The sequence below is a fragment of the Actinomadura geliboluensis genome, assembly GCF_043197915.1.
GTDB classification, from domain to species: Bacteria; Actinomycetota; Actinomycetes; order Streptosporangiales; family Streptosporangiaceae; genus Spirillospora; species Spirillospora geliboluensis.
In genome coordinates, this window is the sequence record NZ_JBICUA010000003.1 from 515157 (window position 1) to 572827 (window position 57671).

46 protein-coding genes are annotated in these 57671 nt (G+C 72.0%); 17 read left to right on the forward strand and 29 right to left on the reverse strand.

What is annotated here, in order from left to right:
* Nucleotides 1-30 precede the first annotated feature (30 nt).
* The gene (lanKC, locus tag ACGFI1_RS12705; RefSeq protein WP_392785152.1) at nt 31-2586 is read right to left on the reverse strand and encodes a class III lanthionine synthetase LanKC; all 2556 of its coding nucleotides are present in this window, start codon (nt 2584-2586) and stop codon (nt 31-33) included.
* Between the two features lie 227 nt (nt 2587-2813).
* On the opposite strand from lanKC, the gene ACGFI1_RS12710 reads away from it, so the two are divergent.
* Both ACGFI1_RS12710 and ACGFI1_RS12715 read left to right on the forward strand, forming a co-directional pair.
* The gene (locus ACGFI1_RS12710; RefSeq protein WP_392785154.1) at nt 2814-3602 is read left to right on the forward strand and encodes an SDR family oxidoreductase; all 789 of its coding nucleotides are present in this window, start codon (nt 2814-2816) and stop codon (nt 3600-3602) included.
* A gap of 14 nt (nt 3603-3616) precedes the next feature.
* The gene (locus ACGFI1_RS12715; protein ID WP_138635709.1) at nt 3617-4681 is read left to right on the forward strand and encodes an NAD(P)H-dependent amine dehydrogenase family protein; all 1065 of its coding nucleotides are present in this window, start codon (nt 3617-3619) and stop codon (nt 4679-4681) included.
* Between the two features lie 21 nt (nt 4682-4702).
* Here ACGFI1_RS12715 and ACGFI1_RS12720 read toward each other — a convergent pair whose 3' ends face one another.
* From ACGFI1_RS12720 to ACGFI1_RS12730, 3 genes are all read right to left on the reverse strand, one after another.
* On the reverse strand, nt 4703-5533 hold the full coding sequence (locus ACGFI1_RS12720) for a nitroreductase/quinone reductase family protein (protein ID WP_392785156.1): 831 nt from the start codon (nt 5531-5533) through the stop codon (nt 4703-4705).
* Nucleotides 5534-5857: 324 nt separating this feature from the next.
* On the reverse strand, nt 5858-8806 hold the full coding sequence (locus ACGFI1_RS12725) for a helix-turn-helix transcriptional regulator (RefSeq protein WP_392785158.1): 2949 nt from the start codon (nt 8804-8806) through the stop codon (nt 5858-5860).
* A gap of 95 nt (nt 8807-8901) precedes the next feature.
* The gene (locus ACGFI1_RS12730; RefSeq protein WP_386869635.1) at nt 8902-10161 is read right to left on the reverse strand and encodes a glycosyltransferase; all 1260 of its coding nucleotides are present in this window, start codon (nt 10159-10161) and stop codon (nt 8902-8904) included.
* Nucleotides 10162-10329: 168 nt separating this feature from the next.
* Between ACGFI1_RS12730 and ACGFI1_RS12735 the strand changes: the two genes are divergently transcribed.
* Both ACGFI1_RS12735 and ACGFI1_RS12740 read left to right on the forward strand, forming a co-directional pair.
* Nucleotides 10330-10938 carry a histone deacetylase gene (locus ACGFI1_RS12735; RefSeq protein WP_301177900.1) on the forward strand — a complete coding sequence of 203 codons (609 nt, stop codon included), beginning with the start codon at nt 10330-10332 and terminating at the stop codon, nt 10936-10938.
* Between the two features lie 9 nt (nt 10939-10947).
* Complete coding sequence (locus tag ACGFI1_RS12740; protein WP_138639468.1) at nt 10948-11397, forward strand: peroxiredoxin; 450 nt, start codon at nt 10948-10950, stop codon at nt 11395-11397.
* A gap of 21 nt (nt 11398-11418) precedes the next feature.
* On the opposite strand, the gene ACGFI1_RS12745 is transcribed toward ACGFI1_RS12740, so the two are convergent.
* On the reverse strand, nt 11419-13059 hold the full coding sequence (locus ACGFI1_RS12745; protein WP_338072608.1) for a CocE/NonD family hydrolase: 1641 nt from the start codon (nt 13057-13059) through the stop codon (nt 11419-11421).
* 178 nt (nt 13060-13237) lie between these two features.
* Between ACGFI1_RS12745 and ACGFI1_RS12750 the strand changes: the two genes are divergently transcribed.
* Nucleotides 13238-14317 carry a mechanosensitive ion channel family protein gene (locus ACGFI1_RS12750; protein WP_386869630.1) on the forward strand — a complete coding sequence of 360 codons (1080 nt, stop codon included), beginning with the start codon at nt 13238-13240 and terminating at the stop codon, nt 14315-14317.
* Nucleotide 14318: 1 nt separating this feature from the next.
* Here the strand turns inward: ACGFI1_RS12750 and ACGFI1_RS12755 are convergent, their stop codons facing one another.
* The 7 genes from ACGFI1_RS12755 to ACGFI1_RS12785 all read right to left on the reverse strand — a co-directional run bounded on the left by ACGFI1_RS12755 (nt 14319) and on the right by ACGFI1_RS12785 (nt 22692).
* On the reverse strand, nt 14319-15158 hold the full coding sequence (locus tag ACGFI1_RS12755; protein WP_386869628.1) for an ATP-binding protein: 840 nt from the start codon (nt 15156-15158) through the stop codon (nt 14319-14321).
* A gap of 71 nt (nt 15159-15229) precedes the next feature.
* The gene (locus ACGFI1_RS12760; protein WP_387077712.1) at nt 15230-15919 is read right to left on the reverse strand and encodes a lysophospholipid acyltransferase family protein; all 690 of its coding nucleotides are present in this window, start codon (nt 15917-15919) and stop codon (nt 15230-15232) included.
* 98 nt (nt 15920-16017) lie between these two features.
* Nucleotides 16018-16644, reverse strand: a complete 627-nt coding sequence (locus ACGFI1_RS12765; RefSeq protein WP_387077715.1) for a GOLPH3/VPS74 family protein — start codon at nt 16642-16644, stop codon at nt 16018-16020.
* Between the two features lie 2 nt (nt 16645-16646).
* Nucleotides 16647-16931, reverse strand: a complete 285-nt coding sequence (locus ACGFI1_RS12770) for a hypothetical protein (RefSeq protein ID WP_386869622.1) — start codon at nt 16929-16931, stop codon at nt 16647-16649.
* A gap of 12 nt (nt 16932-16943) precedes the next feature.
* The gene (locus tag ACGFI1_RS12775) at nt 16944-17888 is read right to left on the reverse strand and encodes an SPFH domain-containing protein (RefSeq protein WP_386869959.1); all 945 of its coding nucleotides are present in this window, start codon (nt 17886-17888) and stop codon (nt 16944-16946) included.
* Nucleotides 17889-17945: 57 nt separating this feature from the next.
* Nucleotides 17946-19484 carry an MFS transporter gene (locus ACGFI1_RS12780; protein ID WP_392785161.1) on the reverse strand — a complete coding sequence of 513 codons (1539 nt, stop codon included), beginning with the start codon at nt 19482-19484 and terminating at the stop codon, nt 17946-17948.
* 109 nt (nt 19485-19593) lie between these two features.
* A complete protein-coding gene (locus ACGFI1_RS12785; RefSeq protein WP_392785163.1) occupies nt 19594-22692 on the reverse strand; it encodes an AfsR/SARP family transcriptional regulator in 3099 nt (1032 codons plus the stop codon).
* Between the two features lie 50 nt (nt 22693-22742).
* Between ACGFI1_RS12785 and ACGFI1_RS12790 the strand changes: the two genes are divergently transcribed.
* From ACGFI1_RS12790 to ACGFI1_RS12810, 5 genes are all read left to right on the forward strand, one after another.
* On the forward strand, nt 22743-23174 hold the full coding sequence (locus ACGFI1_RS12790; protein WP_386869616.1) for a limonene-1,2-epoxide hydrolase family protein: 432 nt from the start codon (nt 22743-22745) through the stop codon (nt 23172-23174).
* 197 nt (nt 23175-23371) lie between these two features.
* Entirely contained in the window at nt 23372-23914 is a 543-nt protein-coding gene (locus ACGFI1_RS12795) for a hypothetical protein (RefSeq protein WP_392785165.1), read from the forward strand.
* A 114-nt stretch (nt 23915-24028) separates the two neighbouring features.
* On the forward strand, nt 24029-25084 hold the full coding sequence (locus tag ACGFI1_RS12800; protein ID WP_392785167.1) for a hypothetical protein: 1056 nt from the start codon (nt 24029-24031) through the stop codon (nt 25082-25084).
* Nucleotides 25085-25175: 91 nt separating this feature from the next.
* On the forward strand, nt 25176-26306 hold the full coding sequence (locus ACGFI1_RS12805; protein ID WP_387077732.1) for a sensor histidine kinase: 1131 nt from the start codon (nt 25176-25178) through the stop codon (nt 26304-26306).
* Nucleotides 26303-26965, forward strand: coding sequence for a response regulator (locus ACGFI1_RS12810; protein ID WP_301177952.1), 663 nt, complete (start codon nt 26303-26305; stop codon nt 26963-26965). Before ACGFI1_RS12805 ends, ACGFI1_RS12810 begins: the two co-directional genes overlap by 4 nt.
* A 4-nt stretch (nt 26966-26969) precedes the next feature.
* On the opposite strand, the gene ACGFI1_RS12815 is transcribed toward ACGFI1_RS12810, so the two are convergent.
* From ACGFI1_RS12815 to ACGFI1_RS12830, 4 genes are all read right to left on the reverse strand, one after another.
* Complete coding sequence (locus tag ACGFI1_RS12815) at nt 26970-29072, reverse strand: MMPL family transporter (RefSeq protein WP_392785169.1); 2103 nt, start codon at nt 29070-29072, stop codon at nt 26970-26972.
* Between the two features lie 91 nt (nt 29073-29163).
* Nucleotides 29164-30567: a tryptophanase gene (locus tag ACGFI1_RS12820; protein WP_392785171.1), complete on the reverse strand. Its 1404-nt coding sequence runs from the start codon at nt 30565-30567 to the stop codon at nt 29164-29166.
* Nucleotides 30564-31814 (reverse strand): tryptophan dimethylallyltransferase family protein, encoded by a 1251-nt coding sequence (locus ACGFI1_RS12825; RefSeq protein WP_392785173.1) that lies wholly within the window; start codon nt 31812-31814, stop codon nt 30564-30566. The genes ACGFI1_RS12820 and ACGFI1_RS12825 overlap by 4 nt, the downstream gene beginning before the upstream one ends.
* Nucleotides 31815-31892: 78 nt before the next feature.
* Nucleotides 31893-34808: an AfsR/SARP family transcriptional regulator gene (locus ACGFI1_RS12830; protein ID WP_392785175.1), complete on the reverse strand. Its 2916-nt coding sequence runs from the start codon at nt 34806-34808 to the stop codon at nt 31893-31895.
* Between the two features lie 217 nt (nt 34809-35025).
* Here ACGFI1_RS12830 and ACGFI1_RS12835 point away from each other — a divergent pair, with 217 nt between their 5' ends.
* Nucleotides 35026-37005, forward strand: coding sequence for an HsdM family class I SAM-dependent methyltransferase (locus tag ACGFI1_RS12835; RefSeq protein ID WP_392785177.1), 1980 nt, complete (start codon nt 35026-35028; stop codon nt 37003-37005).
* Between the two features lie 39 nt (nt 37006-37044).
* Nucleotides 37045-38574 carry a serine/threonine-protein kinase gene (locus tag ACGFI1_RS12840; protein ID WP_392785179.1) on the forward strand — a complete coding sequence of 510 codons (1530 nt, stop codon included), beginning with the start codon at nt 37045-37047 and terminating at the stop codon, nt 38572-38574.
* On the opposite strand, the gene ACGFI1_RS12845 is transcribed toward ACGFI1_RS12840, so the two are convergent.
* From ACGFI1_RS12845 to ACGFI1_RS12880, 8 genes are all read right to left on the reverse strand, one after another.
* On the reverse strand, nt 38552-40621 hold the full coding sequence (locus ACGFI1_RS12845; protein ID WP_392785181.1) for a UvrD-helicase domain-containing protein: 2070 nt from the start codon (nt 40619-40621) through the stop codon (nt 38552-38554). The two genes, ACGFI1_RS12840 and ACGFI1_RS12845, sit on opposite strands and share 23 nt — an antisense overlap.
* 215 nt (nt 40622-40836) lie before the next feature.
* Nucleotides 40837-42624, reverse strand: coding sequence for a PD-(D/E)XK nuclease family protein (locus tag ACGFI1_RS12850; protein ID WP_392785183.1), 1788 nt, complete (start codon nt 42622-42624; stop codon nt 40837-40839).
* 447 nt (nt 42625-43071) lie between these two features.
* Nucleotides 43072-43467: a hypothetical protein gene (locus tag ACGFI1_RS12855; RefSeq protein WP_138633620.1), complete on the reverse strand. Its 396-nt coding sequence runs from the start codon at nt 43465-43467 to the stop codon at nt 43072-43074.
* A 471-nt stretch (nt 43468-43938) separates the two neighbouring features.
* Nucleotides 43939-44133 carry a DUF397 domain-containing protein gene (locus ACGFI1_RS12860; RefSeq protein ID WP_392785185.1) on the reverse strand — a complete coding sequence of 65 codons (195 nt, stop codon included), beginning with the start codon at nt 44131-44133 and terminating at the stop codon, nt 43939-43941.
* Nucleotides 44130-45011 (reverse strand): helix-turn-helix domain-containing protein, encoded by an 882-nt coding sequence (locus ACGFI1_RS12865; protein ID WP_392785187.1) that lies wholly within the window; start codon nt 45009-45011, stop codon nt 44130-44132. Before ACGFI1_RS12865 ends, ACGFI1_RS12860 begins: the two co-directional genes overlap by 4 nt.
* A 690-nt stretch (nt 45012-45701) precedes the next feature.
* Nucleotides 45702-46199 (reverse strand): hypothetical protein, encoded by a 498-nt coding sequence (locus ACGFI1_RS12870; protein ID WP_392785189.1) that lies wholly within the window; start codon nt 46197-46199, stop codon nt 45702-45704.
* A 6-nt stretch (nt 46200-46205) separates the two neighbouring features.
* Entirely contained in the window at nt 46206-46628 is a 423-nt protein-coding gene (locus ACGFI1_RS12875) for a hypothetical protein (protein WP_392785191.1), read from the reverse strand.
* Between the two features lie 4 nt (nt 46629-46632).
* Nucleotides 46633-48141 (reverse strand): hypothetical protein, encoded by a 1509-nt coding sequence (locus ACGFI1_RS12880; RefSeq protein WP_392785193.1) that lies wholly within the window; start codon nt 48139-48141, stop codon nt 46633-46635.
* Nucleotides 48142-49218: 1077 nt separating this feature from the next.
* On the opposite strand from ACGFI1_RS12880, the gene ACGFI1_RS12885 reads away from it, so the two are divergent.
* Nucleotides 49219-49845 (forward strand): maleylpyruvate isomerase family mycothiol-dependent enzyme, encoded by a 627-nt coding sequence (locus ACGFI1_RS12885; RefSeq protein WP_392785195.1) that lies wholly within the window; start codon nt 49219-49221, stop codon nt 49843-49845.
* Nucleotides 49846-49947: 102 nt separating this feature from the next.
* Here ACGFI1_RS12885 and ACGFI1_RS12890 read toward each other — a convergent pair whose 3' ends face one another.
* The gene (locus ACGFI1_RS12890) at nt 49948-50307 is read right to left on the reverse strand and encodes a winged helix-turn-helix transcriptional regulator (RefSeq protein ID WP_392785197.1); all 360 of its coding nucleotides are present in this window, start codon (nt 50305-50307) and stop codon (nt 49948-49950) included.
* A 78-nt stretch (nt 50308-50385) separates the two neighbouring features.
* Between ACGFI1_RS12890 and ACGFI1_RS12895 the strand changes: the two genes are divergently transcribed.
* Nucleotides 50386-50796 (forward strand): RidA family protein, encoded by a 411-nt coding sequence (locus tag ACGFI1_RS12895; protein WP_138633596.1) that lies wholly within the window; start codon nt 50386-50388, stop codon nt 50794-50796.
* Nucleotides 50797-50960: 164 nt separating this feature from the next.
* Here the strand turns inward: ACGFI1_RS12895 and ACGFI1_RS12900 are convergent, their stop codons facing one another.
* Complete coding sequence (locus ACGFI1_RS12900) at nt 50961-51899, reverse strand: hypothetical protein (RefSeq protein WP_392785199.1); 939 nt, start codon at nt 51897-51899, stop codon at nt 50961-50963.
* Nucleotides 51900-52317: 418 nt separating this feature from the next.
* On the opposite strand from ACGFI1_RS12900, the gene ACGFI1_RS12905 reads away from it, so the two are divergent.
* Nucleotides 52318-52743 (forward strand): ATP-binding protein, encoded by a 426-nt coding sequence (locus ACGFI1_RS12905; RefSeq protein WP_138633591.1) that lies wholly within the window; start codon nt 52318-52320, stop codon nt 52741-52743.
* Nucleotides 52740-53312, forward strand: a complete 573-nt coding sequence (locus ACGFI1_RS12910; protein WP_392785201.1) for a hypothetical protein — start codon at nt 52740-52742, stop codon at nt 53310-53312. Before ACGFI1_RS12905 ends, ACGFI1_RS12910 begins: the two co-directional genes overlap by 4 nt.
* 308 nt (nt 53313-53620) lie before the next feature.
* On the opposite strand, the gene ACGFI1_RS12915 is transcribed toward ACGFI1_RS12910, so the two are convergent.
* The 3 genes from ACGFI1_RS12915 to ACGFI1_RS12925 form a co-directional block, all read right to left on the reverse strand.
* Nucleotides 53621-54664 carry a zinc-binding dehydrogenase gene (locus ACGFI1_RS12915; protein WP_392785203.1) on the reverse strand — a complete coding sequence of 348 codons (1044 nt, stop codon included), beginning with the start codon at nt 54662-54664 and terminating at the stop codon, nt 53621-53623.
* Nucleotides 54665-54804: 140 nt separating this feature from the next.
* Complete coding sequence (locus ACGFI1_RS12920) at nt 54805-55656, reverse strand: hypothetical protein (protein WP_392785205.1); 852 nt, start codon at nt 55654-55656, stop codon at nt 54805-54807.
* Nucleotides 55657-55802: 146 nt separating this feature from the next.
* Nucleotides 55803-56660 (reverse strand): hypothetical protein, encoded by an 858-nt coding sequence (locus tag ACGFI1_RS12925; RefSeq protein ID WP_392785207.1) that lies wholly within the window; start codon nt 56658-56660, stop codon nt 55803-55805.
* A gap of 613 nt (nt 56661-57273) precedes the next feature.
* Between ACGFI1_RS12925 and ACGFI1_RS12930 the strand changes: the two genes are divergently transcribed.
* Nucleotides 57274-57525, forward strand: a complete 252-nt coding sequence (locus tag ACGFI1_RS12930; protein WP_392785209.1) for a hypothetical protein — start codon at nt 57274-57276, stop codon at nt 57523-57525.
* The last annotated feature ends 146 nt before the right edge of the window (nt 57526-57671 follow it).

Here is a 57671-nt window from a genome sequence, read left to right on the forward strand (position 1 = left end):
ATTCCCTGAAGGTCGAGAAGCGCCATGTCTTCACCTCCTTTCGGGCTGGGTAGAGGTGGCCACCGCGGGGGTTCCCGCGAGGGGTCGGTGGGCCGTTCCGAGGAACGGCAGCCCGGCCGGCGGCGCGTGCAGGGCCGCGCCGAGCGCGAGCAGCACGCCGGCGGTCCCGGTCGCCAGGTCCATCGACAGCCGGTACATGTGCTCGCCGGGCATCGCCAGGCCGCCGCCGTAGGGGAGGGCGTGCCAGGCCAGGTCGCGGACGTGCCCCGCCACGCGCGGGTCGTCGCGGTCGTGCCGGGCCAGGTAGAGCAGCATCCCGGCGCGCCCGCTGAACAGGCTCGGCTGCGCGTAGTAGCGCGACATCGCGGCGACGCGGACGGCGCGCCGGGCCGTCTCGAACTCCTCGTCCGGGCGGTGCGCGAGGTACTCGTCCAGGACGAGGCCGATGCCGACGCTGCCGCGCGCGAGGTAGGGCAGCACCCGGCTGCCCTGGTCGACGTGCAGCGCGCCGTTGCGGTCGGTGACGCAGGCGGCGAGGTCGCGGCGCAGCGCGGCGGCGGCGAGGTCCAGCAGCGCGGGGTCGCCCGCGCGCTCGTACGCCCGGACGAGCATCAGCGCCGCGCCCGCGCCGCCGTGCATGAGGCCGGGCCGGGGGCTGCGCCCGTCCGGTGCCCGTTCCGCGACGATCGCGAGCGCGCGGCGGGCCGCGTCGCGCAGGTCCGCGTCGCCGGTCGCGCCGGCCAGGTCGTCGAGGACGAGCGCGAACCCGGGCAGCCCGCCGTAGAGGTCGTCGCCGAGCCGCTCCCATCTCTCGTTCAGGCAGTGGTCGACGGCGGCGCGCGCGGCGTCCGCGTGGCCGAGGCGGGCCAGCACGTGGGCGGCGCCCATCAGCCCGTCGTACAGGCCGAGCCCGGTGCCGCGCCGGGGGTCGGCGGCACGCTCGGCCAGCCATTCCTCGTGCGCCGGGTAGCGGCCCGCGCCGGTCGCGTCCAGCGCGTACAGGACGCCGGCGGCGCCGTGCGCCAGCCCGAGGGACGCCCCGGAGAACTGCTCCACGTCACCGGGGAACAGCCGGTCGGGGCGGTCGGGCGTGGCACTCGCCAGGACGGCCCGCGACAGGGCCTCCCGGGCGCGGTCCCAGCCGGGCGCGTCCGGGACGAACGCGGGCGCCGGCGCCGGCTCGACGTCCCGCGCGATCTCCGCGACCGCCTCGTCCAGCCACGCGCGCGGCACCGGGAAGTTCTCGGCGATCATGTCGGCGAGCTGCCGCGCCTTGCCCCGGTCGATGACGAACAGCGTGGTCAGCGGGACGAACAGGGCCAGCCGCAGGCACGCCAGGCTGTACCGGTCGACGGCGGTGCCGCGCCGGTCGGGCGGGGCGAGGAACGCCGGGTTGGCGAGTGTCTGCCGGCCGCCGGCGGACGCGGGCGCCGCCGTCTCGAAGTCGATCAGCGCGACCGAGTCGTCCGGGCGGACCATCACGTTGAACATGTGCAGGTCGTTGAAGGCGACGCCGCGCTCGTGGATCGCGTTCAGCACGCGTTCCACCCCCGCGTGGACGCGCAGCGCCCACGCCGTGTACTCGGCGGTCCGGGCCGGATCCGGGTCGGGATCGAGCATCGGATGCCGTTCGGCGAAGAACGTGTTGAGGGTGCGCCCCTCGATGAACTCCTGGACGAGGAAATGGTGCTCGCCGAGCGCGAACCAGTCGAGCGCCGCGGGCACCCCGTCGATTCCGCCGAGTTTCCGGAGGACGTCGCGTTCGCGTTCCAGCCGGGTGACCGCGTCGGCGCCGTCGGCGGCGAGCCCGGCGTGCGGGCGCCCTTCCTTCAGGACGACCTTCATGCCGCTGCGGGTGTCCACCGCCTGGTAGACGCCGCCGCCGTTGGAGAAATGCAGCGCCTTTTCGATGCGGTACGGAAGGTCGGTCGTCGTGGTGGCGCCGCGCGCCTTGAGGTGCGGTTCCAGACAGGCCGGCAGGCGCACCCATTCGGGGACGGTGAACACGGGCTCGCGCCGGTCGGGCACCAGTTCCCCGGCGCCGTTCTCCAGCGCGGGCACGAGCCTGCCCTGCTCGTCCAGGCACCGCCGCTCGGCGAACCCGCCGTACCGCACGTGCAGGGGGCCGGCGCCGATGCGCAGGTCACTGAGGATGTAGGGGCCGGGCAGGCCGTCCACCAGGGCGCCGAGCCCGGCCAGCACGCGCTCCAGTTCGCGCTCGTCCTCAGGGTAGACCGTGACGAGCTTCCCGCTGGCGCCGCGCGGCGCGTACTTGGCGTTCCGCGTCCGCAGCGTCGCCGGGCCGCGCAGGTGCTTGAACTCGACGCCCGCCTCGACGCAGTACTCCCACGTCCGGGAGAGGACGTCCCCGGCGCTTTCCGCGCAGCCGCTCACGTGGACTTTCCAGCCCTGCGCCGGAGTGCGCTGGACGGGCGGGACATAAACGACCCATTCGTCGCCGAAGATCTGCTCCCAGCTGCCCGGAAGGGGGCGGTGGGCGATGTCGAAATCGGTTTTCCGGGTGACCGGGGGAGCGTCGTAGAACACCTCGTCCGCGAGGCAGTAAAGCTCGTACCCCTTGTCCACGCCAGGATTTCCTTCCGCCCGGGCCCGCCGTCGGCGCGCTCTGTGGAAAAGAATGGCAAGGCGGCGGCGCGGCGCCTAGTACCGGAAATAACGAATGACCCGTGAAGATCTACCGGCCGCCGGCACGCGCCCGTCACCGGACCGCCGCGCGGACGGCGTATTGAAACACGTTCTACTTTCTGCGTAGGCTGTGCCCGCAGCGACGCGACGGCCCGGAGGTGACGCCGGTGATCGGTGACAGGTTCCGCATCGACGGCCGGGCGGCGGTCGTCACCGGCGCCGGGCGCGGCATCGGCGCGGCCACCGCGGTCGCGCTCGCCGAGGCCGGCGCCGACGTGGCGATCTCCGCCCGCACCGAGGAGCAGCTCCGCGAGGTCGCCGCGCGGATCGAGGCGGCGGGGCGCCGCGCGCTGGTCGTCCCGGCCGACCTCAGCGACCCCGATACCGCCGCGGACCTCGCCGGACGCGCCGCCGCGGAGTTCGGCCGCCTCGACATCGTGGTGAACAACATGGGCGGCGCCATGCCCGCCCCCTTCATGGACACCAAGCCCCGGCACCTGGAGAAGGCGTTCCGCTTCAACGTCGCCACCGCGCACGCGCTGACCCGCGCCGCCGTCCCGCACCTCCTGGAGTCCGGGGGCGGCAGCGTCGTCAACATCTCCTCCGCCGTCGGGCGCATCGCGGGCCGCGGCTACCTCGCCTACGGCAGCGCCAAGGCCGCGCTCGCCCACTACACCCGGCTCGCCGCGTTCGACCTGGCGCCGCGCGTCCGCGTCAACGCGATCGCCGTCGGCTCCGTCGCGACGTCCGCGCTCGACATCGTCATGACCGACGACGGGCTGCGCGCCGAGATGGAGCGCATGACCCCGCTGCGCCGCGTCGGCGACCCCGAGGACGTCGCCGCCGCCGTCCTCTACCTCGCCTCGCCCGCCTCCGCCTACGTCACCGGCAGCGTGCTGCGCGTGGACGGCGGCATCGACACCCCCAACCTCGACCTCCACCTGGAGGACCTGTGACACCTGGCGGACCTGTGACCCACCGCGTCGTCCTCTGGAGCACCGGCAACGTCGGCCGGCACGCCATCGCCGGCATCGACGCCCGCCCCGACCTCGAACTCGCCGGCGTCTGGACGTCCACCCCCGCCAAGGAGGGCCGGGACGCGGGCGAGCTCGCGGGCCTCGGCCGCGACCTCGGCGTCACCGCCACCGGCGACGCCGACGCGCTGCTCGCCCTGCGCCCCGACTGCGTCGTCTACACCTCGATGGCCGACGTCCGGCTGATGGAGGCGATCGACGACCTGTGCCGCATCCTGCGCGCCGGCGTCAATGTCGTGTCGAGCAGCCCGGTTTTCCTGCAGTTCCCGGACGGTGTCGTCCCGGCCGAGATGTCCGACCCGGTGCGGGCGGCCGCCGCCGCGGGCAACGCCTCGATCTTCGTCAACGGCATCGACCCCGGCTTCGCCAACGACGTGCTGCCGCTCGCCGTCACCGGCATCAGCGAGCGCATCGACCAGGTCCGCTGCATGGAGATCCTCAACTACGCCACCTACGACCAGGGCACGGTCCTGTTCGACATCATGGGCTTCGGCCGCTCCCTGGACGAGACGCCGATGCTGCTCCAGCCCGGCGTCCTGACGATGGCGTGGGGGAGCGTCGTCCGGCAGCTCGCCGCCGGCCTCGGCGTCGAGCTGGACGGGATCGCCGAGAGCCACACCCGGCTGCCCGCCCCCGACGCCTTCGACGTCTCCGCCGGGACGATCGCGAAGGGCACCGCCGCCGCGCTGCGCTTCGAGGTGCGCGGCATGCGCGGCGGCGACGCCGTCGTCGTGCTGGAGCACGTCACCCGGCTCCGCGACGACCTCGCCCCGGACTGGCCGCAGCCGTCCGGGGCGGGCTGCTACCGGGTCGAGGTCCGCGGCGAGCCGGACTACACCGTCGACCTGCGGCTGCTCGGCACGGACGGCGACCACAACACCGCCGGGCTGAAGGCGACCGCGATGCGGCTCGTCAACGCCGTCCCCGCCGTCGTCGCGGCGCCCCCCGGCCTGCTCACCGCGCTCGACCTGCCGCTGATCCCCGGCCGCGGCCTGCTCTAGCCGGCGCGGGGGCCGCCCGCCCTAGAGGCCGATCGCGTGGAGCACCGGCACGAGCTGCTCCTCCTCCCGGTCGAGGTGCGCCTCCAGCGCGGCGGTGAGCCGCTCGACCTCGGCGAGGAGCGTCGCCGGGTCGCCGCCGTCGAGGGCGCGGCGCAGCTCCGCCAGCAGCCCCTTGATCGCCTCGTGCTCGCCGCCCAGCCGCGCCAGCACCGGCGCCAGCTCCGGATGCCGCCGCGCCACGAGCGGGAACATCTGCTGGTCCTCGCCCATGTGGTGGTTGCCGAGGCCCTCGCACAGGGTCAGGCAGTTGATCCGCAGCTGCGCCCCCACACCAGCCGTCCCGGACGCGGCGACCTCCCCGCGGATCAACCGGAGCTCCCGCCGGAACGCGTCGTGCACCGCGATGAGCATCGCGCTCGGCGTCGCGGGCCCGCCGGGCGGCCCGGCGGCCACCGGGACGAGGGCGACGACGGGCAGCGTCCGCCCCGACTTCGCCTCGTACTCGCCCCACCCGGGATCGGACTCGACGGCCCGCGCGAACGCGGCGTCGCGCTCGGCCCCCGCCAGGACGACGGCGTCCGCCTCGTAGGTGAAGGCGCCGCTCTCGACCGTGACGCGCGGGTTCGCGACCAGGTTGCGGAACCACGCCGGGTGCTCGGGCGCGCCCCCGGCCGAGGCGATGACGAGGACGCGACCGCCCTCGTCCGGCAGGTAGCCGAGCGGTGTCGTGCGCCGCAGGCCCGACCGGGCCCCGGTGGTGGTCAGCAGGAGGAGCCGCCCGTCCTCGAACATCCCGCCGACCCGGCCGCCGCCCGCGCGGAACTCCTCGATGACCTGCCTGTTGAAATCCATGTGTCTCCTGAATCTGTTTTCGGGCATGGCGAATCGGCCATGGAAACGCCGTGCGCCATGGCTGGAAGAATGGTGGATGAAGGCATGCCGAAGGCACGGGCATGCCCGTTGACGTCACGCGACGCGCGTGCGGAGGAAGAAGAGGAAACGCGAAGAGCGGAGGCGGGCCGCGTGCCCGCGCCGGCCTCACTCGGAGGCCGGGAACCTCACTCGCTCGTGGCCAATGGCCGACCCGGCAGTCACGAATCGCACATTACCGCCACCGTCAATGCGGTGCAAGATCGGCCGAATCCGGGTGCGGGCGAAATTCGAAGAGGCGCCGGGTCACAGCCCTTCGCGGTGGGCGACGGCGGCGGCCTGGGTGCGGCTCGTGACGTCCAGCTTCGCGAGGATGTTGGAGACGTGCACGCTCGCGGTCTTCGGCGAGATGAACAGCGCCGCCGCGATCTCCCGGTTGTTGCGCCCCTCGGCGACGAGCTTCAGCACCTCGCGCTCGCGGGCGGTGAGGGACGCCAGCGGCCCGGACGCCGCGGCCGCCGCCGGGCGGCCCGGGTCCAGCCGGGCGCGGGCGCCGAGGTCGCGCAGCGCCGCGAGCAGCGGCCGCGCCTCCAGGCGCTCGGCGGTCGCGACGGCCTTGCGCCACTGCGCGGCGGCGGCCTCCCGGTCGCCGTTCTCGGCCAGCGCCTCCGCCAGCCGCCAGCGGGACCGCGCCACCTCGTAGACGAAACCGCCGTCGGGGTCGCCGTAGGTGAACAGGTCGGCGGACTCGCGCCACAGCGCGGCGTCGTGGACGCCGTCCACGCGGCGGCGCTCGGCCTCGGCGCGCGCCACCCACGCCCGGCCCTCGAACCCGAGCCAGTGCCGGCGCTCGCCCTCCTCGGTGAACTCGGCGGCCCGCCGCGCCCGCCGCAGCAGCTCGTCGCCGGCCTCCGCCGCCCGCCGGACGGCCCCGCCGTCGCCGGCGGCGCGGGCCCGCGCCGCCAGCTCGGCGTGGGCCCACAGCCCCGTCGCGGCGATGCGGATGAACGGCGCGCCGGCGCCGTAGAGCGTCGGCGAGATGGCGTCGACATGGGCGAGGACGGCCTGCGGGTCGTCCCGCCACAGGGCGTGCTCGGCGGCGAGGCCGCGCCCGATGTAGTTGGCGAGCTGGTCCTCATGCCACAGTGGAGCGATCCAACGCAGCCGCTCGTCGACGACCGGCAGCCCCTGCGCGACCTCGATGAACAGCGCGTACGCCGAGACCTGCGCCTCGTGGGGCCGGACGACCTGGAGCGGGAAGCCGGCCGCGATCCGGCCCGCCTCCGCCCAGTCCCCGGTCGTGTAGCGGACGAGGTACCGCAGGGTCCGCAGGGCGCTGCCGAACATGCTCCACTCGACGCCGCTGTCCAGCACGACCCGGACGCCCTCGTCGGTCGCCGCCGCGGCGCCCGCGAGGTCGCCGCGGTCGAACTTCGTCCGGGCGTACTGGAACCGGGCGCGCAGCGCCGCCTGCGGGCTGTCGCCGGCGGTGTCGGCGAGGTCGCGGGCCCGCGCGAACAGCTCGGCGACGCCGCTGTCGGCCTCGCGCGACTCCCGGTAGAGGCCGAGCGTGACCAGCAGCGCGGCCTCGGCGCCGGGCGTGCCGGCCTCGCGCGCGTACGCGGCGGCCTTCTCCGCCAGCGCGGGCATCTCGCCGTCCGGGTCCAGGTAGAGCAGCGTCCGGGCGTAGGTGGCGAGGGCCCAGGCGCGATCGGTGCTCGGCGGGTCGGGGGGCAGCATCCGCACCGCCTCCCGCGCCATCGCCCGCCCCTCCGCCAGCTCGTCGAGGTCGACCATGTACCCCGCGAGGTGCTCGCGGATCACCGAGCCGAGGGCGGGGTCGGCCGGGTCGGCGGCGTCCAGGAGCCGGCGCAGCCGGTTCGCCGCCCGCCGCACCTCGCCGGCCCGCGCGGACGCCTGCGCCGCGGCCAGCGACAGCCGGACCCGGTCGGTGCCGGCGGCCTCCGCCGGGCCGGGCACGGCCTCCCACAGCTCCAGCGCCCGCTCGTAGTGCTCGAACGCCTCGGCGGGCGCGCCGAGCCGGTCGGCCTCCCGGCCCGCCCGGACCGACGCGGCGAACGCGGCCGGCAGGTCGTGGGCGGCGAGGCTGTGGTGGGCCAGTTCCGCCGCCGAGCCGCGCGTCCCGTCCGGGAGGCCGGCGAGGAGGCGGGCGAAGTCGGCGTGCAGCCGGGTCCGCTCGCCCGGCAGCAGGTCGGCGTAGACGGCCTCGCGCAGCAGCGCGTGCCGGAACGTGTACCCCGTCCCGGACGGGACGAGCAACTGGTGCGACACGACCTCGCGCAGCGCCTCGCCGGCCGCCGCCTCGTCCAGCCCGGACACTCGCCGCACCAGTTCGTCGTCGACCCGCCGGCCCGCGACCGCCGCGACCCGCACGACCCGCTGCCCGGCCTCCGACAGCCGCTCCACCCGCGACAGCAGCAGGTCGGCGAGGCCGGACGGCAGCTCCGCCGCCGTGTTCCGCAGGTCGGACCCGGCCGAGTACAGCTCGCCCGCGTAGAACGGGTTGCCCTCCGAGCGCCGGTGGACCCGGTCCACGACCTCGGCGGCCACCGGCGCGGATCCGCGCGACAGCTCCGCGAGGTAGTCGGCGGTCTCGCCCGGCCCGAACGGCGGCACCTCGATGCCGGTCACGTTCGGCAGCCGCAGCAGCTCCGCCACCACCGGCCGCAGCGGATGCCGCCGGTGCAGGTCGTCCGACCGGTAGGTGCCGACGAGGCAGACCCGCTCGCGCTGCAGGACGCGGCTGAGGAACGTCAGCAGGTGCCGGGTGGACCGGTCGGCCCAGTGCAGGTCTTCGAGGACGAGCAGGACGGGCCGGTCACGCCCCAGTTCGCCGAGCAGCCCGAGCACCGCCCCGAACAGCCGCTGCTGGCCGAGCTCCGACACGGCGCCGGGGTCGCCGTCGCCGTCCGGCATCAGGCTCCGCAGCACCGGCCGGGCGTCGAGCGCCGCGCGGACCTGCTCGGACTCCGGGGTGCCCGGCTGCGCGGCCGTCCACAGCGCGTCCGCGAGCGGCAGGTACGGCATGCTCTCGCCGAGCTCCGCGCACTGCCCGAGGAGCACGGTGCAGCCGTCGGCCCGCGCCGACCGGACCAGCGCCGACACCAGGTGCGTCTTGCCCACGCCCGCGTCGCCGCTGACCAGCACCACGCCGGCGCTGCCCGCGGCCGCCCGCGCCAGCGCGGCGGTGAGCTCCGCGAGCTCCGCCGCCCGGCCGATCAGCACCCCGTTCATGCCGTCGAGTATTCCAGCGGTCCGGACGTGCACGGGCCCCGGTTCCGGGGAGGGACACCGGGGCCCGCGAGACGGTGGGCGGCGGGGGACGGACGTCAGCCGACGAGCGCGGGGGTCTTGTCGGCCTCGTGCTCCGCCGTCTCCTCCTCGTCCGCCGGCTCGGGCTCGGGCGCGGGGAGCACCTTCAGGTAGGCGCGCAGCGTCTCGGCGGCGATCCGCTCCAGCGAGTAGCGGGAGCGGGCGCGGTCGGCGGCGGCGATCGAGTAGCCGTGCAGCGTCGTCTCCTCGGCCAGCAGGTGCCGGACGGCGCGGCCGATCACGACGGGCCGGCCCGCCGGGACGTGCAGCCCGGTGATGTGGTCGAGGACCTCGTCGGCGTTCCCGCCGGCCGGGGTCGCGACGACGGGCACGCCGCACGCCATGGCCTCCAGCGGCACCGACGGGCACGGCTCGTGCGGCGCGAGGCAGAGCACCAGGCTCGCGGTCCGCAGCAGCTTCGGCAGGTTCTTGTGCGGCAGCCGGCCGAGGAAGATCACCCGGTCGGCGACGTGCAGCTCCTTGGCGAGCAGGCGCAGCCGGTGCACGCCCTGGTCGCTCTCCAGGTCCTCGCGCTGCGGACCGCCGGCGACGGCCAGCTCGGCGTCCGGGACGTGCACGAGGGCGCGCAGCGCGGTGGCGACGTCCCCGGTCTCCAGGTCGTCGCACACCATCACCAGGCGGGGCCGGCCGCCGTGCGGCATCGCCGGGCCGACCTGGGCGAAGTGGTCGCCGTCCACGCCGTAGGGGACGACCGCGACCGACGGGCGCGGCACGCCCATCCGCACGACCTGCCCGGCCTCCTCGGCGTGCCCGGCGAGGACGAGGTCGGCGTCCCGCCCGATGGCCTTCTCCAGCCGGTCGCGGTGCGGGTGCACGCGGTGCCCGGCGCGGCGCTCGGTCGCGGCCACCCCGTGGTAGCTCTGCGCGAACGGGATGTCCAGCTCGCGCGCGACGGCGCAGGCGGCGAGGCCGCCGATCCAGCCGTGCGCGTGCACGATGTCGGGGCGCCCCGCACCGGACCAGCGCCGGCGCAGCCCGTCCGCGAAGTCGCGGATGTGCGCCAGCAGCTCCTCGTCCGGCAGCGGGCGGGCCGGCCCGGCGTCGAGGTGGACCAGGGTGGCGCCCGGCGCGAGCCTGGCCCGGCTGCGGGCGGCCTTGTCCTGGCGCCGCGCGTAGACCGTGACCTGGTTCGGCTCCCCGTCCGAGACGAGCGGGCGGGTGAGCGAGCGAGCGAGATCCCGGACGTGGATTGACTGCAGGTGTTCGCCGTCGAGGTCGGAGGCGGACACGAGTGCGATGTTGAGCGAGCGATGCATGACGGATCCTCCGGGACAACACAGGGGAAGCACGGAGGTATCTGCGTCGTAGACACCTGCTCGGCCAGTTTCATTTCCGCCCGCACTCACTGTCAAACCTGGCGAAACGGCATCGGGCCCGGCTCGACCCCATGAAAACACCACCGACCTGCGGGAATACTGGGTCAGATGAGTGACGAACCGATCTGGTACGTGGCCTACGGCTCGAACCTCTACCGGGAGAGGTTCCACTGCTACCTCGCCGGCGGGCGGCCCCGCGGCGCCGCCCGCCGCTACACCGGCTGCCGCGACCCCCGGCCCGCCCGCGCCGAGCAGTCGATCACGGTCCCCGGCGGGATCTACTTCGCGCACACGTCCCTGACCTGGGGCGGCGGGATGGCCTTCTACGACCCGGAGCTGCCGGGCCGCGCCGCCGCCCGCGCCTACCTGCTCACCCGCCGCCAGTTCTGCGACGTCCTGTCCCAGGAGATGCACGGCGACGCCGGAACCGACCACGACCTCTCCGAGGCGCTGGCGAGCGGCCGCCAGTGCCTCGGGCCCGGCCGCTACGAGACGGTCCTGAAGGTGGGCGAGCGGGCGGGCCGCCCGATGCTGACCTTCACCGCGCCCCGTCCCGCGCCGCCGAACGCGCCGACCGCCGCCTACCTGGCCATGCTCGGCAACGGCCTGCGGGAGGCCCACGGCTGGCCCGCCGCCCGCGCCGCGTCCTACCTGGCCGGGCGGCCCGGCGCCCGCGGCGCCTGGGCCCCCGGTGCCATCGCGGACCTGCTCCGCTAGGTTCCTGCCATGAACGTCGGTGACGTCGTTGACGATTTCGAGCTGCCCGACGAGACGGGCGAGCCCCGCACCCTGACCGGCCTCCTGGAGAAGGGGCCGGTGGTCCTGTTCTTCTACCCCGCCGCGCTGACCCCCGGCTGCACCGCCGAGGCGTGCCACTTCCGCGACCTGGTCGCCGAACTCGCCGAGGCGGGCGCCCACCCGGTCGGCGTCAGCGCCGACCCGGTCGCCAAGCAGAAGGAGTTCGCCGACCGGCACTCCCTCGGCTACCCGCTGCTGTCGGACCCGTCCGGCGAGGTCCGCGCCCGGTTCGGCGTCAAGCGCGGCGTGGCGCTGCTGCCCACCCGGCGCCAGACGTTCGTCATCGGCACCGACCGCCGCGTCCTCGCCGTGGTCAAGAGCGAGGTCCGCATGAACGTGCACGCCGACAAGGCCCTCGCCGCCCTCCGCGCCCGCTAGGGCCGCCGGGGGCCGCGCCCGTCAGGAGACGACCGGGAGCGTGATGGCGGACGGCCGGCCGGGGTCGTGGAAGATCTCCTGGTCGGCGGTGAGCATCTCGGTGGCGGTGCCGATGGGGGCGCCGGTGCCGGAGTTGCGGGCGACGCGCGGGTAGGCGCCGCTCGCGACCTGGACGCGGACGCGGTGGCCGCGGCGGAAGCGGTGCCCGGCGGGCCAGAGCTCGACGGCGACGCGGCGCACCCCGTCGGCGCCGGCCTCCGGGGTGCCGGGGACGAGCCGCCGCATGCCCTCGCAGAGGTTGAGCGACGCGCCGTCCGGGGTGACGTCGCAGAGCCGGACGACGAAGTCGGTGTGCTCCCGGTTCGAGCGGATGTGCAGGTCGGCGGTGACCGGGCCGATGATCTCCAGGTCGTCGTCCAGCACGGCCGAGGTGTAGGTGAGGACGTCCCGGCGGCGCTCCAGCCGCTTCTGGTCGGTGGACGGGCGGGTCTCCCCGAGCAGCGTCGGCCCGCCGAGGAACGGCGTCGGGTGGTTCGGGTCGTAGCGGTAGGCGTCGGGGTCGGACTCGGGCGGGGCGTCGGTCGACAGCGCCCCGGCGGGCTGCAGGTGCCAGCGCTCCTCGCGCATGCCGGGGACGGGCCAGTCGGGGAACTCGCGCCACTCGTCCGCGCCGGTGATGTAGAGCCGGACGGGGTTCTCCCGCAGCCCGGACGGGTCGTCGAGGAGGTGGGCGCGGAACCAGGCGATGGAGTCGGCGACCGAGCCGCGCATCATCCGCTGGTCGGCGTGGAACCAGGGGCCGATCGTCAGGTACGGGCGGCGGCCGGCGGCGCGCAGGGCCGCATAGTCCTTCATCTGCCAGGGCAGGAAGATGTCGTACCAGCCGCCCGTCATGTTCACCGGCGCGGTGACCTTCGACACGGTGGGGCTGAAGTCGCGCTTGTCCCAGAACGGGGTGTCGGGCCCGTTGACGAGGAGGTCCTGGAAGAAGCGCTGCTGCGCGCCGGTCGCGAGCCGGTCGAGCTCGGCGATCGGGCGCCCGGACAGGGTGGCGCGGCGGGCGCGGCGCGGCGACATGATGCCGGTCGTGATGCCGGAGAGGGAGTTCTTCATCCGCGCGGTCAGGTCGACCCAGATCAGCGCGGACTCCAGCGCGAAGGTGCCGCCGACGTTGACCGCGTCCCGGAACGTGGAGGCGGTGACCTGCATCGACAGGGCCTTCAGCTCCGGTCCGGCCTCGGCGGCGACGGCCCACTGCACGTAGCCGAGGTAGCTCGGGCCGTGCATGGCGAACGTCCCGCCGAACCAGGGCTGCGACTTCAGCCACTCGATGGTGGCGAGGCCGTCCTCGCGCTCGTCGAGGGCCTCGAAGACGCCGCCGGACCCGAAGCCGCCGCGGACGCTCTGCACCACCGCCTGGAACCCGTGGGAGGCGAACGCCTGCCCGCACATCAGCCCGAACGGGCCGCGCCGCCCGTAGGGGGACCGGACGAGCACGACGGGCGCCCCGTCGACGCCCACCGGGGCGTACCGGTCGGCCAGCAGCGTCACTCCGTCGGCGGCGGGGACGGCGAGGTCGCGCTCGACGGTCACCCGGTGGGGGCCGTTGCGCAGTCCCAGCGCCGTGACCCCCAGCCGGCGCATCATTCCCACGGCTACCACGTGATCGATCGTATCCGCCACATCCGGCGACCCCGCGGCCACATGTCCCGCGATACGCCGCGGAGCACACCGCGACTTCACTACGATCAGGACACGCAACTCGGCAAATCGGGATCTTACGGGCCGCATTCGGCCGGCTCGGCCGGTGCCGGCCCCCGTTGGGAGAGTTACACGCGTCATGGGTGACCTGGGCGACCTGAGCTGGACGCGCGTCATCGCCGCCGCCGTCGTGATGGCGGCGGCACTGGCGATCGCCGTCCTCCTGCGGCTGCTGACCGGGCGGCTGACCCGGCGGGCGGGCGACACCCGGTGGGCCTGGGACGACCTCGCCGCCCGCCTGATCCGCGACCTGGCGATGCCGCTCGCGGTGCTGCTCGGGCTGTGGACGGCGGCGAAGGTGCTGGAGCTGCCGCGCGGCACCCTGGACGTCACCGCCAAGATCCTCACCGCGGTGACGATCCTGGTGGTGTCGCTGGCACTGGCGCGGCTGATCGCCGCGTCGGTGACCTCGATCGCGCTGGCCCGGCAGGGCGTCGCCGCGAACGTCACGATCTTCGCGAACATCACCCGCGTGATCGTGCTCGGCGTCGGCGTCCTGGTGATGCTGCAGAGCATCGGGGTGTCCATCACGCCGCTGCTCGGCGCCCTGGGTGTCGGCGGTCTCGCGGTCGCGCTGGCCCTGCAGGACACGCTCGCCAACCTGTTCGCGGGCGTGCACGTCCTCGCGTCCAAGACGATCGAGCCTGGCGACTACATCAAGCTGGCCACCGGCCAGGAGGGCTACGTCGTCGACATCAACTGGCGCAACACCTCCATCCGGACGCTGTCCGACAACATCGAGGTCATCCCGAACCAGCGGTTCTCCGACACGATCCTCACCAACTACCACCGGCCCGCGCAGGACATGTCGGTCATGGTGTACGCGAAGGTGCCCTACGAGGTCGACCTCGACGCCGTGGAGGAGATGCTCGTCAAGGTCGGCCACGACGTCATGAACGACGTGCAGGGCGGCGTCGCCGACTGCAACGTCCTGGTGCGGTTCGACGACTTCAACGACGCCTCGGTGGGCTTCCACGTGATCCTGCGGTCCAGCGAGTTCGGCGACCAGTTCGCGATCAAGCACGAGTTCCTCAAGCGCCTGCACCGCACGCTCCGCGAGGAGGGCATCGCGCCGCCGTACTGGCACCACCGCGTGGTCGTGGACGAGCCGTCGCCCACCGCCGCGGCCGCCCGCGCCAACGGGATCGCGCCCCGCTGACTCACGCGGGCGGGGGCGCGACCTCGTCGAACCAGGCGAGGAGTTCGGCGTCGCCGAACATCCGCGCGGTCTCGGCGGCCGACGGCGAACCCGCCCGCGGGTCGGCGCCCGCGTCCAGCAGGGCCCGCACCACGGCCGTCTCCTTCTTGAACACCGCGCCCGTGAGGGGCCGCTGCCCGCGGTCGTTGGCGCGCTCGGGGTCGGCGCCGCGCGCGGCGAGGGCCCGGACGGTCTCCGGGTGGCCGTGGTACGCGGCGAGCATGAGGAGCGTGTCGCCCCGCTCGTTGGACAGGTTCACCGGCGCCCCGGCGTCCACGTAGCCGACGAGCCGCCCGGTGTCGCCGGCCCGCGCCAGGTCGAACAGCCGGTCGGCGAACGCGTCGCCCTCCGGGAAGGCGTCGGCGAGGACGCTGTCCGCGGTGAGCAGGCCGCCGAGGCTGTCCTCGCCGTAGGACAGCCGCTTCTCCAGCGCGACCAGCGCGCCGTCCTCGGGGAACGAGCAGAACCGCACGTCGTCGGCCAGCGACCGCATGATCAGCAGCCCGCGGCCGTGCTCGGCCGACGGGTCGGGCAGCGGGACGCGCCCGGCGTCGAACCCGGTGCCCGAGTCGATGACCTTGATGGTGCAGCGGCGGTCCTGGATGGTGGCGCGCACCGTGTAGCCGGTGCCGTGCTCGGCGTGCCTGATCACGTTGCTGCACGCCTCGGTCAGCATCATCTCGATGTCGTCCCGGATGTGGTCCTCGACCCCGAGGGCGGCGAGCGCCGCGTCCAGGAGCCTCCGCGTGGCCGGGACGCTCGCGGCGTCCCGGGGGAGCAGGAGATCCAGGCTGATTTCCACATCATCTCCGTCCGTCCCCCTGAATCGTGCCCTTTCGGTCGCGCTCAAACATGCGGGGGACGGCCGGGCCGTCACACCGGCTCGGTGGGGCGGGGCGCGTAGTCGTCCACGTACTCCTGGCCCGACAGCGCCTGGATCGCCTCCATGATCTCGTCGGTGACCTGCCGGGCGGCCTTGCCGCGCGGGACGCCCTCGTCCCGGCCCCGGAAGTCCATCGGCGGGCCGATGCGCAGCCCGATCCGGCCCGGCCGCGGGACGGCCCGCCCGCGCGGCTGCACCCGGTCGGTGCCGGTGATCCCGACCGGGACGACGGGCGCCCCGGTCCGCATCGCGAGCCGCGCCACCCCCGTGCGGCCCCGGTAGAGCCGCCCGTCGGGGGAGCGGGTGCCCTCGGGGTGGATGGCGAACACGCCGCCGCGCGCCAGCACCGCCGCCGCGGTGTCGAGCGCGTCCAGCGCCGCCCGCCCGCCGGACCGGTCGACCGCGATCGCCCCGACGCCGCGGAAGAACGTCGCCGTGGCGCGCCCCTTCATCCCCGCCCCGGTGAAGTACTCGTGCTTGCCGAGGAAGTGGACCCGGCGCGGCAGGATCAGCGGCACCGCGAACGAGTCGAGGAACGCCAGGTGGTTCGCCGCGATGATCACCGGCCCGGTCCGCGGGACGTGCCGCACCCCGCTCACCCGGGGCAGGAACGCGACGCGCATGGCGGGTCCCATGACGACGTACTTCATCAGCGGATAGACAAGGCGCTCGGGGTCCATGTCCGAGAAGGCTATGGGCCGCGCGGCCCCCGCCGCCGGTGGGGCCCGATACAAACCCGGACCCCCGGATCTTGTAGGAATCCGCAATGGCGCGCCGGTCAGCCGGCGGCGGCCGCCGCGTCCATGCTCCGGATCAGCTTGCGGACGGCGGGCGCCGCCGGGCCGCTGCGCGCGGTCAGCTCCGCGATCCGCCGCCGGTAGCGCCGCCGGTCGGGGCGCGGCAGCACCGAGCCGAGCCCGCCCGCCGCCGCGAGCGCCACCGCCGCCGCGTCGTAGCTGTTGACATGCGCCACCGGCCGCCCCCGCAGCGCCGACGACGCGCCGCCCCACAGCTCCTTCACGACCCGCGGGTCCTTCACGGTGACCTCGTGCCGCGGGACGAGCCCGAGCACCCGGGTGCGGCGCACCCGGATCCAGCCGTCTTGCTCCAGCTCGTCCCGGACCGTCTCCACGATGGCCTTGGCGTCCGTCCGCACCCAGTGCTGCCAGGACCGGGGCCGGGACGCCGCGATCTGCGCCGCCACCCCGTACGGGTCGTCGCCCGGCGTGCCCGGGACGGGGCGGCGCCGCTCCTCCTGCAGCCGCCCGTCCAGGTACAGCTCGGTCAGCGCGGCGCCGCGCAGCACGTAGCCGAGCCGCGCGCCGCCGCCGGTCATCTTCTGCTTCCTCAGGTCGTACGCCAGCAGGTACATGCGCGCCGGCAGCGACTCCGGAACCTCGACCATGGCTAGTCCTCGCTCCCGCCGCCCGGCGGGTCGTCCTCGTCCGCGGGCCCGCGCCCGTCCCCGTCCCCGTTACCGTCACCGTCCGGGGGCCGCGGCCGCCTGCGCGGCCGGCCCGGCCCCCGCATCCGCTCCGCCGACCCCGGCATCCGGCCCGCGTCGGCGAGCGCCCGCCGCAGCAGGAACTCGATCTGCGCGTTGGTGCTGCGCAGCTCGTCCCCCGCCCACCGGGCCAGCGCGTCGTGCACGGCCGGGTCGAGCCGCAGCAGGATCTTCTTCCGCTCCGCCACTGCTACGCGCGGTCACTGGTAGAGGCTGCCGGCGTTGACCACCGGCTGGGCGTCCCGGTCCGCGCACAGCACGACCAGCAGGTTGCTCACCATCGCCGCCTTGCGCTCCTCGTCCAGTTCCACCACGTTCTCCTCGTCCAGCCGGTCGAGCGCGAGCTGCACCATGCCGACCGCGCCCTCCACGATCCGCTGCCGCGCCGCCACGACCGCGCCCGCCTGCTGCCGGCGCAGCATCGCCTGCGCGATCTCCGGCGCGTACGCCAGCCGGGTGATCCGGGACTCGATGATGTCGACCCCGGCGGACGCGACGCGCTGCGCCAGCTCCTCCGACAGCTGCGCGGTGATCTCGTCGGCGTTGTCGCGCAGCGAGGTGCGGTCGGCGGCGTCGTAGGGGAAGCTGCCCGCGATGTGCCGGACGGCCGCCTCGGTCTGGAACGCGACGAACTCCACGAAGTCGTCCACCTCGAAGACCGCCCGCGCGGTGTCGGCGACCTGCCACACGACCACGGCGGAGATCTCGATCGGGTTCCCGTCCAGGTCGTTGACCTTGGCGAGCCCGGTCTCGTGGTTGCGGATCCGGGTCGAGACCCGGCGCCGCTCGGTCAGCGGGTTCACCCAGCGCAGCCCGTCGGTGCGGACGGTCCCGGAGTAGCGCCCGAGCAGCTGCAGCACCCGCGCCTCGCCCGGCGCGACCGGGGTCAGCCCGGCCGCGAGGACCAGCCCCGCGACCACCAGCAGGCCGCCCACCGCGCCGCCGACCGCGATGGCGGCGGCCCCGCCGGCCGCCACCCCGACGGCGATCGACGCGCCGCCCACCGCGATCCACAGCAGCGCGACGCCCAGCATCAGCCAGCCGCCGCGGTCCCGCGCCGCCCGCTCCTCGATCTTCGGCCTCGGCATCTCCACCCGGGCCACCGCGTCCGCCATGCCGTCCTCCCGTTCCTCGGTTATCACCATCATATCAAAGTGATATCACATTTCCAGGCATGGAGGACGGCGGGGCGCCGGCCCGGCTCAGGGGAGCGGGACGAGGTCGGGCTCCTCGGCGTCCTCGATGACCTTGGGCACGTTCCGCAGGGTCACCAGCGCGAAGACGGCGACCGCGGCGGCGCACCCGGCGCTGCACACGAGCGCGGCGTGCATGCCGTCCACGAAGGCCTCGCGGGCGGCGGTGGCGATCTGCGCCCCGAGCGCCGCGGGGAGGTCCGCGGCGGCCTGGAGGGCGGCGGCCAGCGAGTCGCGCGCGGCGGCCGCGGCCGGTGCCGGGACGCCGGCGGGCAGGTCCAGGACGTTGCGGTACACGGCGGTCAGCACGCTGCCGAGGACGGCCATGCCCAGCGCGCCGCCCAGCTCGGTCGCCGTCTCGGCGATCGCCGACGCCGAGCCCGAGCGCTCCTTCGGCACCGACGCGAGCACGGTGTCGGCGGTGACCGTCATCGCCAGCCCCATCCCGAGCCCGGCCAGCAGCATGGACGGGAGCATCACCCAGTAGGAGGTGTGCAGGCCGATCGCCAGGTAGAGGGAGAACCCGCCGGCCGAGATGAGCATGCCGGCGGCGACGACGCGGGCGCGGCCGAGCGCGCTGATCAGCGGCGGGGCCAGCAGGGCGCCGCCGATCATGGCCCCGGCGGCGCCGGGCAGGCCGGCCAGGCCCGCCTTGAGCGGCGACCAGCCGAGCGCGAGCTGGAAGAACAGGGAGAAGATCAGCGACTGGGCGACCAGGGTGAACATCGCGATCATGTTCGTGGCGACGGACCCGGTGAACGCGGCGCGGCGGAACAGCCGGACGTCGATCAGCGGATCGGCCGTCCGGGTCTGCCGGACGGCGAACGCGGCCAGCGCCGCCAGCCCGATCGCGAGCGAGACGTAGACGCGGGTCTCGTCCAGGCCGTGCGCGGCGGCCTCCTTGATCGCGTACACCGCGCCGAGCACGCCGGCGATCGACAGCGGCACGCTCACCAGGTCCAGGCGGCCCTGGACGGGGGTGCGCGACTCCGGCAGCACGACCGCGCCGGCGACCAGCACCACGGCCATGATCGGCACGTTGATCAGGAAGACGGAGCCCCACCAGAAGTGGTCCAGCAGCGCGCCCGCCAGGACTGGGCCGAGGCCGACGGCGAGACCGGCGACGCCGCTGAACGCGCCGATGACCGCCGTCCGCTCCTTCGGCTCGGGGAACGCCCGGCGGATCAGCGACAGGCCGGACGGCATCAGCGTCGCCCCCGCCACGCCGAGCAGCGCGCGGGCCGCGATCAGCAGTTCGGCGCTCGGCGCGTACGCGGTCACCGCGGACGCCGCGGCGAACACGGCGGTGCCGATCAGCAGCAGCCTCCGGTGCCCGATCCGGTCGCCGATGCCGCCCATGGTGATCAGCAGGCCGGCGAGCGTGAACCCGTAGGCGTCGGCGATCCACAGGATCTGGGTGGCCGAGGGGTCCAGGTCCGCGCTCAGATGCGGGACGGCCTGGTTCAGCGCGGTCAGGTCGATGTTCGGCACGAGCGCTGCCAGCAGGCAGATCGCGAAGGTGCCCCACTTGCGGGCTGAGGAGTTCATGACCGCAACGGTCGCGGGGCGCGCTGACCGTTCCCGCACCGCCCGCTGACGGCCGGGCGCGCGGGCCGTCAGCGCCCGTCAGGGGCCGCCGACGCCCGCCGGCCGCTCGTCAGCCGGTGCCGGTGAGGATCGCGCCGGCCTGGTCGCGGGGGAGCGCGGCGGCCGCCGCGAAGGCCCGCTCGAAGGCGGCGTCGCCCAGCAGGCCGCGGGCGGCGCCGGCGGTGCGCTCGGCGTCGGGGCCGCCCGCGGCGTGGACGCCGCGCAGCGCCTCCCCCACGCCGAGCAGCAGCGCCGCGCGCTCCCCGTCCCCGTCGGCGGCGGCCGCCCCCGCCAGCCCGGTCGCCACGGCCGTCCGGTAGACGAAGACGGGATGGTCCAGCGACATGTCGAGGGCCTCGCGGAACAGCGCGCGGGCCCGTCCGGTGTCGCCCTCGGCGACCGCCAGCCAGCCCAGCCCGACGAGCGCCGAGCCGCGCGTCGCGGCGGCGATGAACCGCTCGGAGGCGAAGCCGGTGAGGGCCGTCTCGTAGAGCCGCCGCGCCTCGCCGAGGTCGCCGCGCAGCCGCGCCACCTCGCCGAGCCCGTAGTGGCCGGCGGCGACCTTGTCGGGCGCGCCGGCCCGGCGGCCGAGTTCGATGCCGCGCTCCAGGTCCGCCCGCGCCGCCTCCGGCCGCCCGCCGCGGATCAGCACGTGCGCCCGCTGGTAGAGCAGGTCGGCGGTGTCCTCCAGCGCGCCGAGCGGCGCGAGGACGTCCAGCGCCTCGTCCAGCAGCGCGAGGGCGCGGGCGTGGTCGCCGCGCCACCCGGCCGCCTGCGCGAGGGTGTCGAGCACGTTGGCGATGCCCCACCGGTCGCCGCGGGACCGGAAGAGCCGCAGCGCCTCGCCGCAGTGCCGCTCCGTCGCGGCGACGTCCCCGGCGTGCTGGGCGAGGAACCCGTCGCTCATCGCGACCAGCGCCCGCGTCCACGGGTCGTCCCCGATCTGCCGGGTGAACGCCGCGTAGTCGGTGCGCTCGGGCCCGGCGGTGAGCGCCCACAGGACGATCACGACCGGGTACCGCACCGCCCGGTCGACCCGCTGCAGCAGCACCGCGGCGCGGTCGAGCCACGCCACCGCCCGCTCGCCGGCGAACCCGCCGGCCACCGCGTTGGTGACGCAGAGGACGTACTCCTCCTCCATCCCCGCCGGCGGTTCGGGGCCGAGCGCGTCGAGCAGCTCCGACGCCAGCGCCGCGCCCTCCACCCGGCCGCGCAGCCACCAGTACCACGACAGCGACGCGACCGTCCGCAGCGCGAGCGCCGGGTCGGCGCGCACGCCCCACCGCAGCGCCGCGTGCAGGTTCCCGTGGTCGGCGGCGAGCAGCTCCAGCCACTCCAGCTGCCCGGTCCCGCGCAGGTGCGGCTCGGCGCGCGCGGCCAGCCCGGCGAAGTACTCGGCGTGGGCCCGCTCGAACCGCTCCCGCTCGCCCGCCTCGGCGAGGCGCTCGGCGCAGAACGCCCGGACCGTGTCGAGCATCCGGTACCGCGACCCGTCGCTCTGCACCAGCGACTTGTCGGCCAGCTCGACCAGCAGCTCGTCGGCGTCGTCCAGGTCGCAGACGCCCGCCGCCGCCTCCAGTGCGAGGCCGCCGGAGAACACCGTCAGCCGCCGGGCGAGGGTGCGCTCCGCCTCGTCGAGGAGGTCCCAGCTCCACTCGACGACCGCGCGCAGCGTCCGGTGGCGCGGCGCCGCCGCCCGGTCCCCGCGCGACAGCAGCCGGAACCGGTCGTCCAGCCGCGTCGCGACCTCGGCGACCGGCAGCGACCGCAGCCGCGCCGCCGCCAGCTCGATCGCCAGCGGCAGCCCGTCCAGCGCCCGGCAGATCCGCAGCACGGCCCCGGCGTTGGCCTCGTCCACCGCGAAGCCGGGGCGGACGGCCTCGGCCCGGTCCAGGAACAGCCGCACCGCCGGGTAGCCCTGGAGCGCCTCGGCCGGGACGCCGTCCGGCGGCAGCTCCAGCGGCGGCAGCGGCCGCAGCGCCTCCCCGGTGATCGCGAGCGCCTCCCGGCTCGTGGCCAGCACCCGCAGCCGCGGGCACGCGCCGAGCAGCCGGCGCGTGATCCGCGCGACGGGCGCCACGACGTGCTCGCAGTTGTCCAGGACGAGCAGCACGCTCCGCCCCTCCAGGGCCGTGACCAGGCGCTCCACCGCGTCCGGCGACGGCTCGCCGGGGGCGGGCAGCATCCCGCCCTCGCGCAGCCCGAGCGCGCCGAGCATCGCCTTCGGCACCTCGTCCGCGACGACGGGCGCCAGGTCGACGAAGCAGACCTCGCCGCCCTCGCGTCCCGCCGCCTCGATCGCGAGCCGCGTCTTGCCCGCGCCGCCGGGCCCGAGCAGCGTGACGAGCCGCCCGTGCGCGAGCATCTTCCGGACGCGCCGCAGCTCCTCCTCGCGCCCGACGAAGCTGGTGAGCTGCGCGGGCAGGTTCGGCCGGACCGCCTCGGGGGCGGCGTCGCCGCGCAGGACGGCCAGGTGCGCCTCTGCCAGCTCTTTGGACGGGTCGGCGCCCAGCTCCTCGGCCAGCGCCCGCCGCCCGTCCTCGAACACCGCGAGCGCCTCCGCCTGCCGGCCGCCGGCGTGCAGCGCCCGCATCAGCAGCGCCCGCGCCCGCTCGCGCAGCGGCTGCGCGGCCACCAGGTCGCGCAGCCGCGCGACCGCCGGCTCGGGGTCGCCGCTCCGCAGCCGCGCCTCGGCGAGGGCCTCGACGGCCGCGGCCCGCGCCTCCTCCAGCCGCGCCGCCTGCGCCGCCGCGAACGGCGCGCCCACGTCGGCCAGCGCGGCGCCGCGCCACAGCCCGAGCGCCTCCTCCAGCAGCGCGGCCGCCTCCCCGGCCGTCGCCGCCCGCCGCGCGTCCGCGGCGAGCCGCTCGAACCGGTGGGCGTCGACGTCGTCGCGCTCGACGGCGATCCGGTAGCCGGCGGGCAGCCCCTCGACCGGCGCCGCGTCCCCGAGCGCGCGGCGCAGCCGCGACACCTGCGACTGGAGCGCGTTCGCCGCGCCGCTCGGCGGGTCCTCCCCGTAGAGCCCGTCGATGAGCCGCTCCGCCGGGACGAGCCGCCCCGCGTCCAGCAGCAGCATCGCGAGCAGCGCCCGGACCCGGGGCCCGCCGATCGGCACGGCGTCCCCGCCGGCCCGGGCCTCGACCGCTCCAAGGATGGCGAACTGCATGTCCGGATTCTCCCGCACTACCGTGGTGCTCCCGACCCTGGAGGAGCGCCATGACCGAGATCCAGATCGTCACCGACTTCCTCTCCGCGCTCGAGGACCTGGACGTCGACCGCGCCCTGGCCCACGCGGCGCCCGGCATGGTCTACCAGAACGTCCCGCTGCCGCCCGCCCGCGGCCTGCCCGCCGTGGAGAAGACGCTCCGCGCCATGACCCGCTACGGGACGGGCTTCGAGGCCCGCGTCCACAACATCGCCGCGAACGGCCCGGTGGTGCTCACCGAGCGCACCGACGTCCTGGAGCGCGGGGCGTGGCGCGCCGAGTTCTGGGTCTGCGGCACCTTCGAGGTGCACGGCGACCGCATCACCCTCTGGCGCGACTACTTCGACTGGACGACGTTCCTGGCCGCCTCCGCCAAGGGCCTCGGCGGCGTCCTGCGCGCCGCCCTCGGCCCCCGCCCGCACCGGCGGCCCACGCCCCGCTGACGCGGCGGGGCGGCCCGCGGATCACACCCGCGCCTGTTCCGGACAACCGCTGGTGAAACGATCTAGCCACTGCCATGATCGTCGCGCGGAGGTGGTGGATCATGGCGAATTCGGGGGCCGGAGCCCGATCGGGGGTGCCGCGGGGGAGGCCCGCGGGGCGCCGTCGCAAGAGGATCTTCATTTTCGGTGGGGCCGTTTTGGCGGTGCTCGTCCTGGTCGTGGGCGCGACCGTGGCGTGGACGGTGATCCTGCCGGGCGTGAACGGGCGCGGCGAGCACACCAAGGTGCCCGACGCCCTGTCGGTCCTGGACTCGACGAAGGGCCTCGACCAGCGCATCACGTCCAAGCTGGAGGTCCAGATGGACAGCGGCTGGCGCCGCACCGGCGGCGGTCACTACACCGACAAATCGGAGGCGATGTGGTCGGCGTTCGCCGGACAGGTCCAGGTGAACCTGAGCCTCCACCGCTATAAGGCGACCGCGCTGAAGCCGGGTGCGGACGCCGCGTCCGAGGCCATGGGCAAGGCCGGGGCCGGCGGGACGCGGCAGCCCATCGCGGGGCTGGGGGACGAGGCGTTCGGCGTTCCCGTCACCAGCGGCTACGAGATCCACGTCCGGCACCGGAACGTCACCGTGCACACGTCGTTCGTCGCCCCGGCCAAGTCGTTCGACGACCTGAAGGCCTACGCCCGGCCGATGGCCGAGACCGCCCTGGCCCTTCTTGAGGAGGCCAACCGCTAGCCAGGGGCGTCCCGCCCCCTGCGGGGACCCGCGCACCGTAGCGCAAACTTGCCAGTATTTCCTGTCACGGTTGCTACAAGCGCCGGTGCCGGGCCGTTCGCGATCATGCCCGGCATGAGACGAGCATGGATGATCGGAGCGGCGGCGGCCCTCGTCGCCGGGCTGGCGGCCGCGCCCGCCCACGCCGATGAGAGCCCCTGGCGGGCGGCGGACGCACCGGGAGGGCTGTGGCCCGAGAGCGGCCTGAACGAGGTGGCCGCGGTCGGCGCGCGGGACGTGTGGGCGGCCGGCTTCGAGGGCCTCGCCTGCGTCGACTGGTCGTGGCCGGGCATGGGCGCGGGCTCGGTGTGCAGCTTCAACGCGGTCGTCCGCCACTGGAACGGCACCGGGTGGGAGAACCGCAACCCGCCCGGCGCCTGGAACCTGGAGACCACGGACCTCGACGCCTCCTCTCCGGAAAACGTCTGGCTCTCCGGCGCCAAGATGGGCGAGGGGTACCTCGCCCGCTGGGACGGCTCCCGGTGGACGCAGATCGCGTTGCCCGAGGAGTGCAAGACCGCGACCTACCTCCAGCTCGAAGCCGTGGACGGCGGCGTCTGGGCCAGCAACGGCTGCCTGGCCCGCTGGGAGAACGGCACCTGGACGACCTACGGCAACACCGTCGGATTCATCCACAGGACTTACGCGGTCAGCGACACGGAGCTGTGGGCCAGCGGCAGCCTCCTCGCCCCCTACCGGTCCAGCATCGCCCGCTGGGACGGCGATAAGTGGGTGCCGCCGGACGACGTCCCGGACGGCTACACCCAGCTGGCGGTGGCGGGCCCTGGCCACGTCTGGGTGGACGGCCCGGGCAAGACCGAGCTGATGCACCGCACCGCCGCCGGCTGGAGCGCCGCTCCCAAGCCGCCGTCCGCCTACCTCGCCTACACCCTCGGCGAGGACGGCTCCCTCTGGACCGGCACAGACCCACGCAAACCCGGAGCCGTCTTCTACCGCTTCGACGGCGAGCAGTGGCAGACGATCCCGATGCCCGCGCAGACCGGCACCGGCTCCCGCAACCGGGGCGGCTTCGACTACACCGCCCTCCCCGGCACGGGCAACGGCATGATCGCGGTCGGCACGGCCCCGGGCGGCGGCCCCCTCGCGATGACGAACCAGCCGGCCTCCTGACACTGGCGCGCGCGGGTACTGCGGGCGCGGTAGCGGTGCTCTCGTCCGCGCGCAGGATCCGCATGCGCCGGCACCCCGCTAGCGTGCGCGTATGAGCACAGCTTTGTCCGGGGTCTGGCGCCGGACCAGAGGATGGGCGGGCGCGGCCGGTGTGGCGGCGGTGCTCCTGATCAGCGCGCTGACAGGGGAGCACCCCGCCACCGATCTCGACGCGCTCGGGTACGCGCTGGTGGTGGTCAGCGGTCTCGTGCTGGCCGCCGGGCGCCGCGCCCCGATCGCCGTCCTGGCCGTCACCGGGCTGTGCGCCGTCGGGTACAGGGCGGTCGGCTTCGACGTGCCCGCGGTCGCGTACCTGGTCGCGGTCTACACCGCCGTTCGCTCCGGGCACCGGATCGTCACCCTGGCCGTCAGCGTCGCGCTGCTGCTCGCCCTGCCCGTCGCGACCATGGCCTCCCCGGCGGACGGGTCGATGAGCGAGGCGTTCGCGCAGGCGCGCGGCGTCCTGGAACTGGCCTGGCTGATCGCCGCCGGCGCCGCCGGGGAGGCGCTGCGGCAGGCCGAGCTGCGGGCGGACGAGGCCGAGCGCACCCGCGAGGAGGCCGCCCGGCTGCGCGCCACGCAGGAGCGGCTGCACATCGCGCGGGAGCTGCACGACTCGCTCACCCACCAGATCTCCATCATCAAGGTGCAGGCCGGCGTCGCCGTCCACCTGGCCCGCAAGCACGGCGAGGAGGTGCCGGAGGCGCTCCTCGCGATCCAGGAGGCGGGCCGCGAGGCGACCCGCGAGCTGCGCGCCACCCTGGAGACGCTGCGGGAGGACGCCGCGCCCCCGCCGCACGGCCTCGACCGCGTCCCCGACCTGGTGGAGCGGGCGCGCACGACGGGCCTGGAGACGACGCTGACGATCGAGGGGCAGCGGCACGAGGTGCCCGCCGCGGTCGACCGGACCGCGTACCGGATCGTCCAGGAGTCGCTCACCAACACCGTCCGGCACGCCGCCGCCGCGACCGCGTCGATCCGGATCGACTACCGGCCGGGCACCCTCGCCGTCCGCGTCGACGACGACGGCAAGGCCAGGCCGGGCACCGCCCCGGTGCCCGGGGTCGGGCTGCTCGGGATGCGCGAGCGCGTCACCGCCCTCGGCGGCCGGCTCCGCGCCGAACCGCGCGAGGAGGGCGGCTTCAGCGTCCAGGCCGAGTTCCCCGTGGGGCGGCCCTCATGATCCGCGTCGTGCTGTGCGACGACCAGCCGCTGCTGCGCCGCGGGTTCCGGGCGCTGCTCGACGCCGAGGACGACATCGAGGTGGTCGCCGAGGCGGCCGACGGCGCGGAGGGCCTCGAACAGATCGCGAGGCACCTGCCCGACATCGCCCTCGTCGACATCCAGATGCCCGTCATGGACGGGATAGAGACGACCCGCCGCATCGCCGCCGACCCGGCGCTCTCCGGCGTCCACGTCGTCATCCTGACCAACTACGGCCTCCACGAGTACGTCTTCAACGCGCTGCGCGCCGGCGCCGCCGGATTCCTCGTCAAGGACATCGAGCCGGAGGATCTCCTGCACGCGGTGCGGGTCGCCGCGCGCGGCGACGCCCTGCTCGCGCCGTCCATCACCCGGATGCTGATCAGCCGCTACGTCGCGCGGCCGCTCGACGCGGGCGGCGGCGCCGGCCTGGAGGAGCTGACCAACCGCGAGCGGGAGGCCGTCACGCTGGCCGGGCACGGCCTCACCAACGACGAGATCGCCCACCGCATGGCGATCAGCCCGCTGACCGCCAAGACCCACATCAACCGGGCCATGACGAAGCTGGGCGCGCGCGACCGCGCCCAGCTCGTCGTCCTGGCCTACGAATCCGGCCTGGTGGCCCCCAGCGGCCGCTGAGAGGTCAGACCCGCACCCGCTCCGCGGCCGGTTCGGGCGGCGCCACCGCCGCCCGCCGTCCCGGCATCCACCAGTTCGCCTTGCCGCACAGCTCCATCACCGCCGGCACCAGGACCATCCGGACCACGGTGGCGTCGATGAGCACGGCGACCGCCATGCCGAGTCCGATCTGCTTGACCGAGACGTCCGGGCCGAGCAGCGACGTCGTGAAGACGGCGACCATGATGGCGGCCGCGGCCGTGATGACCTTGGCGGTCCGGCCGAGCCCCCGCGTGACGGCCCGGCGGGTGTCGCCGCACCGCTCGTACTCCTCCCGGATCCGCGAGATCAGGAAGACCTCGTAGTCCATGGACAGCCCGAACAGCAGCGGGAACATCATCATCGGCACCCACGTCGTGACCGGCATCTCGGTCGGGAAGCCGAAGAACGAGCCGAGCCACCCCCACTGCACCACCGCGACCAGCACGCCGTAGGCGGCGCCGATCGACAGCAGGTTCAGCACGGCCGCCTGCACCGCGATCGTGACCGACCGGACCAGCGCGACCAGCAGCACCAGCGACAGCGCGATGACCACCCCGATCATCAGCGGCAGCCGCGCGCCGATGTCCTCGGAGAAGTCGATCGTGCCCGCGTTCGGCCCGCCCACGTGGACGCCGTCGGGCAGCACCTCGTCCCGCAGCTCGTGCACCAGCTCCGCGGTCGCCTCGTCCTGGTACCCGGTCTTGGGGAAGGCGAGGAACGTGGCGGCCTTCCCGTCCCGGCTGACCTCCGGCGGCGTGACGTAGGCGATCCCGTCCTGCCCGCCGACCGCGCCGGCGACGGCGCGCAGGTCCGTGTTCGCGGACGCGAACACCAGCGGCGCCCCGAACCCCGGCCCGAACCCCTCGGTGAGGATCTCGTGCGCCGCGTAACTGCTCCGGTCATGGGGCTGGACGCTCGCGTCCGGCAGGCTCAGCCGCATCGACAGCGCCGGAGCGGCCAGCACCAGCAGCCCCGCGCCGGCCAGCACCACGGCGACCAGCGGCCGACGCTGCACCGCGCCGGCCCACCGCTCGGCGAGCGGCCGCCGCTCCCGGACGCGCCGCACCGCGCCGATCCGGCGCCCGGTGAAGCCGAGGAACGCCGGCACCAGCGTCACCGAGGCCGCCATCGTGACCAGCACGGTCACCGACGCGGCCACGGCCACGCCCGTCATCAGCCGCTGCCCCATCGCGGTCAGCCCCAGCAGCGCGATCACGACGGTCAGCCCGGCGAACAGCACCGCGTGCCCCGCCGTGGTGATGGCCTTGACCACGGCCCCCTCCGGCTCGTCGCCGTCCGCCAGGCCCTCCTTGTACCGGGTCACGATGAACAGCGCGTAGTCGATCCCGACCCCGAGCCCGATCAGCGCCGCGACGATCACCGTGAAGTCCGGCGACGGCACCAGGTGCCCCACCAGCTTGATCAGGGCGATCCCGCCGATGATCGCCATCAGCGCGGTCACGATCGGCAGGCCCATCGCCACCAGCGACCCGAACGCGATGAACAGGATCACCGCCGCCGCGAGCACCCCCACGCTCTCCGCGGGCCCCTGCGGCGGCGTCTCGGCCTTCTCCGCCATGTCCCCGGCCAGCCCGAGCACCACACCGCCGCCGGACGCCTCCTTGACCGCGTCCACCAGCGGCTCGACGTCGGACTCCGCCGGATCCACGTCCGTCAACGGAACGGTCGTCCGCGCGATCCGCCGGTCCTTCGTCACCAGGCTCGCGTCCGTGTACGGCGACACGACGGGCCCGGTGACGGGCGAGGCGTCCAGCTCCGCGACGACCTTCTCGATCGTCCTGCGCGCCGCCGGGTCGTCGAGCCCCTTCTCCGCCTTGACCGCCAGCGTGAGCGTGTCCCCCTGCCGCTCGGGGAAGTGCTTCTCGATCAGCGCCTGCGCCTTGGCGGACCCGGAGTCCCCGCCGGTGAAGTCGTTGTCGGACTGCGCGCCGTACCCGAACCCGGCGAACGCCACGGCGATCACCCCGGCCACCCACAGCAGCAGCACCAGTCGGCGGCGCCGGTAACAGAACCGGGCGAGTCCCGCCAGAGCCCCGCCCGCGGGGGGAGCCTCGGTTGGCATCATCGTCTCCTCGAATCATTGAGCGTCCCGCCCAATGCTCGCGATCGCACCCCCGCCCCGTCGTCGCCCCAGAGCGGGCAAAACCCACCCCGCCCTACCGCCCCCGAAGTACTCCCCCCGCAGTACTCACCGGTTCGAGCCGGACGCGGAAGTGCCGGAGGACGGGGGCCTGCTCGGTGATGCGGTAGCCGGGGACGCTGCCCGGGTCGCCGGCGATCCGGGCGAGGACGTCGCCGACATGGTCGAGGTGCCCGCGGGTGTAGACCCTGCGCGGCAGAGCGAGCCGGACCAGTTCGTACGGCGCGCTGATGACCGGTTCGCCCTGCTCGTCCTCCCGGCCCAGATACAGCGAGCCCAGTTCGACCGAGCGGATGCCGCCCTCCAGGTACAGCTGGCAGGCCAGCGCCTGCCCGGGGAAGCGGTGCGCGGGGATGTGCCGCAGCAGGCGCCCGGCGTCGAGGTAGATAGCGTGCAGCCCCGGCGGCTCGACGATGCCGACGCCCGCGGCGCGGGCGCGGCCGGCCAGATGCCCGGCGGCCTGCTCGCGGGAGGCGAGGTAGTCGGGGTCGAGCGCCTCGGCCAGCCCGAGCGCCATCATGTCCAGGTCGCGGCCCGCCAGCCCGCCGTACGTGGGGAACCCCTCGGTGGCGATCAGAAGCAGCTCGCACCGCTGGGCGAGCGCGCTGTCGCGCAGCCCCAGGAACCCCCCGACGTGGACGATCCCGTCCTTCTTGGCGCTCATCAGGCAGCCGTCGGCCAGCCGGAACGCCTCCTGCGCCACCTGCCGGGGCGTCCTGCCGCGGTGGCCGTCCTCCCGGCGGGTGACCAGCCAGGCGTTCTCGGCGAACCGGGCCGCGTCCAGGAACAGCGGGACGCCGTGGCGGCGGCACACCGCGGCGGTCTCGGCGAGGTTGGCCATGGAGACCGGCTGGCCGCCGCATCCGTTGTTCGTGACCGTCATCAGCACCAGCGCGACGCGGGACGCCTCCGGGCCGTCGAGAACGGCCCGCAGCGCCTCGATGTCGATGTTCCCCTTGAACGGCCCGGGGCCGTCCAGGTCCCGCGACTGCGGGCAGGGAAGGTCGCGGGCCTCAGCGCCGGCGAGTTCCACATTGGCGCGGGTCGTGTCGAAGTGCGTGTTGCTGAGGGTGAGTCTGCCCGGCCCCGCCAGGGTGGAGAACAGGATGCGTTCGGCGGCGCGGCCCTGGTGCACCGGCAGGATGTGCTGATAGGACGTCAGTTCCTCGACCGCGTCGCGGAAGCGGTGGAACGACGCCGACCCGGCGTAGGACTCGTCGCCCGCCATCGCCGCCGCCAGCTGCCCGGCCGACAGGGCCCCGGTGCCGGAATCCGTGAGGAGGTCGATGGTGACCTCCTCGGCGCGCAGGTCGAACAGGTTGTAGTGCACCCGCCGCAGCGCCGCCTCGCGCTGCGGCCGCGTCGTGCGCGGCAGGGGTTCGACGGCCTTGATCCGGTACGGCTCCATCGGCCCGGTCACCGCCCCGCCAGCATGGGGCCGGGCTCACCGCCGCCGGGCGCGCCGAGCGCGCTCCGGCGGGCGGGCTTGACCCGGTACGCCTCCGAGGACAGGTAGACCGTCACGCGGGGCGGGCAGCGGTCGGCGTGGGCCAGCGTCAGGTAGGCGATCAGCCCCACACCGGCGTCCAGGGGGCGGGACGTCAGGCCGGCCAGCGCCCTGTCCAGAGGCCGGTCGTCGACGCCGTACCGGCGCAGCGCGTCCACCGCGCGGTCCCTGGCCTGCCGGTCGTCCTGGACGTAGTCGCGTACGGGGACGTGCACGGAGTAGCCGCTGGGACGATCGGGACACGCCCGCGTGAACGAGAAGCAGGAGACGAGAGGCCGCCGCCGCAGCCGGCGTTCGGCGGCGACGAGGCCGATGAACTCCTCCACCCGTCCGGGGTGGTCTCCGGCCACGGCGCGGGAGACGCCGGCGGCCTCCGCGGCGGAGAAGTCCCGGTGCCGCACATAGACCTTGACCCGGGGAGCGGGCCAGGCTCCCAGGTCCAGCGCGAAGAACAGGAAGTCCTCGGGGCGGCCGGCATGGCGCCGCAGCGCGGCGAACGCGTTCCCGAACCCCAGGCGGGCGAGCGCCTCGGCCACGGCATCGGCCGCGCGCCCCGGGCCGCCCGCCGCGGGGTTGAGATAGACCTTCGCCCGGGGGCGGCCGTCCGGCAACTCCAGGGCCAGCCACAGCGCGAACGGCCCGTGCGGGACGGCGGGGAAGAAGATGTCGGAGAGCGTGTGCAGGCGGGCGCACGACAGAACGCCGCGCCCGGCCAGCCGCTCGGCAGCCCGGAGCCCGATGCGGCCGCTGCGGACCATGTCGTCGGTGTAGCCGGGCTCCAGCAGCACCCGGGGGATCGGCGCCGCGCCGGGAGAGAAGGCCAAGGACAGCTCCACCGGCGAGTGGTCGTCGGACACGAAGCTCCGCGCATTCGGCGGATCCAGCAGCGACAGCCGCGCGAGCGGTTCCAGCATGGTGTCCAGCAGGCCCAAGGCCGCGTCCTTCCCGGTTCCGGCCGCTTCGCAGAGCGCCGCCGTCTGCCGCCGCACATGCTCGCCGAGCCGGGGGCCGGGGCCGCCCGGTGAGCCTTCACTGTCCCCGAGCACGGGACCTCCCAGATCAAGGACCGGGCCGCCGCCCGGTACGGTGTCGCGCCGCCGCATCGTCCCGCCGGCGTGCTGGGCGGGGGCCTCGACGGCCGGCGCGCTTTCCGGTGCCACAGGGCGACGATCGCCGAGCGGGCTGTCGCGCCGGTCGCTCAGCGGTCGCGCACCGGTCGCCCGGCGGTCACGCGCCGGTCACCTCTCGCCGGGCTCCCGGCGGAACGGCGAGATCTCGTCCACCACGGCCAATGCCAGGTCGACGCAGTCCTCGGCCGTGTCGCCGCGCTTCCATGCCTCCGTGTACGACTCCTCGGAGAGTGCCCCGCGCACCAGGCGCTCGGCCTCGGCGTGCGCGGCCTGGAACGGCGCGAGGCCGATCATCGCGACCCCCGTCGCCGTCCGCATCCGGTGCGCGGCGCCCAGCAGCACGGCCGAGTGCCGGTGGTGCCCGATGGCGGCGGCCGTCCACGCCAGGGCCTCCACGTCCCATACCGGCCCCCACTCGTCCTCGACGGACCGCTGCCGGACGACGGCGTCCCGCAGGAGCGGCAGGGCCCGGACGGGCTTGCCGTGCCAGAGCTCGGCGAGCCCCGTGGACCACAGCGCCCAGGAGGCGAGCCACGTGGCCCGCGCGGTCTCGGCCTCCGCGCGGAACACCTCGCAGGCGTGGAAGGCGGTGTCCCGGGTGCCGAGGAAGACGGCGGACATGGCCCAGAACATGGTGGCCATGAGGGCGTCGCCCGGACGGTCCGCCGCCGTGAACCCCTCCCGGGCGCGGGCCAGCAGGTCGAGTGACCGCGCGTCGCTCTGGATCAGCAGGTCGTGAACGCCTTCGAGGTAGGCCGACTCGGGGGAGTGGGGGCCGACCGCGGCGCGGCACCGCGCCATCGCGGCGGGCACCGCCGCCCGGTCCCCCTGGACGATCACCAGGAAGGCCCGCATCGCCGCCGCGTGCGCGCACACCCCCGCCGGCGGCCGGTCGGACCGGGCCGACAGCCGCTCCAGCCAGCGGCGGCCCTCACCCATCGTCCCGCTGAAGAACCACGACCGCGCCCGGATGAGACCGACCGCGATCTCCAGCCCGGTGCCGGCGTGCCCGGGGGCGCCGGCGCAGAACTCCAGGGCGGCGCGGAGGTCGGGCAGTTCGCGGCGCAGCCGCCGCAGCCAGGCGACCTCGTCCGGCCCGTACCACTCGGTGGCGGCGCGGACCGTGAGATCCCGGTAGTGCCGGCTGTGCCGGTCCCGCATCTCGTCCTGGCCGCCCAGCTCCCGGAGGCTCCGCCACCCGTAGCCCCGGATGGTCTCCAGCATGCGGTAGCGGGTCCCGCCCCCGGTGTCGCCCGCCATCACGATCGACTTGTCGACCAGGCCCGCGAGCAGATCCATCACCTCGTCGCGGGCGATGCCCTCGCCCGCGCAGACCGCCTCGGCCGCCTCCAGGTCGAACCCGCCCGCGAAGACCGACAGCCGCGCCCACAGCAGCCGCTCGCCGGCGGTGCAGAGCTCGTGGCTCCAGTCCACCACGCCGCCCAGCGTCTGCCGGTAGCGGCCGCCGGTGCGGGCGCGGGGCGACGACAGCAGCCGGAAGCGGTCGTCCAGGCGCGCGAGGATCTCCTCGACGCCGATCGAGCCGAGCCGCACCGCCGCCAGTTCGATGGCGAGGGGGATGCCGTCCAGGCGGCGGCACAGCTGGACGACCGCGTCCCGGTTGCGGGCGGTGACGGCGAAACCCGGTACGGACGCGGCGGCCCGGTCGGCGAGGAGCCGGACGGCGTCCGCGCGGCCGGCGGGCCCGTCCCCGGCGTCGCGCCGCGGGCCCTCCTCGCCCGGGACGGCGAGCCCCGGGACCACGAGCACGTGCTCGCCCGGCACGCCGAGCCGCTCCCGGCTCGTCGCGAGGATCCGCAGGCCGGGGGCCGCCCGCAGCAGCCGCAGCGCCAGCGCGGCGACGGCCTGGACCAGGTGCTCGCAGTTGTCCAGGACGAGGAGCACGCACCGGTCGCGCAGATGGTCGGCCACCACGTCGGCCGGGGCGCGCGCCGACTGGTCGCGCAGGCCGAGCGACTCGGCGACCGTCCGGTCCAGCTGCTCGGCGTCGGTCCGCGGCGCGAGCACGGCCAGGTCGGCGAGCCACGTCCCGTCGGGGAACGACGAGGCGGCCTCGGCCGCGACCCGCAGCGCCAGCCGCGTCTTGCCCACCCCGCCGACTCCGGTCATCGTGACGAGCCGGGCGCCGGCGAGCGTCCGCCGGGCCTCCGCCAGCAGGCGCTCGCGGCCGACGAAGGTGGTCGTCTCGGCCGGCAGGTTCCCCGGCCGGCGGGTTCGCGGCTCCGCGCCGGGGCCGGGCGCCGGGCGGAGCTCGGGGGCCGCGGCGAGGATCCGCCGGTGCAGGTCCTGCAGCTCCGCCCCCGGATCGATGCCCAGCTCGTCCGCGAGCAGCGCGGTGACCGTGCGGTAGCACTCCAGCGCCTCCGCCTGCCGGCCGCACTGGTAGAGCGCCCGCATGCGCTGGGCCCAGAAGCGCTCGCGCAGCGGATGCGTCCCGATGAGGTTGCGCAGCTCCGGAAGCACGTGGGCGGCGCGGCCCAATGCCAGATCGGCGTCGATGCCCAGCTCGACCGCGTCCAGGCGCTGCTCGGTCAGGGCGGGGACGACGCCCTGGAGCAGGTCGGGCGGCAGGTCCGACAGGGGCTCGCCCCGCCACAGCCCCAGCGCCTCCCGCAGCAGGGCCGCCGCGCGGCCGGCCGCGCCGCCCGCCTCCAGTTCGGCGCGCCCCTGCCGGACGAGCGCGCCGAACCGGTGCAGGTCCAGGGCGTCCGGCTCGACCTCGACCAGGTAGCCCCGGGGGTGGGTCAGCACGATCCCGGCACCGCCCTCGCCGAGCGCGCGCCGCAGCCGCATCACGTAGTTCTGCAGGGTGTTCCGGACCTGCGCCGGCGGGCTCTCGCCCCACAACCGGCCCGCCAGCGTGTCGACGGGCACGACGTGACCGGCGTCCACGAGCAGCGCGGCCAGCAGGAGCCGGAGCTTGGTCGCGCCGATCGGCAGCGGCACCCCGTCCCGCCGGACCTCCAGGGGCCCGAGCACCCCGAACTCGTGCCGCACCCGCATCACGCAATAGTAAACGATCCGTCACAGGAGAGTCGCTATAAGTAATCGCAGTACCGTGAATTCTGTCGAGAGGATTCTGTGAACGTGATCAACTCGCGAATCGGCGTATGCTCGGCGGGCGGTGGTGACCGTTGCCGGCGGCGACGTGAATCAGATCAACCGGCGTGGTAGGCACTAGGGTGATGCCGGTCCTGAAGGTCGGCTGAAGGGAGCGCCGGTGGCGAACGACGCGACGGTGACCGCGGCGGACATCGCCCGCCTGGCCGCGGTGGGGCGCGCGGCCGTGAGCAACTGGCGCCGCCGGCACGACGACTTCCCCCAGCCCGTCGGCGGGACGGCGGTCAGCCCGACGTTCTCCCTCACCGAGGTGGAGGACTGGCTGCGCGGCCAGGGCAAACTCGCCGACTCACCCGTCCGCGAACGCGTCTGGCAGACGCTCCGCTCGGCAGCCTCCGAGGGCATGGACCTCGCCGACGTCCTCACGTTCGCCGGCGCGTTCCTGCTCCATCTGCGCGCGCGCCCCGGCCGCTGGGCGGAGCTGTCGGCCGCCCCGGACGCGGAGATCGCGCGCGTCCTGCCCGACGAGGTCGCGCACACGTTGCCGGGCGCCGTACCCGCGCCGCCGTCGCCCCTCCCGATCGTCCGCGCCCTGTCGCAGCTCGTGGACGAACTGGGCGTCGCCGAGACCTTCGAGTTCTTGCGCACCCGCTACCTGGAGCACCACAGCCGCCGCGTGTACGTGACGCCGGAACCGGTCGTCCGGCTGATGCTCGAACTGGGCGGGCCCGCGCGCACCGTCCTCGACCCCTCCTGCGGGACGGGCGCCTATCTGAAAGCCGCTAACACGCTGTTCAAGGACGTCGAGCGGCTCCTCGGCCAGGAGATCGACGACACGACGGCGCGCATGTCCGCGATCCAGCTCGCGCTGCGCGGCGCCCCCGCCGAGGTCTGCCCCGGCGACTCGCTCCTCGCCGACGCCTTTCCCGGACGGACGGTCGACCTCGTCGTCTCCAACCCGCCGTTCAACGACCGCGGCTGGGGCTATGAGCAGCTGACGGGCGACCCGCGCTGGGAGTACGGCCTGCCGCCGCGCATGGAATCAGAGCTCGCCTGGATCCAGCACGGCCTCGCCCATGTCGAGCTAGGGGGGCATGTCGTCATGCTCCTGCCGCCGGCTGTGGCGGTCCGCCGTTCCGGGCGCCGCGTCCGTGCCGAACTGCTCCGGCGTGGGGCGCTCCGGGCCGTCATCGGCCTGCCCCCGGGCGCGGTGCCGAACATGGCCGTCGCGCTGACCGTGTGGGTTCTCCGCCGTCCGGCCCCTGGCGACACACCAGCGGACGACGTCCTGATGGTCGACACATCGTCCGACCCCGACAACTTCCGGCAAACCGCCCTGGACGCCTGGCGCCGCTACGCGAAGGGCAAGCCCCCAGGGACGGACTCCAGCGTCGTCGTACGCATCATCGACCTGCTGGACGATGAAGTCGACCTCACCCCCGCCCGCTACCTGCCGCAGCGGAGCGCACCCTCGGCGGAAGGCTCGTTCGTCGCCGCCCGCGAACGCCTAGAGAATCAGGCCGCCGAACTACCGCGCGTGGTCGCCGAACTGTCGTCCCTAACGCAGGCTCGCGCGCGCGCCGACGTCCCCATGACCACCATCGGAGAGCTAGCGAAGGCGGGCGTGGCGGAGATACTCCGTCCCCCTGCCAAGGTCCGGATGGGCGAAGGGAACGTGCCCGTCCTGACCCTGGACGACGTCGCTCTAGGACGGCAACCCACGGGAACGGCCGACCCCGACCCCGACCACGTCGAGGTCGCCCCCGGCGACATCGTCGTCTCGCTGTCCGCACGCCATCCCGTGGCCCGCGTCATCACCGAGGAGGGCCCGGTACTCGGCCCCGGCCTCGCCCTCGTGCGCGCCGACCCGGCCCGCACCGACCCCGACTTCGTCGCCGGCTGGCTGCTGCTCGGCGCGCAGGGCGCCCGCCTGCGCAGCTCGACGTCCTCCGCCCGCTTCGACGTCCGCCGCGCCCGCCTGCCCCGCCTCACCCTGGACGAGCAGGCCGAACTCGGGCGGGCGTTCCGCAAGCTCACCGAGCTGGAAGCCGCCCTCCGCGACACCCACCGCCTCGGCGCCGACGTCCTGCGCCTCGGCCTCGAAGGGCTCGGCGCGGGCACCCTCCACCCGTCCGACTGACGCCGGTACCCTGCCTGCACGGGCCAGTGGAGGTGGGCGTTGCGGCGGGGCGATCTCCTCGGAGAACGCGAACGGTACGAACTCGACCAGGCGATCGGGCGCGGCGGGATGGGCGAGGTGTGGCGCGCCTACGACCGCTTCCTCGACCGGCGCCTCGCCGTCAAGTTCACCCGCGTCTCGGACGAGTCGCTCGTCGGCCGGTTCGAGCAGGAGGCCCGCAGCACGGCCTGGTTCGAGCACCCCGGCGTCCCCACCGTCTACGACTTCGGCAGCCACGACGGATGCTTCTACCTCGTCATGCAGTACGTCGAGGGCACGACGATCGACCATGTCCTCGACGCCGAGGAGAGGCTCTCCGTCTCCTGGGCGTCGCTGATAGCCGCCCAGGTGTGCGCGGTGCTGAACGTCGCGCACCGGCGTCCGCTCGTCCACCGCGACCTCAAGCCCAGCAACCTGATGCTGTGCCCGGACGGCTCGGTGAAAGTCCTCGACTTCGGCGCCGCAGTGGGTCTCGGCCCAGGCGACGTACGCCGCACCACCACCGGCCTTGGCGCCCCCTACACGCCGGGCTACACGTCCATGGAGCAGGTGTACGGCAGCCCAGGCCCGCAGAGCGACCTGTACTCCCTCGGCTGCGTCCTCTACGAGATGCTCACCGGACGCCAGGTCTTCCCAGGCGCCACCCCCTACGAGGTACTGCGCCGCCACGAAGACGAGGCCCCGACCCCACCGAGAGCACTCAACGCCGCTGTTCCACTCGCACTCGACGCCCTCGTCCTGCAACTCCTTGCCAAGCAGCCAGGAGACCGCCCAGCCGACGCCGACGACGTGTACCACCGTCTCCTGCAATTCGTCTCATCCCTGGAGCCGCTGCCGGGGATCGTCGACACGATCGCTCCGCAGCACCTCTATGCGACAGCCGTCAGCCGTATCCGCCTCACCGGCAGAACCCCCATCACCCGCTCCGAAGAACCCACCGAACCGCCAGAACCGGTAGAACTCCCGACGTTCGACGAGGTCGTCCAAGCGCGCGCGGAAGCCGGCGACTTGGCCGACGCGGGCCGCTACACGCAGGCGGCCGAACTCCTCTCCGGCCTGACCGAACCCGCCCGCCTCGCCCTCGGCGACGACGACCCCGAATACATGGGGCTCCGCCTCGACCTCGCCGAAGCCCTCTTCCAGGGCGGCGACTACCGCCGCGCCGTCCACGCCTACCGCGCCGCCGCCGTCACCCTGTCCGAGGTCTCCGGACCGGACGACCCCGACGTCCTGGCCTGCCGCGAGCAGGAGGCCGTCTGCCAGGCATACCTCGGCGCCACGGGCACGGCCCTGACCCACCTCCGTGAGCTCCTGGACGACGTCACGCCCGGCAGCCCCTACGATCCCCTCACACTGCGCGTCCGCGAACGCATAGCCCGTCTAGAACTCGCCGCGGGCCGCACCAGCGAAGCCCGCAAGGAACTCACCGAACTCCTGTCCGACCTGACGGGCCTGTACGGCGACGACCACCCGCAGGCGGTCGGCCTACAGGCCCTCCTGCACGACCTCAGCCAGGCAGGAACGGGCTAGGCGACCCCGAGTACGACACGTACAGGTGGTCCCGCGCGCGCGTGGACGCCACGAACAGCAGACACCGCTCCTTCTGGACGTCCTGCGCATGCGCCTTCGGGTCCTCGCCCTCCGGCGTGACGGCCTTCGCCGACGGCAGCGACTTCTCGTCCGCCCCGATGACGGCGATGCACCGGAACTCCAGGCCCTTCATCTTGTGCATCGACCCGACCTGCACGCCGGGCGACTTGCTGGGCACCTGGTAGGCGGTGATGCCGGCCTCCTTCAACCGCTTCGCCGCCTTGCGCGCCACCCACACGTACCGCGCCGCGACCCCGATCGCGCCCGCCTCCACATCGGCGTCCAGCCACGCCCGCACCTGCTCGACGAGCCCGTCCAGTTCGGCGTCCCTGTCCGGATACGCCTTCACCACGGGCCGCCGCCCGTGCATCGGCGACCGGTACCCGTCCAGCGTGTCGGCCGAATCGTCGAGCCCCTGCGCCGGCGAATGCCCCAGCAGCGGCACCGACCACGCCAGGATCTCCTGCGTCGTCCGGTAGTTGATCTTCAACTTGGTGCTGCGGCCCCGCACGTTGATGCCGAGGCTCGCCAGCGACACGTGGCTGTCGTAGATGCGCTGGTGCGGGTCCCCGACGATGAACAGGTCATCCGGCCCCTCCTTGACGAGCCGCCGCAGCAGCCGCCACTGCGCCGTGTGGATGTCCTGCGCCTCGTCGATGACCACATGGTCGTACTCGGGGCCGTCCACCAGCTCGGCGGCCTCGTTGGCCAGCTGATGGAACGTCGACTTGCCCTCCGCGGCCAGCCCGTCCACCACATGCCCGATCGCGCGCCACACCACCGCCCGCTGCGCCTTCCCGAGCGGAACCCCGCGCCCCGCCCGCGTGCACGCGAGGTACTCCTCCTCGCTCTCCAGCCCCTGCGCCAGGACGATCTGCTCCCACTCCCGCTCCAGGAACGTCGGCGAGAACGGCGTCCCGTCCGCCGCCTCCTCCCACAGCGGCTCCAGCACGTCCGCACTCGCGATACCGGGCTTGTGGTGCCGCCCGACGATCGAGTACGAAAGCGCATCCACATTCTTCACCTGGATCCGCCCGCGCACCTCGGGGTCATCGACGAGCAAGTCCAGCTGCTTCTCCAACGCCTCCGAGAGATTCCGCGTGAACGTCGTCAGCAGGACACGCCCGCCCTTTCCCGCGAGGAAATTGGCCCGGTGCAGCGCCGTCACGGTCTTCCCCGTCCCGGCACCGCCCGTCACCTGCGCCGGGCCGCTGTAAGAAGGCCGGAGCGCGACCCGCCGCTGCACGGGATGCAGAAAAATCCGCCACGTGTCGAAGGGGTGCTCGAGAATGTCGCGCAGTTCCTCGGGCCCATTGACGAAAACGACCTGCCCGGGCGTCCGCCGCATGGCCGTCACCAGGTCGTCGGGGTCGACCGCCGCGGGCTTCTCCTCGGCCGGCAGGTACTTCGCGACCTCTTCCCACGCCTGCTGGACGCTCAACCCCTGCGCCAGCGCCAGAAGCGCCATGTACTGCGGCTCAGGAAGCAGCTTCTCCAGCGCCAGCAGATGCGCGTCCTCCGTCAGCACCCGGACGAGCGGGAGCACGTCCTTGTCGACCCCGAGCCGCACCAGGTCCTTCTCGAAAACGTGCCCCAGCAGCCGGAAGACCTTCCCCTCCGCGGCCTGCTCCAGCGCGGGCGACAACTCCTCCAGCGCGGCCTGGTCCCGTACCTCCAGCACGCCGATCGCCTGGTTCACCGAGAACTTCCTGCTCCGCGCCCATTCGATCGCGTCGTCATGCGCCATCACGGCCAGCAGGCAGTACACATCCCCCTTCTCGGGAGCCAGCACCACCCCGCGCCAGAACTGGTCGATCCGGATCGTCCGGATCCGCGGATCCTTGGCGTTGTTGAGCTTCTCCAGGTGCAGCCCCGCATGCGTATGCTCCGCGAACTTCCCGATGGCCGCGTCCACGCCCTTGCGCACCTTCGGCTCGAGCTTGGCGTACTGCGGCAGGAACGAGTTCGCAATGGCCAGCTGGGCCACCCCTGCACCGCCCTTTCACCCCCACCTGACCCCGCGTCAGGTCCGAACATCCTAGAAGCGCCCCGCCCCCCGAATTGTTTGAACCGCGTACAACCCCCCGTCCGCCTCCGGACAACCACGGAACTCAACCGCAACCGGCAACAGACCGCCGCCGTCACCGCGTGTTCCAGCGCCACCGGTGCGGCGCTCACCGGGTTCATCGTCGTCGGTCGTCCTCAGAACGGGGGCGGATCATCGTCCGCGTCCGGATCGGCGATGTCGTCGGACACCGCTTCGGCGCGGTCGCTCACCCGGCCGGACGCGCTCAGGACCTCTCCGGTGCGGGGGTCGATGCGCACGCCGTCCACGACGATCGGTGCCTTCGGGTCGCTCGGGGCGCGGTCGGGGCACCACTGGCCGACAGGGCACGTCCCGCACCACGGTCCCGGATCGGGACGGAACACGGTGTCGGTGTGCCATCCGGCGGTCATCCGCGTGATCACCCGCGCGGCGGCCTCCCGCACGGCAGGGTTCGCGACGTCGAAGGACAGAACCTCCGCCGCGCCCGGTGTCATCGTCTCCAGCTCGGCGGTGCCGGTCCCGTCCCCGCCGAGCACGCCGTGCTCGATCAGCCGGACGGCCAGCGCCAGCTGCGGCACCCGCGTGAACACCTCGTCGGCCTCGCCACCCGGCGCCGCCATCCGGGTCGTCTTCTGCTCCCGGTAGACGACGCGCCCGTCCACCTCGCGGATCAGGTCGGGGTAGGCGACGACGACCACCTCGGCCGCCGGATCGTACGCCGCCACGGTCGGCTCCGTGACGACATCGCCGACAGCGCCCGCCATGGGGCAGACGGCAAGGTGCGAGACTAGGTAAGGCCGCGCCTCCCGGTACTCCTCCGGGGTCATGATCCCTGCCGCCAGGCCGAGGTCGTCAGCGTCAGCATCCGGAAGGTCGGCGAGGACGCACGCGCGCGCGGGGTGCCGGGCGTGCGCCGCCTCCAGCCACTGGTGGACGGCCCGGCCACGCCGCGCCGCCGAACCATCGGACCACGCCGCCGCCGGCAGGTGGAGTTCACGCAGGTGAGCCTGCGCCGGGCAGATGAGGTACTGACGCCCGGTGGTGACCGACCACGTCCGGCGATGCGTCCCGCCGCCCTCGATGCCCAGCAGCCCCGGAGCGTGCGGCAACGCGTCGCAGGACGACCGCGCCTTGCAGCCGACGCAGTCGGAACCCGGCTTCCGCACGTCGGTGAAGACGATGTCGGTGACGAGGTGCCGGGTCCTGTCCCGGTAGGCGCGGCGGATGTCGGCGGGCGACGCGTCCACGACGACCCGTGGCGGAACCCCGCTCGCCAGGACGACCTCCACCACCCGAACCCGCGAGGGCTCGCACTCGTCGGGAACGACACTGACCGGTAGGTCCCGATAGACGTTCCCTTCGGCGCGCTGGCCCGCGGCCACCACGAAGGCCAGAGCGTCGCTGGACGGGGCATCGCGCTCACCCGCGCGACCCATCCGGAGCCGTCGGAACTCGCGGACGTCGCCGCCCGGCGACGCGTACCAGCGTCCCCATGCGGTGAGCATCCGCCGCTCCGCCGCCGACTCGTACTGGACGACCCGGGGGAGCCGCTCGGGAACGAGCGCGACACCCTGCACTTCAAGGTCGTCCGCGATCCACTCGGCGGCCTGAAGGTAGGCGTCGCATGCATGCCTCACCCACGCTGCGACACCGGCATGAACGGTCGAACGGCTCCCGCTGACGACGCTGACCACGGCGTCTTCAACGGCCGTGTCCTGGTACTCGACCAGGTCCAGCGCAGCCTGGACCAGGCCCAGCGGAAACGTCTCCCATGGCGCGTACCGCGGCTTCTCGTAGACGCGGGGCCGGAGCAGGGGGCGGGCCTTGAGGGCGATGTGCGCGGGGCAGCGCCGGCCGTCCCGGTCCAGCGCGCTCGCCGAAAGCCGGATGACCTGAGCCTCACCGCGAAGCCCGGCGGGCGGAGTCCAACTGTGCGAAGTCACGGCGTCAAGTAGAGCACATGTGAACTCAATCAACCCACTGTCTGAGGAAAAATGCACACTCATGCCGAGTGGTCGACTGTGTCGGGCCCAACATGCGTCCGCCTATCGGCCGGTTTGTCGCATTCTGGCGTCACGCGGCGGCAGTACGGACTGTCATCGGCGCTCATGACAGATGCACACAAGGCCAACGCGCGGGGTTACTGGCGAGGATGCTGAACCTGGCGATGACGGCGGCGACCCAAGGGCACCGTCCCGGCGCGAGGTCAGCTGGACTGTTGCATAACCGACAGTCGGTGGCGGGAGACGTTCGGCGAGCGCGCCGACTGGCAGAGCCCTCTCTAGCGGCGCCGTGTACCTGCGCTACCGAACGCGGAGGTGAGTACTCCATGGATGCGCCTCGGCGGAAGGTGCGCAGAGCGGCACCTTCCGCCGAGGCGGGCAGACTGCTCAGTAGCAATTGGGAAGGCCGGGGATTCGCTCGTTCTGACCGCCCACGGTGAACACGGTGGCAGAGACCCACACCTTCCGGTTGCCGCTGTCGTCGTCGGTCTGGGCCCACCAGGTATTGGTGTTGCCCCACTTGTCGGTGTAGCGCTGCCCCCAGTCGTTCTGGCAGTAGAAGTAGTTCCGGCCCGCGAAGAGCTTCCCTCCCGTCGGGAGCCAGTGAGGGTGGCCGTTCCCGACCCAGCTGTAGCTGTCCGCGGTGATCCAGGTGTTGTAGTAGTACTTCGAAGCGGCCGCGGGAGCCGCCGCGTCAGCGAACGCGCTTCCGGCCGGCGACAGAACCGCCCCGGCGACTCCGACGGCAACAGCGGCCCGAACGACTGCCCTGCGGATGGTCATGGTGCCTCCCCGATATGCGTCGAGTGCTTGCTGAGAAGACAGTACGGAGACGCGTTATCGATCTCTTATCGACCATCATCGACGAGCTGGATCAGCCAACTCGCCGCCTCCCGCCGAGCGCGCTCCTCAGCAAACCCCGATCGAAGCACCAAGAGAAGACGTATGCCGTGGCGACGACCTCGATGACTACCCGGCGGAACTGTCGACCACGGCACCGGCCAGCACGAGCGCCGCGGTCACGATGACCGGCGGTTCAATCGAACCCCGAACGCTTCACGCTGACCAAGGCGCTCATGCTTGACGTCCACGATGCGGTGGCGCAGGCCATGGAGAGTCAGGGGAACCGCATCGGACGATCCTTGACTCTCCGCCGGGCGAGGCAACACGCCATCCGTACAAAGGGTGAGAGCGTAGAACGCCAGCGGTCCTTGTGGCGTGGGCTCGTCTCAAGATCGGTGATGTGTGTAGGGGTCAGCGGGCGTCTGTGCGGACCCTGCGGAGAAAGCTCCACCATTCGTCTCTGGTGAATTCCAGGATCGGGCCGTTGCCGTCGAGCTTGGTGTCTCGGACGCCGATCGTGCCATCGTCGGCGCGACCAGCTTCGATGCAGCCACCGTTAGGTTGGCTGTGGCGCGACTTGCGCCAGCGGTGAAATTCCTTGGTCATGTACCCGATCCTGTCTTGTCGGACAGCCCGTTGGCTACCCGTTCGAGGAAGGCAATGCTGTCCTCGCGGGTTAGGGCAGCCTCCTGGAGGCGGTTGTACATCGCGGTATACCGCTCGACCTCGTGTCGTTGTGTGAGTACGACATCGGTAGTGACCGTTTCGAGTACAGCCATCGGTGGATCGCCCGGATCGCTGAAGGTGTAGAGGTAGAACGACGACATGGGGAGGAAGCCCCCAGGGATGCGGGTGTCGTGCAGCAGCACTCGGACGTTGACCCGCTCCTCGTCCGAGACCACTCTGATCATGTGGCGAAGCTGGGCGGTCATCGCCTGCGGTGGGACGGCCAAGCGATGAATTACGCACTCGTCCAGGACGGTCTCGTAGGATGGGCCATCTGGCCGGAGTAGTTCGTGTTGCCGCCGCATGCGGGCTTCGACCATGCGCTCGGGCACATAGTCGATCTTCCCTTGGCACTCGTCCAGTTCAACGAGGGCTGAGATGAACTCGGGAGCCTGCAGGACCGCAGGCATCAACGTCTGGTTGTACTCGCGGACAGTGCCAGCGCTGTACTCCAGGTCTGCGTACAACTTCTGGCGGGGACCCACGGTCGCGCCGTAACGGTCCCACCAGCCCTTCTCAGCCGCCTCGCGTGCGAGTTGGAGAAGCCTGTCGTACTGGCTGCCCGTGACCTCGAGAGTGTCGAGAATGTTCATGATCTCCGCCAGGTCTGGCCGACGCTGGGCGTTCTCCAGCCGGGAGACCTTCGTGCGGGTGTAGAACATGAGGCGAGCGAGGCCATCAGCGGTGAGGCCACGGCTCTCGCGTAGTTTGCGGATCTCGACCGCCAGTTGACGGCGGCGGACGTAAGGGCTCGGCATGGTCGTCCTCCCGAAATCGCGTCGGACATGATCCGAACTGATCACTGATTCGGCACAGTCGATCACTGCTGAGTAATCGTACGGTCACTCTCAGGCAAAAGGGCGATCCACATCCCAAGAACAAGTGCGATCCCTGGCATCGGCACACGCGATTTCCGCACGTTCAACATTCGCGCATCCGATTCGTTCCGGAAAGCGAAATTCACAAAGCCCGCATGTATTGATGTGTCGGATATACGAACGCTAGATCATCGACTCGGTCTACGTACTTGCTCCGCATGCCGACGTTCCGGGACGCGTCCTGCGTACAGGCCAAATGGCGAGCTGACGGGCTCAGGCCGGCGCCGCCACTCCCTGTTGGACCGACGAACCTATAGCGGCAGGCTCGGTGTCAGGCGCCTGCCGGGCCTCCATGCCACGCTTCTCACCCGTCGACACGCCCGGCCTTGTCCTCATCGAGGACGGGTGACGCGCTCGGGCGGGGCAACCGGCCAGACAGGCGACCGTTCGACGAGTTGGCGATCTGATCAGATCACGATGGCCGATCTCAAAGCCATCGGGTGCCTCCGTCGCCCAGGAGTCGCGTGGACTTATCCTTCCGGTCGACCAAGCCGAAGTGGAGGAGTGCATGGGAGTTTGGCCTGTTGGAACGTTTGGGCCAGTGTCGTCTTAAGGGATTGCCCGCTGCGCTTACCGCTGCTCGGCTGGCTCGTTCCGGCGCGCGGCAAGCCATTGTCTGGTGTAGGCGGTCGCCTCGTCGATGAACTGCTCCAGCCCCACCCGATCGAAGTTCGCCTCGCCGACGAGGTACAGCAGGACGTAGACCTCGGCGTGCAGTACGGCCCGCACGTCATCCTGTGGGGCACCTTCAAACGGTGGCGCACCGACGACCTGGCGGATCATGTCTTCGGCCACGAGTGCGTTGATCAGTCCTGCGCCCTCTCCGGCCTTGAGCCGCACGTCCGCCACGAGCCTGACGATCTCGCTCAACGTGTACGTCGGCGAGAATTTTCGTTGCACTGCGACACAGAACGCCCCGTAGAGCAGCGACATGTAGCTAGCCGCCGTCTCGTCGTCCAGCCGGATCTTCTCTTCCAGGGGTACCCACGCCTGCGGTCCCTCCAACAGAAAGGACCGTAATGCCAGAATGTTCTCCTCACCGATGCCCACGTTGGTGAAGTTCGTCACTTGAAGCTATCCCTCATCAGCCATGGCTCGTGCCTTGGTGATGAACGCGTCCAGTTCGGCGTCGCTCATTTTCGCATCGGCAGTGAGTCCGGCCAGCAAGTACAGTTCAGTCGTGTATACGGTGTTGTCTTCGATATCGGCGATCGTCCCCTCGCCGAGTACGGCGAGTAGTAGCCGCTCAGCTACATGCGGATCGACCTTCTCGGCTGCCTCTGATGTTCTCTCCCGCAGGGAAGCGACAAAACTTATGATCTGAGACCTGTCAACTGGTGTGCCGCTCTTACGGAAGCGACGATTTGTGGCCAGAAAGAACGCCGCTGCCACGAGGACCGGATACTCGGACTGAACCTCCTCCTTGTCAAGTTGCCGTAGCAATCTCACGTGCTCATCGGTTCGGCCCGCCAGTTGTGCCTGCAGGGTGGCCGCCATCGTGTCAGTTATGGGCATTTTCTGCTCCTGTCACTTTTCCTAGTAGCGTCTTTATTCCGGCATGAGTGCGGCGTCCGAGTTCATAGACGATGATTCCGGCTCCGACGAATCCAATGGCGGCTGTGGCGCCTTGAATGCTTTCGTGGTGAGGTTTAATTTCGATGGCTGGCTTGCTCTCTGCTGTGCCGGTAGGGCGATCCCATTTGATTATGTTGCCGAGATCTTTTGCAAGACCCTCTGTGCTCTTGGCGACATCATCCGGACGTCGGATGAAATCTCGCCCGGTTCTCTTCCATTGGGCGATCCCTTCTGCGTCTTCATCAAGAAGATCGCGGGAAGCGGGGTCGTCGTCGGGGTCGCGGAGTTCGCCGCGTCCGGCGTCGCCGCCTTGTGCTCCCACCGGGTCGAGGTCTTCGCGGGTCGGAAGTTCGGCCGGTTCCGTTGTCTCGGGTTCGGTCCGCGCCAGTTCGGTGCCGGGTTGGCTGGTCTGCTCTCGTCCATATCGGGGCTCGATGTGTACTTGGCCGCTGCTGTCGGTATACACATCGGAAAGAATGGGATTGGGGTGGGCCTCTGGGTTTGTCTCATTGGTCTCGTTCGGGTCCTGCTCGGTGCCGTCGTCTTCGGCTTTCTTACCACGGTCGCCATCGTCTTCGGCGTGAGGTTCTTGCGTCCCGTGGTTATCGGCGGTCTCTCCGGACGAGGGTGGAGGGTTGTCAGTGGTTTGCCGGTCGCCTGTTTCACTATTCGGGTCCTCGGGGTCGCCGAGAGGCTCCTGGATCTCGGTGCCTTGCTCGACGGCTCCGTCTTGGCGACGGTCGGCCTCGGCCTGATCTTCGGCGGGAAGCGGGCGTTCCGAGCCTTGGCTCTGGTCGGTGGGCCCTTCGGGGGTGGGACGGTCCTGCTGCTGGGAAAGAGGCTGTTCGTCGCCCGCCTCCGCCGCTGCGGACGGGGACGCCGGGCCGTTGTCGGTGGGCCCGTCCACCACCGGCGCTTTCGGCTCGGAGTCTCCCACTGGGTTGGCATCGCGTCCCCGTGACTCTGGGGCGCCGGGTGCGCTGTCCGTCCCGGCCCCCTGAGGAGCGCTTCCCTGCGCGCCGGAGCCGTCGCTGGGCTTGTCGGTGCCCTGCGGAGGTTGCTGCGTGTCCGGTGCTGTTCGGCTTTCAGTGGATGCAGCGGCTTCCTGCCGTCGGAGCGGCTCGTGCTCTTGGTCTTGCGGACGCGGCGCCTCAGGCACTCGGTTCCCGGTCTGCTCCCCGGAGAGTTGAGGCACGGGACGGTCGCGGTCGCCGGGTTCGTCGCGGCCGAGAACTTCGTTGGTCGGTGTTCCGGTGTCGCGGGGGCGTGCTTCCGGCTCGCGCTCGTCATCCCGTGTGCCCTCGCCGTTTGCCGGTGCGTGCTCGCCCTTCCCCGCCTCACGCACGTCCCGACCCGCGTCGGTGTCATCCGCCTTCTGGCCGCCGGTTTCGCTTTGCTGCGGGTTGGGACGGTCATCGCGGTCACCGCCCTCCAAGCCGGCCGCGCTGCTGGAGCCAGCGTCCTGAGCCTTGTTCTGCTCCTGGTCCTGCCGAGTGCGGGCGCGGCTTTCCAAGCGGGACGGCTGGCCGGGTGATCCGGGGTTGTCGGCCGGCAAGGTGTACTGCTGTGCGGGAGGCGTGGGCTTGTCGGCGGGCCCGGTGCGGGTGTCGGTCTCGCGTTCGGTGACCTGGGCGGCCTGGGAACGGTCTCGGCTACCTGGAGAGGATGCGCCGGTTCGAGCGCCGGCGTCGTGTGAGCGCGGTTCCTCGTTCCGCGGGCTGCCCTGCCTGGTCTCTGATCTGCTTTGGGTCCCTGCGCTCTCGGTAACTCCACCCGCCTGCGATGAGCCGGGCTTGGCCTCACGGGGGCTGGCCGTGCCTTGGGCGCCGCCGGTGTCCTGGCCCTTGCTCTGCTCTTGGTCTTGGCGGGTGCGGGCGCGACTTTCCAGGCGGGACGGCTGGCCGGGTGATCCGGGATTGTCCGGCGGTGGCGTGTATGGGCGGTCCCCGGACGTTGGCCTGTCCGCGGTCTCGGTGCGGGTGCCGGTTCCGCCGTTGTCCTCCACGCCCACGCTGGCAGGCCCTTTCCACGAGGGGGCGCGAACCGGTTCGTGGCGACGGTTCGCGGGTCATGTCCCGTGACGCGCGGGGCCGACGTCCAGGGCGCAACCGGACCCTATGTAACCGTGCGCGTGCAGACTTTGCACGTGCGGAAATCGGACGTGTAGGTGCCGTGCCTGCGTTTCGCCTTCCAAGTGGTCGACAGGACCCGCGATTCGTCCTCAAGGAGTGCCTGAGCCGGAAGGGGCGCTGAATCCGACGGTCGGCAATCAAGTGATGCGTCGCCCCGCCCTGCGAGGTGTTGGCGAAGACGCGTTTCTCGGTCAGGGCGAACAGAGGGCTGCGGCTACGTGACCTTCGCCGCCCACGAAGGCTGAAGATCTCTCCACACTGGATCGAGTAATCGTGAGCAGACGGGGTGTACGACATCGCGGTCGCTCACCTGGCGATGAGTTCCTGCCGTGCCGCGAGTCTCACCCGGCGAAACACCCTGATCGAGTGATGGAGAAACGGTGGCAGAAGACGTCTGGCCGATGGTTCATGCGGAGCGTGCGGCGCTGATCGATGATCTCGCCCATCTCGATGACGAGCAGTGGCGGGAGCCGTCGCTGTGTGAAGGGTGGACGGTGCATGACGTGGCCGCCCATCTAGTCGGCACGGCTCGGACGACGCGTCTGGGGTTCGTGGCCGGTCTCGTCCGGGCGCGGTTCGATTTCCACCGTCAGAACGCACGTGGTGTGGAGCGTGAGCGCGGTGCCTCACCTCAGGAGACGTTGGAGCGGCTGCGCCAGGTGGCGTCGCGGCGGTCGACGCCTCCGGCGCCGCTCGACAGTCGGCTCGTTGAGGAGGTCGTCCACGGTGAGGACATCCGTCGGCCGTTGGGGCTCAGCCGCTCCTACCCGCAGGAGGCCGTGGTCAGATCGCTCCGTCTGCAGGCTCGCACGCGCGCGGCTTTCGGCGGGGCCAAGGAGTTGACGGCTCGTCTCCGGCTTACGGCGACGGACGCCGACCTGTCGATCGGAGACGGCCCGGAAGTGAGCGGAACCGCACTTTCGCTCCTCCTGGCCATCTCTGGGCGAGCAGTGGCGTTGGACGATCTTGACGGGCCGGGAGCCTCCACGCTGGCGATGGCCACCTGAGTCCCGCACCGAACGGCCGCAGATGTTCTCCGGGGCCGTTCTCGTCCCCCAGAACGGCCCGCCAAGACCGCGCATGATCATCGTCCGGCAGGTGAGAACGCATTAGCCCTGGGCGTCGAAGGCGTCGCGGGCGCGTTCGATGGCGGGCATGTGCTGGGAGGCCCAGGCCAGCAGGACGTCGACGGGATCGCGGAGGGTCTTGCCGAGCGGGGTGATCCGGTAGGTGATCGCGACCGGCCGGGTGGAGGTGACCTCGCGCTCGATGATGCCGTTGCGTTCGAGCCGCCGCAGGGTGGCGGTCAGTGATTTCTGGGTGACCCCCGGGATGGCGCGGCGGAGTTCGTTGAAGCGGCAAGGACGCTCGCACAACTCGTTCAGGACGCTGAGAGACCACTTGTCGAGCACCTGGTCGAGCAGCTCGCGGTGCACGGCGGCGATGCGGATCTCGCCCTCGGTATCCATGCTGAAACCTGGTTTCGTTGAAGTGTCCTTCTTGCACTAAGTATCTTAGCGATACCTAAATGAGAAGGAGAACACCTCATGTCCGTCCAGTACCTCACTCCCGAAGGCATGCTGCAGCCCGCGCCCTACCACCATGTGGCCGTGGGCACCGGCACCAGGCACGTGCACGTCAGCGGGCAGGTCGCCCGCCAGGCCGACGGTGCTCCGGTCGCTCCGGGCGACCTGGCCGGGCAGGTCGCCCATGCCCTGCGCAACACCGCCACCGGCCTGGCAGGAGCGGGTGCGACGTTCGACGACGTGCTGCGCCTGACGTTCTACGTCACGAAATGGAGCCCGGAAAAGATCGGTGACTTCATGGCCGGCGTGGAGGCCGTCGCCGAGGAAATCGGGCTGAAGCTTCCGATGCCACCGGCGTCCCTCATTGGCGTCGATTACCTCTTTGAAGAGGACGTCTTGGTCGAAGTCGAAGCCACCGCCCTCCTCGACTGACCCCCGCCCGGTGCAGGCGGGCTCCGTGCCCCTCGCCGTTGCGGACGTCAGGTCCAGACCTGGGACCCGCAGCGGGAGGGGCGCAACTGGATGCTCGGCCTTCCGCATTCCGCTTGCCGGGTCGCTGCGGCTAGCGCGGATAGGTCCCGCCGGGCTCGGCGCCGTTATGACGGACGGTGGCGCGGGGCGTCCGGTGGCCAGGCGGTTCGGGTGGGCATCAAGGGCAGGCCGCTGAGCCAGACGTGATCGGCCTTCGGCACCACGCGGATGGAGACCGGGATCCCACCGGTCGCGCGGGTCGGAAACTCGCCGGCCCCGGCATCGCGCGACAGGTAGGCGAGCCCTTGCCGGAGATGGGCCCGCGGTCCCGGGTCGAGGTGGCGCGCCCACGGCGGCGCGGGCTCGTCGCGCAGCCATGCGAGGCAGGCCATCGCGTAGCCGAACTCATGTTCCGTCAGGTAGCCGAGACGTGAATAGCCGTCGTTGCGGGCGGCGTTCAAGGTGCGCTCATCCAGATATCCGAGCGGCTGGACGGAGAAGCCGCGGCGCGTTTCACCGAACCTCATCGCGGCGTTCGCGGTGAAGACGCCGAAGCCGAAATAGACGGTCAGGAGGTCGGTCAGTCGCTCGTGATCCTTGCGCCCGGCGGTGATGCGATTCTCGCCGAGGAGCCGAACATGGCACAGTTCATGCGCGATGATGGCGATCAGATAGGCAGGATCGGACGCCTCCGCCATGTCCAGCCCGATGACTGCTCGGCCGTTCTCGACGTAGTAGTGCCCGACCGCGCGCTTGTCCGCTCGCTCCGCCGTGCCTTCGTCCGCCCGGTCGAACAACTCCACGATGAGCTCGGACCGATCGATTTCCATCAGTTCGCACACTGCGGTGAGCAGGCGGTCGACCTGCTGCGGCGTGCCGGTGTAGTCCTGCGGGCACAGCGCCGGACCGGGCAGGGCCACAGGTCGCAGCGCCGGCTCGCGGCCGAACTCCCGAACGAACCACATGATCGACGCCTCGATCCACGCCTGGTGCGTGATGCCGACCGGGCACTCGGTGCCCACAGTCGGCGACCAGGGCCGCGGCGCCTCGGGCTCTTCGTTCATCGCACTCCCCGGTCATCGTCGTCTCGTATCCCCTTAGCGGCTTCGACGCCCGCGAAAATGGCCGACGCCTGCCGCCCGAACGGCCGTGCCCAGGGCAGCGGCCGAACCGTGCAGATATTTATCACGCATTGCAGTCGCACTGTCAATAATGCCGCGACATTCCCTCCAGAAGGAGGGTTGATAATGGCATGTACGGAATTTGGATGAGTGAATTTAGAGGCGTTCGCCCCTGCCGTGTGCGAGACGTGCACGTGCGGGATTCGGCCATGCGCGGCCCGTCTGTACCAATCCACCGTCCGGGCCCCCAACTGCGCCAATTTTGCGTGACCGTGAGGCGACTTCCTGTGACGATCGGTGTGCGGAGCAGGGGAGACCCGAGCGAACCGCAACGTCCACGTCCGTGATCAGGAGTGTTCCGATGTCCTTGACGATGCCTCCGGCGGTGCAGCCGGCGCCGATGCGTTGGCGGCGTTCCTTCCCCGGCGGGCCCGAGCAGGCCCGCGACGTCCGCCGGTTCGTCGGCTGCCTGCTGGCCGGCTGCCCCTACCTCGACGACGTCCTGCTCGCCGCCGACGAACTCGTCGTGAACGCGCTGCGGCACACGAAGTCCGGTCAGGACGGCGGCTCCTTCACCGTCGAGATCGCCCAGGACGGCGGCCTCGTCGCCGTGTCGGTCACCGACCAGGGCGGACCGGTCGAGCCCGCCGCCGTCGATGCCTGTGAACTCGCCGAGTCCGGACGCGGGCTGCGCACGGTCTCCCTGACCGCCGCGAGCTGGGGCTGGCACGGCAACGGCGAGGGCCGCACGGTCACCGCCGTCTTCGCGGGGGAGTGGGCCGCGTGACCGAACCCGCCTCCTGGACGCATGTCCGGGTCCAGCGACGCGTTCACGCCGCGATGACCGCTGCGATGCGCGCGGACGTCCACGCCATCGACGCCGCCCTCGTCCAGAACGTGAGCGGGAGCCTTGATGCGCATAGCCGTGAGTTCGTCGGTGCGTCCCGTCGTCTCGTGCTGGCCTGCACTGCCGCGCTGACCTGCGTCCTGTCGGCGCACCGCCCCAGCAGCGACCAGCGCGGACGGGACATCTGCCATGGGTGCGGGACGCCCGACTGCCGCACGCTGCAGGGGATCGCGGATGTTCTGGCCGCCTACACCGTCCGTCCGAGCCCGATCGACCGCGCCGAGGCATGGCGTCGCGCCGACACCCATTTCGCGTGCGGTGGCCGCCCGGTCCCGGTGGTCGTCGAAGAGTTCCCGGACGGTTTCATCACCCGAGCCGCGACCGCCCGTGCCGACGACCCGCGCCCGATCTTGATCGTCGACCGGCACACCGGCGCCTTGAGCCGCTGGCCGTCCCTGCCTCACGACACCCTCGTCCGCGAATACACCCGCCATCACGCCGGCCGTTGATCCAAGCAGCACGCGGTGGGACGTCGGCCAGGTCGTCCAGACGGCTCGAACCGCTCCGACTACGCGACCGCGGGATACGAAGTGTCCGGCGGACTTCGGCCAGCTCACGAGGTCCGCGTGTGGATCGGCTCGTCACCGCTACGGCAGCGGCTCTAGTCGTCCTCCACGTACGGCCGCCTAGCCCGCTGATCTGCCGCCTTCTTGCCCTCCAAGCGCGCACCCAGAGGCAGGGACGGGGGCTGCCGCTGGGCAACGCGTTGGAGGCGCGACAGCAACCCTGACCTCGCTCTCACTCACCGGAATGCGTATTAGGGCAAGACCACAATCTTGCCGACGAGTGAGCCGTGGCGGAACTCCTCCTGAGCCGCATGGATGTCGCTGAGCGGATACCTGGCGGCGATGCGCGGTCGCAGGGCGCCTGTGCGGGCCAGTTCCGCCAGCTCTGCGAAATGGGCACGGGTGTGCATCGAGGAGCCGATGAGGCTGAGATTGTGCAGGTAGAGGCGCCGCAGGTCGAACGAGACCACGGGCCCGGCGACCGCGCCGGCGATGACCCAGCGGGCACCGTCGCGCAGTGCGGGCAGCACCCGCTCGAGCCATGGGCCGCCGGCCACGTCGGCGACGGCGTCCAGCCCGCCGGGCGCCGCCGCCCGCAACTTGTCCTGCAGTTCATCCGGGTCCATGTCACGGGAGACGGTGACTTCCGCGCCGGCGTCGCGCACCACTTCGGCCTTGGTGCCGCTGGTCAAGGCCAATACACGCGCGCCAAGCGCAGCCGCGAGCTGGACGAGGGCGAACCCGACACCGCCGGACGCACCCGTCACGAACACCGTCTCGCCCTTCTTGATGTGGGCCCGCTCCAGCATGCCCATCGCCGTGCCGTAGGCCACGGGCAGGGAAGCGAGCTCCTCGTCGGACAGCGGTGAGTCGGTCATATCGTGCAGCCGGACGGCGTCGACCGCCACATAGGTGGCGAAGCCCCCGTCCGCCTCGCTGCCGAGCAGACCGATCGGGACCGCGCCCTCGCCCTCATCGGCGTAGAACGCCGGATCGACCAGGACTCGCCGTCCCACCCAGTCATCGGAGACGTCGCCGCCGACCGCGGTGACCGTACCTGCGATGTCCCCGCCCTGCACACGAGGGAAGTCCACCGGGCCGCGCCATCCGGCCTTCGCGTCCGGACGGCCCGGCAGCCCGTAGGCGCCCTCCCGAGTCCAGATATCGGTGTTGTTCAACGCCGCCGCAGCCACACGAATGAGCACCTGGCCTGAACCGACCCGGGGAACCGGCCAGTCCTCCCGCACCTCCAGGGCGTCCGGCCCGCCGTATCGCCGCAGAACAGCGGCGGTCATCAAAGAATCGTCACCCATATGTCCTTCCTGGCTCACCACCACTTCCGGACGGGCTTCCCCGAGCGCACCCGCGTAACCCCGCGAGGCGGCGATGAGGGCGGTCGTCGCGCAGCCCGGCGCCCCGGTTTGATCGGTGGGCTCTACGGGACCAGCGTGACCTGATGCTCGTGACCAGGGTCGATGACGACCTCTCCCTCCGCCAACACGTCTCGGCCGCGCACTGACTCCCACGCCGTGGTGATCCCCTTGGAGGCCTCCAGTGCCAGCAGTGATGTGAAGACCGCGCGTTCCCCCACTGGTCGGTAGACCAAGGAGTCTGGGAACCTTTCATGCAATTGTTCGGTGTGGCTGTCCCGCATTATGCGAAACAGTGGGATGTTGAAGCTTTGGAGCGCGTGGACGGGAAGCAGGGGGCCTCGTTTGTCGACGTACAGCAGCACGTCTCCGGAGATGCTTGCGGCGAGTCCCTCAAGGGTGTCGGCCCGCCAGCCTTGAAAATCATCCGACTCGACGAAGTCAAGTTGGATGGGGCCTGTACTGCTCACGCCGAGCATGCGGAAGTCATCGAACGTCCAGATCACCGGTGTCCCGTCACCGCGCACAGGAATGCTGAGCTGTTTCACGTCCAAGAGGGACTTGGCAAGTTCGAGTCGGCGGGCTCTGAGCGCGGCCATCTTGCGCAGCCAGGTCCGGGCGCTCGATGCCACGTCTCTGGTGCGGACGTCGACAGTGTTATCTCGCTCGAACCCGGCAAGGATGTCCGCCTTGCCCGGTCGCAGTTCATGTCGTATCCCACCGTCGGTTGGATACGGGCGGCGGTGATCGAAACCGAAGTATCTGATGTCGTCGGGTATCTCATCGGGGAATGCTTCACAGAAATAGATCGAGCCATCATCCGACGGTCTTCTGGGGTTGTTCTGATCCCAGTCCGGATCCGGCACCCACTTCAACCGGATGCAGGAGTCGCAGATGCTCCACGGTGGTACGATCACAGCCGCTGCCTCCCATTGAAGTATTCATCGATGAATCGTCCCAACGGTCGTAACAATCGGGCGAGGCTTTGTGCTGATTCGGCTGCCTTCCCCGCAGAGCAACCGGGGCACCGCGCTGCCCCCGGACCGGGCTTGATCGATGAGTTCTAAGCGGTCAGTGTCGCCTGGTGCTCGTGACCAGGGTCGATGACGACCTCTCCCTCCGCCAACACGTCTCTGCCATGCACTGACTCCCACGCCGTGGTGATCCCCCTGGAGGCCTCCAGCGCCAGGAGTGATGTGAAGACGGTGCGTTCTTCCTTTGGCCGGTAGACCAACGAATCTGGAAACTTCTCGCGCAACTCTTCGATCGATCCGTTCCGCATGATGCGAAACAGTGGGATGTTGAAGCTATGGAGCGTCCGCAAAGGAAGAAGAGGGCCTTTCTTGTCGACGTAGAGCATAACGTCCTGGGTTATGTCGTCGGCGAGCTCCTCGAGCGAGTCGGTGCGCCAGCCTTGGAAATCGTCCGACTCGGCGAAGTCGAGTTGGATCGGTCCCGTGGTGCTCACTCCGAGCATGCGGAAGTCGTCGAAAATCCAAATCGCTGGTTCGCCATCGCTGCGCACCGGGACGGTGAGTTGATTCGCGTCCAGCAGGGACGTGGCAAGCTCGAGCCGGCGGGCTCTCAAAGCGGCCATCTGGTCCATCCATGCTCGCGCGGTCGATGTAACATCCCTGATTCGGACTTCTATGGGAGTCTCTTCCTCGAAGGCGGCCAGAAGATCCGCCATGTCCGGCCGCAGCTCGTGGCGGATCCCGCCGTCGGTCGGGTAGGGGAGTCGGTGATCAAACCCATGAAAGCTGATATCGTTGGGAATTTCGTCCGGGAAGGCGGCGCAAAAATCTATTACTCCGGTTTTCAGGGGATTAGTTATCTCATTTGGGTTCCAGTCGGGATCCGGGACGCTCTTCAAAAGCTTGCAGGAATCGCAGATGCTGGACGGGGGTATGATGGTGGTCACTACTTCCCCTTGAAGTGCTTGTCGATGAATTGTCCGATCGCTGCAGATATCGGCGCGGCAGGCGGGCGGCTGCCTGTGAGGTGGGCGTCATAGTCCCGCCCCTTCACCTCCGCGCGGCATGGTTCGGGTGCTCAAGGCGACCCAGCATCTCGGTTCTGCTGCACAACGCCCACGCTCGCAACCCCTTCGCTGGCCGCCCGGAAGTGATCCGAGCAGTCGGACGGCTCTTCGGACCTGTACCGCGACGTGCGGGGCTGATGTCTGGCCACGCCGGCCCTTATCCAATCGCGCACGTCCAGGCTTTGCACGTCCCGATATTCGGCCGCACCACCTGGTTCTGCGTATCTTTAGTTATCGCGTCGACCACTCCACTGCTTCGTCCCATGATGTGGGTAGCATGGGACGAATTTGACTTCAGCAAGGATCTATTCAAGCGAGACGACGATGCCGTGTACGTCCTAGAACAGCTGATATGAGGCTGCCTGTAGGGGCCTCGCGACCTTGCGTGCAGCGGACAGGCTGCTAGGCAGGGGGCGCGCCCGGCGCCGTGGCGGTGTGTGTGGCGCGGTGGCGCTACCGTTCGGGGGAGAGTGCCCCTCGGATGGGAGTTGGTGTGAGGCCGCCGGTCTGTTTGATCTGCAGGGCGTCCCCTCAGGGCGACCTTTCGTACGCGTCGTTCACGGCCGTCCGTTTCGCGATCGACGCCGAGGAGGAGGCCGTCCGGCGGGAATGGGACCGGGAGGGCTGGGTCGGCCATCCACCGGAAGTGGAGTGGTTCTGCGGCGAGCACACCGTGCTGGCCGAAGAGCATTCGCATCTGCATTGGCGGACAGCCCTGACACGCTTGCAGGCGTACCAGAAGTAGGTCCGCATGGGCTGAGTGCCTGGTAGCGGGGACGAGCCTGCCATGGCTCGTGGCTTTGGCGCGTCCGGCCTCGTGCGGTCTTCGCACCTCAGCGCTTCGCGATGTACTCCGCGCCGCAAGCGTTCGGTCGGCTCGCACGTCTGAGA

Excerpts from the sequence above, each read along its gene's own strand:
- ACGFI1_RS12720 (WP_392785156.1), bottom strand. The coding sequence starts at position 5,533 with ATGGATTTCAACAGGCAGGTCATCGAGGAGTTCCGCGCGGGCGGCGGC.
- ACGFI1_RS12725 (WP_392785158.1), bottom strand. The coding sequence starts at position 8,806 with ATGAACGGGGTGCTGATCGGCCGGGCGGCGGAGCTCGCGGAGCTCACC.
- ACGFI1_RS12730 (WP_386869635.1), bottom strand. The coding sequence starts at position 10,161 with ATGCATCGCTCGCTCAACATCGCACTCGTGTCCGCCTCCGACCTCGAC.
- ACGFI1_RS12735 (WP_301177900.1), top strand. The coding sequence starts at position 10,330 with ATGAGTGACGAACCGATCTGGTACGTGGCCTACGGCTCGAACCTCTAC.
- ACGFI1_RS12740 (WP_138639468.1), top strand. The coding sequence starts at position 10,948 with ATGAACGTCGGTGACGTCGTTGACGATTTCGAGCTGCCCGACGAGACG.
- ACGFI1_RS12750 (WP_386869630.1), top strand. The coding sequence starts at position 13,238 with ATGGGTGACCTGGGCGACCTGAGCTGGACGCGCGTCATCGCCGCCGCC.
- ACGFI1_RS12760 (WP_387077712.1), bottom strand. The coding sequence starts at position 15,919 with ATGGACCCCGAGCGCCTTGTCTATCCGCTGATGAAGTACGTCGTCATG.
- ACGFI1_RS12765 (WP_387077715.1), bottom strand. The coding sequence starts at position 16,644 with ATGGTCGAGGTTCCGGAGTCGCTGCCGGCGCGCATGTACCTGCTGGCG.
- ACGFI1_RS12775 (WP_386869959.1), bottom strand. The coding sequence starts at position 17,888 with ATGGTGATAACCGAGGAACGGGAGGACGGCATGGCGGACGCGGTGGCC.
- ACGFI1_RS12780 (WP_392785161.1), bottom strand. The coding sequence starts at position 19,484 with ATGAACTCCTCAGCCCGCAAGTGGGGCACCTTCGCGATCTGCCTGCTG.
- ACGFI1_RS12785 (WP_392785163.1), bottom strand. The coding sequence starts at position 22,692 with ATGCAGTTCGCCATCCTTGGAGCGGTCGAGGCCCGGGCCGGCGGGGAC.
- ACGFI1_RS12790 (WP_386869616.1), top strand. The coding sequence starts at position 22,743 with ATGACCGAGATCCAGATCGTCACCGACTTCCTCTCCGCGCTCGAGGAC.
- ACGFI1_RS12800 (WP_392785167.1), top strand. The coding sequence starts at position 24,029 with ATGAGACGAGCATGGATGATCGGAGCGGCGGCGGCCCTCGTCGCCGGG.
- ACGFI1_RS12805 (WP_387077732.1), top strand. The coding sequence starts at position 25,176 with ATGAGCACAGCTTTGTCCGGGGTCTGGCGCCGGACCAGAGGATGGGCG.
- ACGFI1_RS12810 (WP_301177952.1), top strand. The coding sequence starts at position 26,303 with ATGATCCGCGTCGTGCTGTGCGACGACCAGCCGCTGCTGCGCCGCGGG.
- ACGFI1_RS12815 (WP_392785169.1), bottom strand. The coding sequence starts at position 29,072 with ATGATGCCAACCGAGGCTCCCCCCGCGGGCGGGGCTCTGGCGGGACTC.
- ACGFI1_RS12830 (WP_392785175.1), bottom strand. The coding sequence starts at position 34,808 with ATGCGGGTGCGGCACGAGTTCGGGGTGCTCGGGCCCCTGGAGGTCCGG.
- ACGFI1_RS12855 (WP_138633620.1), bottom strand. The coding sequence starts at position 43,467 with ATGACCATCCGCAGGGCAGTCGTTCGGGCCGCTGTTGCCGTCGGAGTC.
- ACGFI1_RS12860 (WP_392785185.1), bottom strand. The coding sequence starts at position 44,133 with ATGACCAAGGAATTTCACCGCTGGCGCAAGTCGCGCCACAGCCAACCT.
- ACGFI1_RS12865 (WP_392785187.1), bottom strand. The coding sequence starts at position 45,011 with ATGCCGAGCCCTTACGTCCGCCGCCGTCAACTGGCGGTCGAGATCCGC.
- ACGFI1_RS12875 (WP_392785191.1), bottom strand. The coding sequence starts at position 46,628 with ATGGCGGCCACCCTGCAGGCACAACTGGCGGGCCGAACCGATGAGCAC.
- ACGFI1_RS12890 (WP_392785197.1), bottom strand. The coding sequence starts at position 50,307 with ATGGATACCGAGGGCGAGATCCGCATCGCCGCCGTGCACCGCGAGCTG.
- ACGFI1_RS12895 (WP_138633596.1), top strand. The coding sequence starts at position 50,386 with ATGTCCGTCCAGTACCTCACTCCCGAAGGCATGCTGCAGCCCGCGCCC.
- ACGFI1_RS12900 (WP_392785199.1), bottom strand. The coding sequence starts at position 51,899 with ATGAACGAAGAGCCCGAGGCGCCGCGGCCCTGGTCGCCGACTGTGGGC.
- ACGFI1_RS12905 (WP_138633591.1), top strand. The coding sequence starts at position 52,318 with ATGTCCTTGACGATGCCTCCGGCGGTGCAGCCGGCGCCGATGCGTTGG.
- ACGFI1_RS12915 (WP_392785203.1), bottom strand. The coding sequence starts at position 54,664 with ATGACCGCCGCTGTTCTGCGGCGATACGGCGGGCCGGACGCCCTGGAG.